Here is a 52,409-nt window from a genome sequence, read left to right as displayed (position 1 = left end):
CCCAGCATCCCGACCCGCACCCGCCGATTTTCGCACGCCCGATACGCCCGGTAACCACCAAGCCGCCCCCGCCCGCGGGACGGCTCGCACCCGGGCTCCGGCGCCGGCGCGCGGAGTAGCTTTTCCGACGCTTTTCTGATTTCGATCTCCACGAAAACGTGATGCCAACGCGGCGGCCCCCGATTTAAGATCTTGGGTTCATGCGTCGTTCGGAGAGGGTGTGCATCGTGAATCGCTTAGAAAAATGGAAGGTGTGCCTGGTCGCGGTGGCGGCCGTCATGTTCGGAGCCTCCGGTCTCGCGGCCCCCGCCGCAGCCGATGCGGCCCCCGCCCCGTGCGGACCCTGGCTCCAAGCACTGGAGCCACCGAGCGAAAAAGTCCATTCGGGCGGAGAAGCGCAAGGCGTCGTCAAGGTGATATGCCCCTCCCCCATCCCGCTCGCCGTGACGTTGACGTCTGCGGACACGTCCTGGGTGAGCGTTCCGGACAAGGTCATCGTGCCACCTGGAGCTACGGAGGCGACCTTTCCCATCCGTACGCACCAGCCGGACTACATCTACGGCGACCTCACCGTCTCGCTGACGGCGAAGCTACGGGGCCGAACGCTCACGCAGCCGGTCATACTGCAACCAGGACTGAAGTTCGTCGACTTCGGCGGCCGTTCGAGCATCGTCAGCGGTGATGACGTCTCGATTTTTGTCGGCCTCAATGGCCCGGCGCCCGAGGGTGGGATGCAGATCCCGCTGGAAAGCGACAACCCGGCACTGCAGATCCCGGCGAGCATCACGATTCCCCACGGGGCTTCTGCAATAGGTCCACGGGCAGGGAGCACGCGTATCCCGGAGAACGCGGATGTCGCCGTGACGGCGAAGCTTCCGGGACAGAGCCTCAGCGCGGTCCTGACGCTGCTCGCTTGGAACTACGATCCCGGCGAGTGGAGCTTCACGGGGGCGGCCGAGACGTACGGCGCGTATTACGACATGACCCTGAACCTGCCCAATCCCGTACCGCACGGCGGAATCGAGGTCACTTTCACCACCGACCACCCGAAGATCCCATCCCCGTCCTCCCCCCGGCAATATTCGGAAGGGTTCTCCGGGACGTCGCAGATTCAGGTCTCGATACCGTCCGACATCGACGGTGACGTGACCATCACGGCGAACATCGAAGGAGTGGGCACACGGAGCCACACCGTCCGCGTTCACCCCAATCTCCTCGGGTTCGACATCGAACCGTGGCTCGTCGCCGGCGGTCAGCCATTCGAAGGCACGGTCCGTCTCGGAACCGCCACGAGCGTGCCGGTCACGATCCAGCTCGCCAGCTCCGACCCGGTCGTCCAGGTTCCCGCCGAGCTGACCATCCCGGCAGGCCAGTCCTCGGCCACCTTCCAGGGCACGACGTCACCGGTGGACGGTTTCACGTTCGCCACCATCACCGCCCGCCACCCGAGCGGCAGGACCCAGGAAAAGGACCTCTACCTGGATTCCACGGCCTAGCCCGTCCGCCCACACCCGCCCCCCGGCCCTCGGACTCCTCGTCACCCGTGAGAGTCCGGGGGCCGGATCGTCGAAGGACGCCACAACGGCCGACCGGGCGTCCGCGGGTCAGCGGTGCTGCTCAGCAGTACTTGGAGGAGCCCTTGCTCGTCCAGGAGCAGGAGTCGGCGCGCTTGCCGTTCGGGTACAGGAGGTAGGCCGTGTCGCCGGTGTTGTTCCAGACGTACGCCTTCCGGCCCCAGTAGCGGTGGGTCGCGTTGTTGGAGCCTCGGCCCGTGTGGACGTACACGCTCTTGCGGCCCTTCAGCTGGAACCACCCGAACGTGTACGTGTAGCCCGTCTTGTCGCGGAGCTTCACGCCCTTCAGCTGGCGCGTCTTCGTCGTGCGGTTGTACAGCTGCACCCATTCGCCGTTCAGCGACTTGTTCGACCGGGTGTCCTTGCCCGGCGAGTCGAAGTACACCCGGTAGATCTGCACCGGGGACGCGGCCTCCGCCGGAGCCGCCATCAGGCCGAGCGCCGTCGCCGCGGCCGCCGCCGTCGCCAGAATCCTCTTCACCATTGCCTCCCGTGTCGGTGAAGCACCAGTTCTATCGGCGAATAGACCGTGATTTCGGGCGATGACCGGCTCGGGTCGGGCCGTCAACCGACCGGCTTGATCGAGCGTCGGCGGCCTGGGCATCTTCCGGGCCGGCCCGGGCATGGAACCGGTGGGCGCCACGGGCGGCCGGCCGCCTTCCGCCGATGAGCGGGCAGGGCCGGCCGGGGCCCCGCGCATCGGGACGTTGGGCACTACCCGTGCCGTCCCCCGGAATCCAATGCTGGACATGGCAGCCGAACCCATCAAGGAGGCGCATCATGCGAGCGATGGTGTACCACGGCCCCGGCGAGACGGCGTGGGAAGAGGTGCCCGTACCGCAGGTCGTCGAGGACGGCGACGCGGTGGTCCGGGTCGACGCGGTGACGATCTGCGGGACGGACCTGCACATTCTCAAGGGGGACGTCCCCGCCGTGACCGACGGGCGCGTGCTCGGCCACGAGGCGGTCGGGACAGTCGAGTCCGTCGGCCCGGCGGTGCGGACGGTCAAGCCCGGCGACCAGGTGCTGGTGTCCTGCATCACCGCGTGCGGGACGTGCCGGTTCTGCCGGGAGGGCCGCTACGGGCTGTGCCTGGGCGGCGGCGGCTGGATCCTCGGCCACAAGATCGACGGGACGCAGGCCGAGTACGTGCGGGTGCCGTTCGCCGACACCTCCGTGCACCCGGTTCCCGAGGGGGTGGCGGCGCAGGACGTGCTGATGCTGGCCGACATCCTCCCGACCGGCTACGAGGTGGGCGTCCTCAACGGCGCCGTCCGGCCTGGCGACGTGGTCGCGGTCGTCGGCGCGGGCCCGATCGGGCTGGCGGCGATCATGGGTGCGCGGCTGTTCAGCCCCAGCCGGATCATCGCGATCGACCTGGCCGACAGCCGGCTGGAGGCGGCGAAGCGGTTCGGCGCCGACCGGACCGTCAACAACTCCCGGCAGGACCCGCTCGCCGCCGTCCGCGAACTGACCGGCGGGCTGGGCGCGGACGTGGCGATCGAGGCGGTCGGCGTCCCGGACACCTTCGAGCTGAGCGTGGCGCTGGCCCGGCCGGGCGGCCACATCGCCAACATCGGCGTGCACGGCGGCCCGGCCTCGCTGCACCTGGAAGAGCAGTGGATCCGCGGCATCACGATCACCACAGGGTTGGTGGACACCTTCTCCACCCCGACCCTGCTCCGCCTAGTCTCCGGCGGGCAGCTGGACGCCGGGCGGTTCGTCACCCACCACTTCACGCTGGACGAGTTCCCCAAGGCGTACGACGTCTTCGCCGACGCCGCCGGCACCGGCGCCCTGAAGGTCGTCCTGACCCGCTGATTCAGCCCGCGATGTACGTCCCCGGGTAAAGGTCGGTTGGGGCTTGTTGGTAAGGGCTTCCACGTTCCCACCGGCCCGCCGCCCGGAGCACTGCCGGACGGTACGGCGCGGCCGGGACCTTCGGCCCTGCATGACGCCCGTGCCCTGCGGAAACTGAGGGGGTAACCGCGTTCGCGGAAAGGGGGACCCGATGGTCGCGCTGAGGCGCGAGCCCGTCTCCGAGACGCTCGTCCACGAGTCCGACGACGCGGAGCTGATCGTGGTCGGGTCGCACGAGCGGCACCGGCTGCCCGCCGGGTCGACCGCGGTGCAGCTGCCCGCACGCACGCACCGGCCGGTGGTCGCCGTCCGCGACGTCGCCGGGCCGCGCGGGTCCGTCCACCCCTGGACGCGGCGGTATCCGAAGGTCCGGGTTCGGACTTCGGTGCAGCTGGAGCGTCCCGGCAAGCGCTCCTGGACGCCGCTTCGGACGCCGGCCTCCTCGTCCTCGGCGACCGCGGAACCGGGGGTGTGGATCCGCTGCTGCCGGGGGCGAGCAGCTCGGCGATGCTGCACCACGCCCCGTGCACGGTCGCGGTCGTCCCGGAGCCGGGTTCGGCCGCGCGGAGGGCGGCCTGAGGATGGGCCGGTCAGCCAGGCCCCATGCGGCCCCGGTCCGGGCGGGCCGGGACGGCGCTCGGCAGCACGGGTTCGATGCGGTACAGGGACGGCATGCCCGTGCTGCGCGGCGCGACGTCGTGCTCCACACCGGCAAGCGCGGCGATGATGTCCCGGGCGGTGATCAGGCCGACGAGGACGCCGTACTCGTTCGTCACCGGGACGTAGTCCGCGTCGGCCTCCAGCATCGCGCTCGCCACGTCGGCGACGGCGGCCGCCGGCCGCACCGCCGCGGGCGGCCGGTGCGGCAGGAGCGCGGTCACGGGCCGGCGGACGTCGCGCGGGGTCGCGGAGTTCCAGGTCGCGGCGAGGGTCTGCGCGTCCACGACGCCGAGGAATCCGCCCTCGTCGTCGACGACCGGCAGGTGGTGCACCTCGGCCTTGCACATCAGCTCCCAGGCCATCAGCACCGACTCGGACGCGGCGATGGTGAGCAGGTCCCTGGTCATCACATCGGCGGCTACGCGCCGTTCAAGCGGCGGATGCGTGCTCATTGCTACTCCTATGGCTCTCCCAGGGCGGACCCGATCCCGCACTTCCAGCGAACCGCAGGCCGCGCCGCCGGCGGCAGGGGCGAAGGTCCCGCCATCTGCGGGCCCATGCCACTGCCCCCCGAACCCTTGCCGGACGAGCGTGAGAGACACGGAGGTGGTCGGTGATGGACGAACGACAGGTGCTGGTCGGCTTCGACGGCTCCCCCGCTTCGGAGCGGGCGGTCCACTGGGCGGCCACCGAGGCGTCCTTGCGGGGAGTGCCGCTGGACGTCTGCCACGCGTGGAACTGGCCCTATCCGCAGTGTCCCGGGGACCGCGACACGATGGAGATCGTCCAGGGCATGGGGGCCCTGGCCCTGGGCGACGGCGTTCGGCTGGCGCGGGAGGCCGCACCCGGCCTGGACGTGCGGCCGGTGCTGCTGAAGGGCACGCCGTCCGGGGCGCTGCTCGGCGCGGCGGTGGAGGCGGCGCTGATCGTCGTCGGCGCCCGCGGGGCGGGCGGGTTCGACCGGCTGCCGCTCGGCTCCACCGCCGTGCACGTCCCGGCGCACGCCAATCGCCCGGTCGTCGTGGTCCCCGCCCACCGCCCGAGCGACACCGACGGACGGGGCGACACCGCCGGACGGGGCGACACCGCCGGACGGGGCGACGCCGCCGGACGGATCGTCGTCGGCGTCGACGGCTCACCTGCCAGCGCGGCCGCCCTGCGGTTCGCGCTCCGTGAGGCGAGGCTGCGGGACGCTCCGGTCACGCTGGTGTGCGCGTGGTGGGACCCCGCCTCGCTGCCCGGCCCGGAGCGGCTGCCGTACACCGACCCGGAGGCCGTGAAGGAGCGGGCGCGGGGGCGGTTCGCCGGGGTCGTCGGGCCGCAGTTGGCCGACTACCCGGACATCGTCGTCGAGGAGAGGTTCGTCATCGAACCCGCGCGGCGCGCCCTGGCCGACATCGCCGCCGACGCGACGCTCCTCGTCGTCGGGGACCGCGGGCTCGGGACGTCCCCGACGACCCTGCTCGGCGCCGTCACCCGCGCCGTCCTGCACGAGGCCCCGAGCCCGGTCGCGGTCGTCCACGAGCACGACCAGTACGCGAAGGATCAGTCCATGAAGGGGTGAGTCGTCATGATGCGAGTGCCGCCGGTGTCGCCCGCGAACTGCGGAGGGTCGCCGTGTAGCCGCCCCGGCGGGTCGGGGACTTTGGTCCCGGCGAGCGTGCCCTTACGGTCCTACGGCGCCGGACGGCGCGGCGGTTGACTCAGGGGTGAAGCGACAAGGCGATGTGAGGGAAGGCGAGAGGCCATGGCACTCTCCGAGCACAAGACGGGCAAAGAGCACGGCACCGTGATCCGGGTGGTGGCCCCGAAGCCGCTGACCGAGTCGCCCGCGGCGCGGTACGTGTGGGCGGCGGCCCGGCTGGCGCTGGGCTGGATCTTCGCCTGGGCGTTCGTGGACAAGCTGTTCGGGCTGGGCTACGCGACCCCCGCGGACAAGGCGTGGATCGATGGTGCCAGCCCCACCGAGGGGTTCCTGGCCAACGCGCCGCAGGGCCCGTTCGCCGGCCTCTACAACGGACTGGCCGGGGCGGCCTGGGCGGACTGGCTGTTCATGATCGGACTGGCGGGCATCGGCGCGGCGCTGCTGCTGGGCATCGGGATGCGGATCGCCGCCGCGAGCGGCGCGCTGATGATGGTCCTGATGTGGTCGGCGGTCCTGCCCCCGGAGAACAACCCCTTCATGGACGACCACCTGATCTACGCGATCGTCCTGATCGGGCTCGCGCTGGTCAAGGCAGGCGACACCCTCGGCCTGGGCGAACGGTGGAGCAACACCCGCCTGGCCCAGCGCTTCCCCATCCTCAAGTAGCACGAGACCAGAAGGACGCCCACCGGACGGTGGGCGTCCTTTCGTTGTGCAGGCTCCAGGCGCCGGCGTCAGTTCAGGGCGGCCGGGTTGAGGAGCGCCTGGGCGGCCACGAAGGCCGCGACGGTGAACACCAGATAGGCGAACCAGCGGCGCAGGCGGTCGGCGTCCAGGTGGCGGCCCAGGCGTGCGGCGGCCAGCGACCCGGCGACGGCCGCGGCGCCGAACGCGGCGATGATCCCGTAGTCCAGCGCCGCGTCCCCGGCATGGGCGGCGAACCCGGCGGCGGAGTTGACCACCACGATGACCAGCGAGGTCCCGACCGCCGCCGCCATCGGCAGGCCCAGCCCGGCCACCAGCGCCGGGATGATGAGGAACCCGCCGCCGACACCGAACAGGCCGGTCAGGACGCCCACGACCGCGCCCGCGCCGAGGGACCGGGGCAGACAGCCGCGCCAGTCGACGCCGCCGCCGGGCAGCGCGCACGCGGCGCCCTCCGGCCGGCCCGACTCGGCCAGCATCCGCCACCCGGCCGCGACCATCAGCGCGGCGAAGCCGAGCAGCACGGCCTGACCGGGCAGAAGGCGGTTCAGCTCGGCGCCGCCGAAGGCCGCCAGGGCGCCCGCGCCGCCGAAGACGGCGGCGATCCGCCAGCGCACCTCCCCGGCGCGCACGCGCGGCAGCACGGCGGTGACCGAGGAGATCCCCACGACCAGCAGGGACGCCGGGACCGCCGCGGCCAGCGGCAGGCCCGCCCCGTAGACCAGGGCGGGGACCGCCAGGATGGAGCCGCCGCCGCCGAGCAGCCCGAGCAGGACGCCGATGACGACGCCGAGGGCGATCGCGGTCAGCATGTCCTCCCCCTTCTCTGCGGGACGTCGCCGTGTGCGCGTGGCGTGCCGGTGCGGCGGGCCGGGGTCATGGCCGGTCGTCGGCCAGGGCGCTCAGCACGGTCCGGATGTCGTGCTTCGGCCCCCGGTTGTAGGGCAGCCTGGCCAGGGCCATGCCCATGGCGCAGGTGTTGGTCAGCGCCGCGACGGCGAGCCCGGCGCCGATCGCCGCGGCGAGCCACTTGGCGGGAGGCACGACGGTGCTGGCCAGTACGGCGGCCAGCACGATCGAGCCGGCGACCAGGCGGACCTGGCGCTCCAGCTCCCACCGCGGGCGCCCGGTGGCGACCGTCCCGCCGGCCGCCTGCCACGCGGTGATCCCGCCGTGCAGGACGCGCAGGTTGGGCAGGTCCGCGTCGGCCAGCGCCTGCTCGGCCTGGGCGGCGCGCTGCCCGGAGCGGCAGATGAGCACCACCTGCTCACCGAGGTGGGCGCGGAGCTCGGCCCGGTGCTCGCGCAGCAGGTCCAGCGGCACGTTGTAGGAGCCGGGGATGTGGACGGTCTCGAACTCGCCGGGCGTCCGGACGTCGATCAGCCGAGGCTTGGCGAGGTCGTCTCCGGCGTCCAGGAGCCGCTGCAGGGCGGCGGCGTCCAGGGCGGGGGGCGTCTGCGGGGTCGTCACGAATTCTCCTTTGCTTTCAGTGGTCGGTGATCGGGAGGCCGGTGGCGGCGGCCTGGCCGAAGGCGTCGTCGATGTGCACCACCCGGCGTCCGGCCCGCTGGAGCAGGCTGCTCGCGGCGGCCGCGCGGTAGCCCGAGCCGCAGTGGACCCAGACGGTTCCGGCCGGCACCTCGTCCAGCCGGCGGGGGAGGTCGGGCAGTGGGACGTGGACCGCGCCGTCGATGTGCGCGGCCTGCCATTCGCCGCGCAGGCGCACGTCCAGCACGACGTCCGGTGCGGGCAGGTGCCCGGGGACGCGCCCGGCGCGGGCGTCGGCCAGGTCGGTGAACGACGCGACGGCCAGCCCGCCCAGCCGGGCGTCGTCTCCGCCGGCCCACTCCCGCGGGGTGCCGCTCGCCGCGGCGGCGGGACGGTCGATGCCGATGCGCGCGAGCTCCCGCTGCGCGTCCGCCACCTGCTCGGGGGTCTCCCCCAGCAGCGTGAGGGGCGCGCCCCACTCGGCCATCCAGCCCAGCCAGGTCGACATCGGCCCGTCCAGGCCGAAGCTCAGCGTCCCGGCGAGGTGGCGCTGTGCGAAGGCCTTGCGGGAGCGGAGGTCCACGACCCACTCGCCGGCCGCGATGCGCTCGCGCAGTTCGGCGGCGTCCGCCGTCCGGGCCGGGGTGAGGTCGACCAGGTCGGCCCCGGCGGTGTTCCGGACGCCCATGTGCGCGTAGTACGCGGGGTAGGCGTCGAGCCCGGCGAGGGTCTCCGCGACGAAGTCGTCGGCCTCCAGCCGCAGCGCCGGGTTGGACCGCTTCTCCTGCCCGATGGTCGAGGCGGCGGCGTCGGACTGGCTCGCCGAGCAGAAGCTCCCGAAGCCGTGCGTGGGCCAGATGCCGGCGCCGTCGGGGAGGAGATCGGCCAGGCGCCGCACCGACGCGTGCTGACGGTAGGCCAGCGGATGGGCGTGGTCCGGCCCGAGCAGGTCGGTGCGGCCGGTGGTGCCGAACAGCAGCGACCCGCCGGTGAACACGCCCTCCGGCCCGCCGTCCGGCCCGGACACGACGTAGGACAGGTGGTTGAAGGTGTGCCCCGGCGTGGCGACCACGCGGACGCGCATCGTCTCGGACAGGGCGATCTCGTCGCCGTCGGTCACGGCCGTCCGGTCGAAGTCGACGTCGTCCGCGGCGGCGACCAGGTACGCGGCGCCGGTCACCCGCGCGAGCGCCAGCCCGCCGGAGACGTAGTCGTTGTGAACGTGGGTCTCGGCCACGTGCGTGATGCGGACGCCCAGCCGTCCGGCCAGGGTCAGGAAGCGGTCGATGTCGCGCTGCGGATCGACCACCAGGGCGACCCGGCCGTCATGGGCCAGATAGCTGCGGTCGCCCAGGGACGAGGTCTCCACGACCTCGGTGCGGATCGCTGGCATGTCTTCCTTCGCTTTCAGGTCGCCTGTTCTGGATCGGGTCGCGCATACCCCGGGGGGTATCTTGAAGACACAAGTGTGCGCGGGATAGGGTCGGCCGCCCCTCACCCGAAGGCGGGGGGCCGGGAAGTGCCGGTGGTCAGGAGAGCGCCAGGAACAGCTTCTCCAGCCGCTCGGCGCTGATCGGGGGCTTCTCGCCGCGCTGGGCCGCCGCCTGGCAGTGCTGCAGCCCGGTCGAAATGATCTTGTAGCCGGCGCGGTCGATCGCCTTGGACACGGCCGCGAGCTGGGTCAGCACCCGCTCGCAGTCCTCGGCGTTCTCGATCATCGAGATCACCCCGCCCAACTGGCCGTGCGCCCGCCGGAGCCGGGTGAGCGCGTCGGCGAGGACGGTGGCGTCCATCTCCAGGTTGTTCTCCACTCGTGCACCTCCACTTCGGACTATACCCCCGGGGGTATAGCGCTGTGCGTGAAGCCCGTCACACGACGACCGGGGCGCCCGGATGCCCGTCCGATGGCCTGTAGCCCCCTCGCGACGGGACCTTCGGCTCTTAACCGCGGGTTCCGCATGACGGAGGCTGGAGACGAGGTAAGGAAGTTCGGCACGCACCGGAGGTGCCGCGATGAGCCAGATGACGGTCATCCACCGAGAGAACGACGCCTTCGCCGTGCTGGCCCGGGACCACGTGGTCCACAGGCCGGACGGAGGGAGGGAGTGAGGATGAGCGTGGTGACAGCGGACGAACTGGCCCGCGAACCGTTCCTGAGCGGGATGCGCCGTGCCGACCTGACCGGGCTGGCCAGGGCGGCCCGCCGCACCGGGTTCCCGGCGGGGCGGCGCATCGTCGACGAGTCCGACCCGGCGGAGCGGTTCTGGCTCGTCCAGGACGGGACCGTGGCGCTGGACCTGCACCCGCCCGGCCGCGGGCCGGTCGTCGTCGGCGCCTCCGGGCCGGGCTCCGCGCTGGGCTGGTCTTGGCTGTTCCGCCCGCACCGGTGGCGGTTCGGCGCCTTCGCGCAGACCCCAGTCCGGGCGATCGAGTTCGACGGGCGGCTGGTGCGGACGCTCTGCGCCGTCGACCCGTCGCTGGGCTACGAGCTGACGCGCCGCTTCGCGGAACTCGTCGTGGAACGGCTCGAAGCGACGCAAACGCGCCTGCTGGAGGTCTCCCTCGACACGCTGGACGACGCTCCCGTCCCGTAGGTGAACCTATGATCGGCGGCATGGCCCTGAGACCCGTACAGGTGAACATCAAGGCTCGCGACGACTCGGCCCTCGGCCGGTTCTGGGCGGACGCGCTGGGCTGGCGCATCTCCAGCGAGGCGCCCGGCGTGACCAACCTCGAACCCGAGGGCGCCGACTGGCCGGACCCCTCCGCCTTCTACATCGACCTCGTCGCCGTGCCCGACCTCGAGACGGTGAAGTACCGCGTCCACCTCGATTTCGCCACCACCTCGGCGGCCCACCAGGCGGAGCTGGTCGCGCGCCTGAAGGAGCTCGGCGCGACCCCCGCCGACGTGGGGCAGGGCGACGTCCCGTGGACGGTCCTGGCCGACCCGGAGGGGAACGTGTTCTGCGTCCTCGAACCCCGTGAGGCCCACCGGGACACCGGCCCGATCGCCGCGGTGGTGGTCGACTGCGCTGACCCGCGCGCCATGGCCCGGTTCTGGGACGAGGCGCTCGACTGGACCCTGCACGAGGTGACCGACGACCACGCGGTGCTGCGTTCCGCCGATGGCACCGGCCCGTATCTGGAGTTCCTCCGCACGCCCGCCGAGCGGACCTGGTGGAACCACGTGCACGTGGACCTGCTGCCGTCCCCCATCGACGCCAAGGAGGCCGAGGTGGCCCGGCTGCGGACGCTCGGCGCCACCGACGTCGACCTCGGCCAGGGCAAGGTCCCGTGGTCGGTGCTGGCCGACCCGGAGGGCAACGAGTTCTGCGTCCTCGGCCGAGCCTGACGCGTCATCCGGCCTGGGCGGCCTCCTTGAGCAGCTCGTCGATGCCGTCGCGGATCCCCGCGGAGAGGACCTCCAGGTCGGGGACGGCGTCGTGGTCGCCGGTGAGCCCGAACGCCAGGCCGCCGTCGTAGGACACGATGCCGACCGAGACGCGCACACCCGCCGCGATCGGGATGTAGGGGTCGAGTTCCAGCATCCGGCGTCCCATGGCATAGAGCGGGATCGGCGGGCCCGGGACGTTGGTCACGATCGTGTGGATCAGCGGCTGGCGGCGCCGCAGCGCCAGCTGGGCGGCCGCGGCCAGCAGGCCGGGCGCGGCACCGAGCAGCCGGACGAAGGCGTCGGGGCCGGCGGCCTGGTCGCGGCTCTTCAGGTCGTCCATCTGCGCGCGGACGAGCGCCAGCCGGCGCAGCGGATCGGGTTCCCCGCACGGCAGGTCGACGGGCACCGCCGACACCCGGTTGGAGGGGACCCCGCGCTCGCCGGACGACCGCACGGACACCGGCACCATCGCGCGGACGGTCGACTCCTCGCCGAGCACGCCGCGGGCGTCGAGCAGGTCGCGGAACCCGCGGGCGGTGGCGGCCAGCACCACGTCGTTGACCGACCCGCCGAACGCGCGCCGGATGCGGTCGACCTCGTCCAGCCCGGCATGGGTCCGGGACCAGCGCCGGCGGGGCCCGGTCGGGCCGTTGAGCGAGGACGCGCCGAACCCGGCCAGCCGCGCCGCGTACCCGGGGATCGCGCCCGCAACGGCGGCGGAGTCGCGCAGGGCGGGCAGGAACAGCCGGGCCGCCTGCCGCTCGAAGCCCTTCAGCCTGTCCGCGATGCCGCCGCGCAGCACGGCCCACGCGGGCGGCTCCGGCTCGGGAATCCACAGGTGGGGCCGGGCGGGGGCCCGGTCGGGGTCGATGTCGAACAGTGCTCCCAGCAGGTCGATGCCGGCGATGCCGTCCACCATGCAGTGGTGCACCTTGGCGATGAGCGCCCAGCGGTCGTCCGCCAGCCCTTCGACCAGCCACACCTCCCAGGGAGAGCGGGTGAGGTCCAGGGGGCGGCTCAGGACGGCCTGGGCCAGGTCTCGCAGGGCTTCCGGGGCGCCGGGCTCCGGGGCCGTCGCCCGCAGGACGTGGTCTTCGATGGCGAAGCGCTGATCGTCCACCCAGACGGGGTGGGCGAGGTGGAACGGGACGGTCCGGACGCGCTGCAGGCAGCGCGGGGCGCGCCTCAGCCTGGCGAAGACGTGCCGCACCAGCTCCGGGTACTCGGGCGCCGGCCCCTGGAAGACGGTCACCGTGCCGATCTGCAGCGGGGTCGCGTCGTTCTCGGCGAAGAACATGCCGGCGTCCAGCGCGTTCATCCGTTCCATCGTGCACCGTCCTCAAGAGAGGTTCCGTCTCCAGCCAACCTCTTCCGGGCCGTCGTCCGCACCGGCGTTGGCCCGCAACTTCCAGGACGAAGGTCCTCGCGCGGGGCGTTGGGTCGAACGTCCTGACATAAGGGACTTTGGGCGGGCTGTCGGCCCGGCGCCGTCCCGGCACGCTGGAAGCGCCGGACACTCACGGCGGGAGGTCATCGAGATGATCAACGCGGCGCGCATCGCGGCGAAGCCCCGGGACACGAGCGAGAGGCCCGATCTGGCGGCACGCTTCGTCGTGCGGGCCGCGATCCAGGCACCGTCCATCCACAACACCCAGCCGTGGGGCTTCGTCGACCGCCCCGACGGGCTGGACCTGTGGGCCGACCGGACACGGCTGCTGCCGATCACCGACCCGGCCGGACGCGAGATGGCGATCAGCTGCGGGGCGGCCCTGTTCAACGCGCGGCTGGCCGTCCGGCGCCTCGGCTTCACCGCCCGCGTCCGGCTGCTGCCCGACCCGGGGCGCCCCGACCTGCTGGCCCGGATCACCTGGGCCGCGAGAACGGCGGCGCGGCCGTACGAGGAGAGGCTGTACCGGGCGGTCACGCGCCGCCACACGCACCGCGGACCGTTCCTGACGACCCCGCTGCCGCCGCTGCTGCCGAACGTCCTGGCAGGCATCGCCCGCAACGAAGGCGCCGACCTTCGCCTGATCTCAGGCGCGGACCAGCTGCGGCGGCTGGCCGAGCACGTCCAGGCGGCCGAGGCGATCCAGCTTTCCGACGCCCGAATCGCCGGCGAGCTGCTGGATTGGGCGATCCCGCCGCACAGCAGCCGCCGCGACGGTCTCACTCCGGCCTCTTTCCCGGCGTCACCGGACGGCCTTGAGTTCCCGTCCCGGGAGTTCTTCGCCGGGACGCCATGGGCGGTGCGGCACCACGGCCCGTCCGGTGGCCACGTGGGGACGGTTGCCGTGCTGACCACCCGAGAGGACAGGCGGGTGGACTGGGTGCAGGCCGGGCAGGCCCTCCAGCACGTCCTGCTGCACGCAGCAACGCTGCAGGTGAGCGCGGCCTTCCACACGCAGCCGCTGGAACTTCCCTACCTGCGGGCGGCGGTACGCCGAGACCTGGTCTGCGGACACCCCCAGATGGTGCTGCGCCTGGGCCACGCCCCGAGAACCCCGCGTACTCGCCGACGCACGGTCACGAACGTCCTCTTGGGTGAACAGGCGCCGCCACAGAACGCGGAGGAATCATGACCTGCACCCCTGTCGCGCCGGTGGAGACGGCCGTCCTGGACGCTCGGCTACGCGAACACCACCGGCGCTGCCTGCCGGCATTGAGCAGACTCAGAATGCTCGCCAAGGACGGCTGGGAAACAAAAGTCGATGTTCGGGCCGCCACCGCCGAGGTCATGCTCGAACTGAGCGCCGCCGAGTCGGTGCTGCTAGACGCCCTGGCCGGAAACGTCCGCCGAGACGCCCTCGCGCATTTCCTGGCGCGCCGCGCCAACCGCCTGGCAATAGTCGCCGAACACGCCGCGGCAACGGCGGACGTGAGAGACCTCCCCGCTCTGCGACGCCTCCTCTACCAGTTCCACGCCCTGGCCGAAGCGATGTGGAAAGTGCAGCTGAGCCTCCAGACATCAATGCCGCCCCGGCGCTTCCCTGCTCCCACCAACGCCGGCGACTAGACAACGCGTCGCCGAGGTACCGTCACGGGAACGTCGCCCGCGCAGTCGATTCTCATGCCCCCGCCATGTGATCCTTAGTTTCGCGAACGTGCCGTCCGGCTCGAGCCCTGGGCGGTCGTCTGGACGGGGCGGGGATGAGCGGAAGAAGCGAGTTCGACCGGGCTTCGGAGAGACGCGGCCTCGGCCTCGAACGCTTCGCCTTCTTCCACGTCCTGGTCGGCGTCGGGCTGCTCATGACCTGGACGGTCATCTTCGGCTACCTGGCTGAGGAAGTGGCGGCCACCAGCCGTGCCGCGAAAGGCGAGGGGGTTTCGGGCACGTTCACCGCACATTCGTATGTGTGCGCACGTCGCGACTGTTCCTGGTACGGCACGTTCACGACCGCCGGCCTCTTCGGGGCGACCGTCGAGGGGGTCGAACTGAGGGGCGACGACGGCCATTCCTTCGACGCCGGCGAGATGGTCTCCGCCCTCGACGTCGGTTCACCGGACTTCGTCCAAATGCGGGGCGGGTCGCCGGAGTGGGGGCGATCGTTCGGCGCCGGGGCCTTCTCCGCCATCACCGGGGCCATCGCAACGGCAATGGCCGCCATGGTGTTGTGGGACGTCTACTGGACGCGGGCTTCTCCCGAGTCACGGCGGCGGCAGGCGAGAGAACGCGGACGCCCCACCCTTCGCGACGTCGCCGACCCGGACCGGTGGGGCTGGTCGGCGCGGCCCGGTTCGTCCGCGACCCGGGTGAAGTTGGCCCGATCCAAGAAGCGGACTTTTACCGCGGCGGTGGGCCTGCTCTCACTCCTCGGAGCGCTGCTGCTGTTCGGCCTGCTCTGGGCCAACTTCAACGAGGAGATCAGCCGGGCCGAGCTGATCGCGGGCTTGTGGGCACCGCTCTTCGCGATCATCTTGCTGGGCGTCACGATCCAGACCCTCAGGCTGGTCCTGCTACCGCCCCGGATGTGGGTGACCGACGATGAGATCGTCATCTGGGACGGGCTGCTGCTGTGGAAGGTGCTGCGGATCCCACGCGCAGCAATCGCAGCGATCCACTACGGCGACGAGCCGCGGCGATGCCCGGTCGAGGACGACGTGGCCGAGTTGACGCCATTCCGCGAGGAACTCAACCTCGCCCTGGAAATGCGAGACGGCATATCCCTGCCCGCTCGGCGGCTGCGGTGGGGAAACTGGTTCTGGGTCATGCTGACTTTGAGAAATCATGTTCCGCAAACGGGCATGCCTCAGCGTGGGCATCTGGTCCGGCGGTTGTGCCTCCGGGTGAAGGAACCACGCAGGGCGGCCACCGACCTCGACCGCTGGCTAGGCGACGAGACATCCTCGCCGCCGGAGTTCGCGCCGGTCGACCACGCCCACTACGGCATGGTCCGCACCCACCGCGGCGTCGGCGGTAAGCGCATCAAGTTGAAGGGGCAGCTTCCCCAGCCGATTCTGGCGGAGTTCGTGAACGAGGGCCCCGGAACGCTGCAGGCCTGGCTCCGACGCACCGAGTTCGGCCACGGACCCCCGGTCATGGTGTGCGGCCCGAAAGCCCCACCTGCCACGACTGTCCTGGACGACCGGCTTGTATCCGACAAGCCGCTCGCCAAGAGATTCCTGTGCGTAGAATCCGAAGGCCCCTGGACCGTCACGATCAGCGGACCAGAACGCGCACGTGAATTCACCGGCTCAGCCACGGGCAGCGGCCCCGAAGTGCTCGCCTACCAGGGCCCCGCTGGAATCGCCGTCATCACAAGCCCAGGCGGACAACCCCATCGGGTCCACCTACACGGCCCGAACCTGACCGCACTCAACAACGGCGACCCGATCGTGTCCACCACCGCACTCCCGAGAGCCAATCCCCCACCAAGCCAAAGCACGTTCGCCATTCCAGCACAAGCGATACTCCAGGTGACGACCGCCGGAACGGATTGGCGCATCGACGTAACACCCCTGGCCGACGCGGACACCCTCGCCCAGGACGCAATCACCGCACCGCCCACCGGGCACGTCCGCCCCTTCGAGCACTCCATTACGGGACACAACACGGCAGTAGTGCGCTACCTGGGCCCACCGGGACCCGTCCTGTTCCACAGCGGATACGCCTTCGGCCTACTACAACTCGACGCCACCCTGGCCCCTCTCCGAACCCTCGCCCTCCCGAGCGGCAACCAGAAACTCCACCTCCGCTCCAACACCCTCCTCCAGATCACCGGCGCCGAAGGCACCTGGTCCCTAGAAGAAACCCACCCGACCGACCTGGCGGCAGCCGACCACTGACACGGCCGCTATCAGAAGATGGCAGAGGCGGAGGTCAATCACTCAAGGGGGAACGATGCTGTTCAGACGGGAAGTCCTTGAGGGGATCGCAGAGGGACGGATCGACCGAGTGTTCCGGGTGTGGGCCAAGCCCCCGGTCCGCGCGGGAAGCACCCAGCGCACCTGGGCGGGAATCATCGTCATCGACTCGGTCACGTCCGTCACCCCCGAGGAGATCACCGAGGAGGACGCCCACCGTTCCGGCTTCAAGAACCGCGAGGCCCTGCTGACCGCCCTCTCCAAGAGCACCAAACAAGGCGGCTACCACCGCGTCCTGGTCGGTCAGCATTGCCCACGAAGCACCACAGAGCACGATCTTCCTCGGACGCCTACACAACTTTGAACGCGACGACAGGGTCTCCCTCTACGGCAAGGTCCCCCCGCCGGTGACCTTCTGATCCGCAGCAAGATCAGGGCCGTCCAGGGGTGTCCCCCTAGGCCCCCTGACCAGGGCCGCGCCATCCCGCACGTCCACACGCGCGTACAAGACCTGAACTCGTTATTAGCGTCAGCGTTAGCAACCGCCACTGGTCACTCGGAACTGGATGCGCCCCCGACCCTGTGCAAATCCCACTCCCTCACCGAAAGTCCGGAGTTGAGCAGGTGGCCGACTCGTCGCCCTTCGTCGCGTGACGTCACGTTCGTAAGTGGATCGAAATCCACCGGGAGTACGTCCAGCAGGCTCCTCGCTTGGTCCCCGGTATGAAGCTGTAGCAGCAGCTCACACCGCAAGTGGCGTGTGAACGCGCTGGCCCCCGGCCCGACCGAAAGTCAGGCGTTGGCCGCCGCCGGACTGGACGAGGCCACCATTGCCCAGAGCGAGGCGGACGAGGCCGCCCGCATCCCGCTGGGGTGTCGCGGCGCACCGGCGGAAGTCGCGGTGTGGATCCTGCGACTGGCCGACCCGGCCTCGACCTGGCTCACCGGTCAGGTCCTCACCATCGACGGCGGCCTGGAGCTCTCCTGACCGCGCTCCCGGCCTCGCTCGGCCCGCCCGCCGGCCGGGTGACGTGCTCGGGTGACACCGCTCCGGGCGGGTCGATAATCACCATCGGCCCGCCCGGTCCTGTTTCCGGTCCAAAGTGTCCGAGCGGCGGGGATTACGAGTTCTGCTCCAGGACGTACTCGGCGATCTGGGCGTGGGTGGCGTACCAGACGCCCTGCTGCGCGTCGATGTGCTCCAGCAGCTCGCGCAGTACGGTCATGCGGGAGCGGTGACCGATGACTTGCGGGTGCATGGTGAGCTGAAACAGCCCGCCCTCCTCGAGCGCGGCGTCGAACTCGTCGCGCCAGATTCCCGCCACCTCCCGCGGCGGCGGGCACGCCCGCAGCATGCCGTCGTGCTCCAGCAGCAGGTACGGCACGTCGTCTCTGATCCACTCGACCGGGATCTCCACGACGCCGGTCGGCTCGCCGTCGGCCAGCAGTTCGTACGGCTCGTCGTCGGCCATGAGGGAGGAGTCGTAGAGCAGGCCCAGCTCACGCGTTATGGCCAGGGTGTGGTCGGAGAAGTCCCAGGCCGGAGTGCGGATGCCGACCGGGCGGGTGCCCGACAGCTTCTCCAGGGTGTCGGCGGCGCGCAGGGCCAGCTCGCGCTCGTCGGCCGGATTCAGCAGCATGTTGCTCTCGTGGATCCAGCCGTGCATGGCGACCTCGTGGCCTGCGGCGACGTAGTCGCGCACCTCCTCTGGGTGCAGCAGTGCCGAGACCGCCGGCATGAAGAACGAGGCCGGGATGCCGAAGCGCTCCAGCAGCCGAAGCACCCGTGGGGCACCGACGCGGGAGCCGTACTCTCCCTGCGCGAGTTTGCCCGGCGCGGTCTCGCCGACGCGCAAGGCGATCGTCTCGTGGTCGCAGTCGAAGGAGAGCGCGACCGCGACGCGGGCGCCTCCCGGCCAGGAGGCGGGGTGCAGGGAGCGGCCCGCGCGGACCCGCGCCACGTGGCCGCGCCAGGTCTGCTCGTCCCACTGCCAGGGCTGTTTTTCGGTCATGTGAGTTTCTCCGTTGTGCGCAGGGACTGCGGGCAGGGGGTTGAGCGAGACGGCTCACGCACGGTCGTGGTCCAGGTCGGGCAACGCCTCCGCGAGCTGTTGGCGAGAGGTGATGGCGAGCTTGGCGAACACCTTGCTCAGGTGGTACTCGACGGTGCGCGGGCTGAGGAAGAGCTGGGCGCCGATCTCCGGGTTCGACAGGCCCGTCCGGGCCAGGCGGGCGATCTGCTCCTCCTGCGGGGTGAGGCCGCCGCCGGGTGTGCCGGCGGTGCGCTTGCGGACGGTCTCGCCGGTGGCCAGGAGTTCGCGTTGGGCGCGGTCGGCGAAAGCCGTCGCGCCGAAACGCCGCAGCATCTCGTGGGCGGTGCGCAGGTGCTCACGCGCGTCGAGGCGCCGCTTCTCGCGACGCAGCCACTCGCCGTACACCAGATGGGTGCGGGCGAGGTACACGGCGGCCCGGCTGCGCTGGAGACGCTCGATGGCCTCGCGATACAGCAGGTCGGCGGCCTGGCCGTCGGAGAGCAGCGCCTTCGACCGGGCGAGCAGGCCGAGGGCCCAGTCGGTGCCGCTGGCGGTGGCGCGTTCCTCGAGCTGTCGCAGCGCGGCCGTGGCCGCTTCGGGGGACTTGCCGTACGCGGCCGCCTCGATCAATTCGACGGAGGCGAACCCGGTGACCCCCAGGTCGTCATGCCCCCACGCCCGCTCCGCGTAGTCCAAAGCGTCCTTGTACCGGCCGAAAGCGTTGTACGCCAACGCGCTCATGTACTGGCACGCACTGATCGCCCGCCCCTCGCCCCAGCTGCTCGCCCATTCGGCGGCGGCCTCGAGCTGTGCCGGTGCCTCGGGCCCTCCGCGCCAGCCCCGGAGCAGGTTGGAGGCGAAGCCGAAGTAGGAGTTGCCGGTCACCTCCAAGATCGCGTCGGACTCCTCGACCACCGTGGCCGCCGCGTCGAACTGACCGGCGTAGACGTGCACGGCGGCGCGGTAGGTGAGGGCTTGAGGAAGGAAGTGGAGTGCGCCGATCTCGCGAGCCGCCTGGACCGCGTACTCGGCCAGCTCGTGCAAGGTCTGGTCGTCCCACATGTCCGCGGCGACCAGGTAGGTGAGCCAGAGCCAGCGCATGTTGTCGTCCGGGTTGCGTCTGGCTTCCTGCCGAAACACCCGCAGAACGCGCTTCAACCGCGGCGCCGCCTCGCCGAACCCCTCGGCGAACCGTGCCACCAGCCCGTCGAGCAGCGCGTCGGCCGGTCGGGCCGGCAGCGGTCCCGCAGGTGCGGTGCGTGCGGCTTCGGCCACTGTTCGCAGGAGGCCCGGTTGGCCCAGCCGGCCGGCGAAGACCGCTGATCCCATGGCGTCGATGTAGGCTTCACGTGCCTGTCCCGCATCGACATGGGCCAGTCGACCGGCCGCCTCCAGCAGCGGCCTCAGGGCTTCACCGCCGCGCTTGCGCGCGAAGATGATCTGGGCCCGCAGCCAGACCACCCGTCCGCTCTGGAGCTCGGTCAACGGATCCCGCTCCGCGGAGACGAGCAGCTCCAGCGCCTGGTCCGGGGCACCGGCGTCGAAGGCCGTCTGGGCGGCGGCCAGCGCTCTCCCCCCGCGTCTGACCGGATCGGGCGTCAGCTCGGTCGCGCGCCTCAGGAACGCCGCCGCCGCCGCGATGCCACCGCGTACTTGGGCCCGGCCGGCCAGCAGTTCCAGCTCACCGGCCACGGACTCGTCGGGCTCCAGCGCCGCGTGGGCGCGATGCCAGGCCCGGCGTTCGGGGTCGGACGTGGGGTCGGTCGCCGCGGCCAGCGCACCGTGCGCCGCCCGCCGCTCCGCCGACGACGCGGCCGAGTACACCGCCGACCGCACCAGCGGATGCCGGAACCGCAGCCACGCCCCGATTTCCAACAATCCATCGGCTTCCGCGGGCTCCCCTGCGGAATCGGAGACCCCGAGCCGTCCGGCCGCGCGCCGGATCAGCACCGGGTCGCCGGTCGGCTCGACCGCCGCGACCAGCATGAGCGATCGGGTCTCGGCCGGCAGCGCCGCCAGCCGCCGGCGGAAGCTCTCTTCGACCCGCGCCGGGACCGCCTGGGCCTTCACCAGCCCGAATCCGCCCGCCAGCTGCGCGGGGCTCAGCCCTCGCGGCAGTTCCAGCAGCGCCAACGGGTTCCCGTTCGTTTCGGCCAGGATCCGGTCCTTGATCCGTTCGTCCAGCGGAAAGCGGACCACCGAGCGCAACAGCGCATGGGCGTCCTGCTTGGCCAGGCCGCGCACCTCAAGGTCCACCAGCCCGTGGAAATGCCTGCCCGGCTCACGCGCCGCGAAGATCAGCCCTACCGGCTCGGCCAGCAGCCGCCGGGCGACGAACGCCAGCACCTGGGCCGACGACTGGTCCAGCCATTGCGCATCATCGACCACGCAGAGCATGGCGCGTTCCTCCGCCGCCTCCGCCAGCAGGGTCAACACCGCCAGCCCGATCATGAACCGGTCGGGCGCGTCCCCCTTGCGCAGCCCGAACGCGACCGTGAGCGCGTCGCGCTGCGGGCCGGGCAGCGTCTCGATCCGGTCCAGCAGCGGCGCGAGCAGGAGATGCAGGCCGGCGAAGGCCAGCTCCATCTCCGACTCCGCCCCCACGGTGCGGACCACCCGCATATCGGCCGCCCGTCCCACCGTATGCCGCAGCAGGGCCGACTTGCCCACGCCCGCCTCGCCACGCAGCACCAGGGCTCGCCCGCGCCCGGAGCGCACATCCCCCAGCAGGCCATCCAGCTCAGCACGCTCTCGATGCCGATTCAGCAGCGGCGTGCGCCCAGACAGCGTCCCCATGCCCTCTACGCTCCCCGTTCAGCGCCAAGCCATCGGCGCGGCCAAGTCGGCAGCCATCGGGCGCATTCGTCAGAATGTCACTTCTGTCTAACCTTGATCCAGAATCCGCCCGATAGGCTCCCAACTGTATCGATAAGAGTTTTCCCGTCCCCACCACGGCCTCCGAGCTCACCGGCACGCGTTCTGGGCGAGTCACCGGCGCGGGCGTGGGCTCCCGTCGGGCACGTGCCACTCGGGCCCGCGGCAGGCCGGGGTAGTGCGGCAGCCCGTGCCGACGCTCGGCCGGGGTGCGACGCAACGGCGGTCTCGCGAGAGGATGGCCTGCGGCGCGCAGCTTCCGCGCGAAATCGGTCGCGCCCTCCGCGTCATGGCGCAGCACAGTCTCTTGGAGCAGACAGGCCGCGAGCTCGTCGGCGGGATCGGCGGCCCTGAGGAACTCCAGTCGGGAGCATTCCCGGCTCCCAGCGGCATCGTCGCCATCGTTACGCCCGGAGCGGTTTCCACAAAGCTTGGAATCGAAGCGCGACGGACGTGCCCTCCGTGCCTTTATGCATGCCGGGGAGCCGGCACCTCGCTGCTCCAACGCTCTCGCGGCAGGGGCGCCGGGCGCATCGCACAGATAGATGATTATCGTCTACTTTCGGTGGGACGCGCGTAGCGATGCGCCCCGCTGGTGACCTTGGGCGCGGAGGATGCGGTGGATGCCTGAGACTTCCGCCCGCGGGCGGATGGGAGCGATCCCATGGCCGCTGGTGGGCAGGGAGGCGGAGCGGGAGACGCTCGACCGGTTGCTCGCGGACGTCCGCGGCGGCAGCCGGGTTCTCGTCCTGCGCGGTGAGACCGGGGTCGGGAAGTCCGCACTGCTTGATCACCTGATCGGGAAGGCTTCAGGATTCCGGGTCGCCGTCGCCGCCGGGGTCCGGGCGGAGATGGAGCTGCCCTTCGCGCATGTCCACCAGTTGTGCGCGCCGATGCTGGACGTTTTCGACTCCCTGCCCGAGGCACGGCGGGACGCGCTCGCCACGGCGTTCGGGATGCACTCCGGTCCCGCCCCCGACTCCTCTCTCATCGGCCTCGCCGTGCTCGACCTCCTCGCCAGGGCCGCCGCCGAACGGCCGGTCCTGTGCGTCATCGACGACGCTCAGTGGCTCGACCCGGCGTCGGCGGAGGTCCTCGCCCGCGTGGCCCGCGGCCTCACGGACGAACGCGTGGCCTGCGTCCTCGCGGTCCGCGACGCCGACATGCCGCCGGACCTTCCCGTGCTGGACGTCGGCGGGCTGGGGGACGGGGACGCGCGGGCCCTCGTGGCCCGGGCGGCCCCGGGACCGCTGGACGAGGAGGTGCGCGACCGGATCCTGTTCGAGTCACGCGGGAACCCGCTCGTCCTGCTCGAACTGGTCCGGGGGGCGTCCGCGGGCGGGTTCGCGGCGGTGTCCGGGCGGTCGCCGACGGTCCGCCCGGAGGACGGCGTGCGGCGTCGGCTGGACGGTCTGTCGGACGATGCCCGCACGGCGCTGCTGCTGGCCGCCGCCGAACCGCTCGGCGATCCCGGTGTGCTGCGGCGTGCCGCAGCCGTGCTCGGCCTCGGCGCCGCGCCGGTCGGCGAGGCCGGGGACCTGCTCGACATCGGCGATCGGGTGCGTTTCCGGCAGCCGCTCGTCCGTTTCGCGGTGTACGACGCTGCCGCTCCGGGGGAGCGTCGGCGGATCCACCGGGCATTGGCGGAGGCGACCGACGCGGGCACCGGTCCGGACCGCCGGGCCTGGCACCGCGCCCACGGCGCCGATCATCCGGACGAGGGGATCGCCGCGGAGCTCGTGACGTCGGCCGGGCGCGCCCGGGCGCGCGGCGGTCTGGCCGCCGTGGCGGCGTTCCTGCGGCGGGCGGTCGAGCTGACCCCCGACGTCCGCCGCCGGGCCGAACGTGCCCTGGACGCCGCCTGGGCCCAGCACATGGCGGGCGCGTCCGAGTCCGCCCTGGCACTGCTGGCGGTGGCCGAGGCCGGGCCACCGGACGAACCGCACCGTGCCAGGGTCGAGGCCCTGCGCGCTGAGATCGACCCAGCCCGGGGCGCGTCCACCCCGGACGTTCTGTGCGAGGTGGCCGGGCGGCTGGGACCGATCGACGCCTCCCTGGCACGCGACACCTATTTGCAGGCGCTGTTCACGGCCGTCGGGACGCTGCCCGATTGGGCGGCCGTCACCGGGATCGCGGCGGCCGCACGCAAGGCGCCCCGCGCGCCCGGCGAGCCCCGTACCGCGGACCTCGTCCTCGACGCACTCTCTCTGCTCTACACGGAGGAACCCGGGACGGCCGCGCCCGCCCTGCGGCGGGCCGTGGCCGCCGGTATGCGCGAGGGCAGCACCCACGCGGAACAGCTCCGGTGGCAATGGTCCCTCAACCTCTTCGCCATGGCCCTGTGGGACGACGAGGCTGGCTGCAGGCTGGCGCGCGACCACCTTCGGCTGATCCGTGACTCCGGCGCGCTCGCACTGCTGCCCCTGGCCCTCGGCATGTCCACGATGCTCCTCCTGTTCGAAGGCGACCTGGCGGCGGCCGGGAGACTGAACGAGGAGGCGATGTCGAAAGCGCTCCCCGCCGACGTCTGGACCACGTCCGAAGTCATGCGGCAGAGCGGGAACCTCGGTCTCGCGGCGTGGCGCGGGGACGTGCAGGAGACCGAGCGGCTCGCGGACGCCGTCGCGAGGGAAGGGGCGGGCCGCGGGGAGTGGCGGACTGTGGAACTCGGCCACTGGGCCCGGTCCGTGCTCTACAACGGGCTCGGCGAGTATGAGCGTGCTCTGGAAGCCGTCCTGCCGGCTAGCGTCGACCATCGGTCGCCGCACGGGTGCGGTGTGCTCTGGGCGCCGCTCGAACTGATCGAGGCGGCTGTGCGCACCGGTCGGCACGAGCCGGCGGTCCGCGCGCTGGAACGTCTTTCCCGGGCCGCCCGGGCGGGCGGCACAGACTGGGGGCTCGGTCTCGAGGCCCGCTGCCGGGCGTTGCTCGGCGAAGGCGGTGAGGCCGACCGGCTCTACCGTGAGGCGATCGACCGGCTGGGACGTACCCGGATGCGCGTCGACCTGGCGCGCGCCCACCTGCTCTACGGTGAGTGGCTCCGCCGCGAACGCCGCCGCACCCAGGCCCGCGAGCATCTCCGCACCGCCCTCGGCCTGTTCACGGAGTTCGGCATGACGGCGTTCGCCGACCGGACGGCCCGGGAACTCCAGGCCACTGGGGAGACCGCCCGGAAGCGGAGCGCCGAAACCGCCGAGGAGCTCACCCCGCAGGAGGCGAGGGTGGCCGCGCTGGCCCGTACCGGCCTGACCAACAAGGAGATCGCCGCGCGGCTCTACGTCAGCCCCCGCACCGTCGAGTACCACCTCGGCAGGGTCTTCGCGAAACTCGGCGTCACGTCGCGCCACGCGCTCGACGACCATCTCTGACCTGCGCGCGCGTTCCGTGCGGGGTGCTCCGCCCGTGTTCCTCCCCGGGTCGGCCGTCCCGCCCCCTAGGGACCCGGGCCAGGGTCTCCCGGATACGACCGCGGCCATGCCCGGCCCACAGTGTTCTGTGACGGCGAAGGGCATCGGCCTGCAGGTCGGAGGAGAGACATGGCGATCGAGCGGACGCGGGACGAAGGCGCGGGACCCGCTCAGGGACGGCCCGGTGAGAACGGTGACCGTCCGCCGCACCGGCGGGGGCTCGGGACGCGTGAGCTTGAGGCCGAGCTCGCCCATGTGACCGCGAGGATCTCGCGGTTGCCTGAGGGATGCGGAGGCGTGCTCCTCGTCGAGGGACCTCCTGGGGCCGGCAAGAGCCGCCTCGCGCGGGAGGCACGGGCCTTCGCGGAGACCCTTCCGATCCGCGTGCTCGGCGGGAAGGGCGACCGCCACCGGAACGTCCCGTTCGGCGCGTTCCTGCGGACGCCGGCGTCCCACGGGCGCCCGGTCATCGACGCGGGGCTCCTTCGCACGCTGTCCGAGTCCGCCGAACAGCGGTTCTGGTTGTTGCGGGCGGTACAGGGACAGTTGGAGCAGGCGACGCTGCACGGGCCGCTGCTCGTCGTCATCGACGACCTCCAGTGGTGCGGCACCGAGAACCTCCACGCGCTGCGCCTTCTCGCGGCCCGGCCGTCCTCCGGCGCGATCCTCTGGCTGGTCACCGTCCGCACGGGGACGCCGGACGCCGACCTGCGGGCGACCGTCACCGCACTCGTCGACGCCGGCGCACGGACGGTCCGTCTCGGACGGCCGCCGGACCCGGTCACCCCCTCCGGCTCCGCGTGGCACCCCTTCGGGCGGCTGACGCCGCTCGCCCGCGAGGTGCTCCGGCTCGCGGCGGTGCTCGGCCCCGAGCCGGAGGCCGGCCGGCTCGCCGACCTTGGCGGACACCCCCTCGGCGAGGTCGTGACGGCGCTCCAGGAGGCCGTGGACGTCGGCCTCGTCCGTCCCACGGACCCGCTCACATTCCGGCACGACGGGGAGCGCGAGGCCATTCGCGACACGGTGCCCGTGCCGTTGCGCCGGACGCTGCTGTCGCGGGCCGCCGAGCTGAGCCTGGCGCAGGGAGCACCCATCGGCCAGGTCGCCCTGGCCGTGGCCGAGGCGGCCGAGCCCGGGGACTGCGAGGCCGCCGCGCTGCTGCGCAGGGCCGTGACCGAACTCGCCGAGATCGCTCCGGACGCCGCCGTGCCGATCGCCCGGCGGGCCGTCGCGCTCGCCCCGGCGGGCTCGGCGGAACGTGCCGCCGCCGTCGCGGACGCTCTCCCCCTGCTCGCGCGCATCGGCCGGGGCGGCGAGGGCCGGATGCTCGCCGAGACGGTCCTGAGCGGTCCCTTGCCCGCCACCGTCGAGGCACGAGTGCGGCTGGGGGCGGCGATGTCGGCGTTGCAGGGCTCGTACGCCGAAGCCCTGCCGCACGGCCGCGCCGGAGCCGCTCTGGACGGCGCGCCGGACGGGGTGCGTGCTCCGCTGATGGCGTCGTGGTGCCTCGCCGCGCTGCTGACCGGCGACGTCCCGGCCGCGGAGCGGCTGCTCCCGGCCGCCGGCGAGATCGCCTCGCGGAGCGGGAGCGACGCGGCTCTGGCCCTGGTCCGCACCACCGGCTCCATGCTCCGGGCCGCCGGGTTGGACTTCGCCTCGGCCGAGCGCCTCGCCGCCGAGGCCGTCGCCACCGTGCCGGCCCCGTCGACGCTCTTCGTCCCGGCGGTCTGGCTGGCGTCGCTGCACGGCATGACCGGCAGAGTGCAGAAGGGGCTGCGCGAAGCGACCGAGGGCGTCGCGGCGGCCCGGCGGCCCGGTCACGCCGAGGGCCTGCCCCTCTGGCTGGCCGCCCGTGCCCGGCTGCTCTTGGCCGCGGGTCGGCCGGCCGAGGCCCGTGCGGACGCCGAGGCCGCGCTCTCGGTGGCGAAGGAGTCCGGTGCGGGCGAGGCCGTCTCGCGCGCCGCGCTCTCGGTCATCGGGCGAGTGGGGGCGTTGACGGGTGCCCCCGACGCGTCTGAGCGGTCGGAGGAGGTCCACGGGGACGGGACGGCGCGGGCGTCGGCCGCGTGGTCCGCGTGGCCCGCGGCACCCGCCGGCCTCGCGGCGGCCGAGGACGATCCGGCGTCCGTCCGGACGGCGCTGGCCGGCGGCCGGACGGCGCTCGCCGTCGCGACGGTCGCCGAGGCCGAGCGCAGGGCCGCCCGCAACCCCGGCGTCCCGTTCTTCGCCGCGATGGCCGCGCATGCGCGCGGGCTGCTGGCCGACGACGCCGAAGCGGTTCGGCGAGCCGCCCGGATCCTTCGCGGAGTCGGGTGTCCGCTGCCGCTCGCCTCCGCTCTGGAGGACGCCGGGAGGTTGCTTCTGGACTCCGACCGCGACGCCGCCGTCGACCACCTCATCGAAGCCGGGGACGTCTACAGGCGCGCGGGGGCGGAGAACGAGGTCGCGAGGGTGCGGCGCTCGCTGCTCGCCGTCGGCCACCGGCGGCGGGCGTCGCGGCCGTCGCGGCCTCGGGCCGCACGGGGGTGGGACGCGCTCACGCCGGCCGAACGACGGGTCGCCGCACTCGTGGCCGGAGGGGCGACCAACCGGCAGGCGGCAGAGCGGCTCTTCCTGTCCCCCGCCACGATCGGCACCCACGTCATGCACATCTTCAAAAAGCTCGGAGTGAATTCACGCGCGGCACTTGCGCGCGCTTACCACGAACGGGACGACACCGCCGCCTGACAACTGAAGAGCCAAGCCGGAACTGTTCCAACCGGGACGGCTCCGGCCTTTCGTGCTGCCTTTAAGTTGCGACGCAACTCCACCCGGATGACGGTGGTGAACCTTGCTGAGCTGCAGTTCTCTGATCTCATACGTTCGTGTCATGTCACATCTCAACGAGCGCGGCATGGTGAATACACAGGGTTGTCGAACCCCGCGGAACGGCCGACCTAAGGCGGGCGAAATGGCGCCCGCAAAGGTCGGCGAAGAGATCGAGGTGGCCAATGCCCGGCCACCGTCAAGGAAGGACGCCCATGAACGGTCATGTTCTCGAACCGGCGGCACAGGAAATCGCCGACGCCACCTCCAAGCCGCCGTTCCTCTACGAGCTCGGGCCGGACGGGGCCCGCAAAGTCCTGGACGACCTCCAGGCCGACGCGGTCGGCATGCCCGACATCGACGAGAAGTGGCTCACTGTGCCCGCGGACGTCGGCGAGGTGCGGGTCCGCGTCGTCAAGCCCGCCGGGACGGCCGAGGAGGTCCTGCCGGTCGTGTTGTACATGCACGGCGGCGGCTGGGTCATCGGCAATGCCGGAACCCATGACCGGCTGGTGCGCGAGCTGGCGGTCGGCGCCCACGCGGCGGTCGCGTTCGTGGAGTACGACCGGTCGCCGGAGGCCCGCTACCCGGTCGCGATCGAGCAGGGGTACGCCGCCGCCCGGTTCCTGACCGCCAACGGCGCGAAGGGCAACCTGGACGTCGCCCGGATGGCGGTCGCCGGCGACTCGGTCGGCGGGAACATGGCCGCGGCCCTGACCCTCATGGCCAAGCGGCGCGGCGACGTGAGGTTCGTGCACCAGTCGCTGTACTACCCGGTCACCGACGCCGCCCAGGACACCGGCAGCTACCGCGAATTCGCCACCGGCCCCTACCTGACCGCCAGGGCCATGGCCTGGTTCTGGGACGCCTACACCACCGACCCGGCCGAGCGTGCCGAGATCACCGCCTCGCCGCTGCGCGCCACCGCCGACGACCTGGCGGGTCTGCCGCCGGCGTTCGTGGTCGTCGACGAGAACGACGTGCTCCGCGACGAGGGCGAGGCGTACGCCCGCAAGCTCACCGAGGCGGGCGTCCCGACCACCAGCGTCCGCTACAACGGCACGCTCCACGACTTCATGATGCTCAACCCCCTCAGCGACAGCCAGGCCGTGCGAGCCGCCGTCGCCCAGGCGGTCTCGGTCCTCAGGACCGCCCTGCACCCCGGAAAGGACAACGCATGAGCACCGCCGAACGGCCCGTCATCGTCCTCGTCCACGGAGCCTTCGCCGAATCGGCGAGCTGGAACGGCGTCATCCGAGGCCTGGCCGACCGCGGGCTGCGCGCGCTCGCCGTGGCCAACCCGCTGCGGGGGCTGGCGGAGGACGCCGCCTACGTACGGGACGTCATCGCCGGCATCGGCCGGCCGGTCGTGCTCGTCGGCCACTCCTACGGCGGTCTGGTGATCAGCCGGGCCGCGACCGGCGTCCCCGCCGTCCGGTCCCTGGTCTACGTCTCCGCGTTCGCTCCCGAGCCCGGGGAGAGCGCGTTCCAGCTCTCCGCCAAGTTCGAGGGCAGCACCCTGGCGGACGCACTGGTCGCCTATCCGGTCTCCTCCGGCGGCAACGAGTTCCGGATCGATGCGGACAAGTACCACCACCAGTTCTGCGCCGATCTGGACGCCGAGCAGGCCGCGCTGATGGCGGCGACCCAGCGGCCGGTGACCGAGCGGGCGCTGACGGACCAGGTGAGCAAGGACGGTGCCGCGTGGCGCACCGTGCCGTCGTGGTTCGTCTTCGGTGAGCGCGACCTCAACATCCCCGCCGCGGCCCTGCGCTTCATGGCCGAGCGGGCCGCCGCACGGGAGACCCGTGAGGTCGCCGGCGCCTCCCACGCCATCGCGGCCTCCCGGCCCGACGCCGTGATCGCCTCGATCCTCGACGCCGCCGGGCAGCGGCGGAGCTGAGCGGAATCCCCCATCGGGCCCGGCCTGCGGCCGGGCCCGATGTATCGACACCATCGCTTTGAAGGTGCGAATGAGCATGCATTCTGAAGGACTGGATCGAACGAGCCTGGACCGGGCCGCCGCCGCTTTCGCCGAAGTGCGCCCGCGCCTCTTCGGCATCGCCTACCGGATGCTCGCCAGTGCGACGGAGGCCGAGGACATCGTCCAGGAGACCTGGTTGCGCTGGCAGAAGGTGGATCATCCGTCCATCGGCAATCCGGAGGCGTTCCTGGCCCTGACCACGACGCGACTGTCCATCAACGCCGCCAAGTCCGCGCGGGCACGCCGGGAGATCTGCCATATGGGCCCCTGGCTTCCGGAGCCCATCGACACCAGCGCCGACCCCGCCGTCGGGGCCGAGCGCGGCGAGGCGCTCGAACTCGCCCTGCTGCTGCTGCTCGAGAAGCTCACCCCGGCCCAGCGGGCCGCCTACATCCTCCGCGAAGCTTTCGTCTATCCCTACGAGCAGATCGCCGAGATCATCCGGCTCAGCCCGGCCAACGTACGCCAGCTGGTGAGCCGCGCCCGCAAGCGCCTGCACACACCCCGGCGCGGGTCGATCGACACCGGCGAGCACCGGCGCCTCCTGTCGACTTTCCTCACCGCCGCTCAGGAGGGGAACGTAACGGCTCTGGAGGATTTCTTCGCCGCGGACGTCGTCAACTCCTCCGGCGACCGCGGTGCCAGGGCGGCCTGACCGGCGGTGCACGGCACGGCCTCCGCCGGGCTGCACCTCCCGCCGCGTCGGGCGGCGGGCCGGCGGCCGTGGCCGTCATCCCGGGCCGCAGCCGGTCGGCGCCGAGTCGGGCACCATCGACCCGCCGAGTCGGACGCCGTGTCGCGGCGGTCGCGGAAGCGCGGTTCCCTGGGCGGCTCGGATGCGGCGGCGCTCGCCGGGAGTGGTACCGCCCCAGATGCCGTCCGGCTCGCCTGTGCGGAGGGCCCATTCCAGGCAGGGGCCTGCGACGGGGCATGCGGCGCAAATCTGGCGGATCGGCGCAATGTGCACCGAATAGACGTCTTCCTTGCCCACGGGAAAGAACAGGTCGGGATCGACCGAACGGCACGATGCCGATTCGGCCCAGCGTGAGGTCAGTTTGCTCATGTCGCTTCCACGCCGATCACCATTGTCTCTCCGATCGCCACTGCACTTCGAGTTCGTCAACGACGACTGTCATCCGGATCGGTGCCGAACGCACCCGGGTGGGCCACTGGGCGCACCCCCGGCCCTGGTCGCTGACGACGGAGCCGGACCGACCCGTTTCCCGCCGATGGCGGTTCTGCAGCCGGGCCGGCCCCAGAAGTGTCACGGCTGCGAGATCAGTTCGGTCAAAGGTAGCGAATTCCCCTGTGACAGGGCTGTTTCCAACTAAGCGAGCATCAAGGAGATCGGTCACCATGGAAATCAGAGAGCGGCGACCGGACCTGGACGACCGGGTCCCCGCCGGCATTCCTTTCACGACGGATCCGGTAAGACGTTCGGCGTTCATTGGAGGGGCACCCGTTGCCCGTGTCCCGGATGGTCGAATGGACCGGGGGAACGGCTTCCGGCCTCTGCACGGACGGCGGGAGGAGCGCGCCCGGCTCGACGCGATGCTCCAGGACGTCCGGGACGGCGCGAGCCGCGCGCTGGTACTGCGCGGCGAGCCGGGAGCGGGGAAGACGGCGCTGCTGGACCACGCGGGCGAGCGGGCGCACGGGTTCGACGTCTCGCGCGTCGCGGGCGTCCAGTCGGAGTGCGGGCTGGACTTCGCCGGCCTGCACCGGCTGTGCGTCCCGATGACCGACCTTCTCCCCCGCCTTCCCGACCCGCAGCGCGAGGCGCTGCGGATCGCGTTCGGCCTGCGGCTCGGACCCGCGCCCGACCTTTTCGTCCTCGGGCTGGCCGTCCTCGGGCTGCTGTCGGAGACCGCGCGGAACCGGCCGCTGCTGTGTCTCGTGGACGATGCCCAGTGGCTCGACCGGGCGTCCCTGGAGGTCCTGACGTTCACGGCCCGCCGGCTGCGGACCGAGTCCGTGGCGATCATCCTGGCGACCCGGGCGCCCGACCCGGTGCCGGGCCCGGCACCGGAGCCGACCGGGTCGGCAGACCCGGACGCGGCCCTGACCGGACTGCCCGAACTGGTGGTCACCGGGCTTCCCGCTCGGGACGCGAGCACGCTGCTCCGCGCGGTCGTCCCCGGGCCATGGGACGAGCGGGTGCTGGAGCGGATCGTCGATGAGACGCGCGGCAACCCGCGGGCGCTGCTGGAGCTGTCCCGCGAGGCGTCCCGGGCGGAACTGGCCGGCGGGTTCGGCCCGCCCGGAGCACGCGTCTCCGGCGACCGCGTCCAGGACATCTACCAGCGGCGGGTGGCGCGCCTCGCATCCCCGACGCGGAGACTGCTCCTGGTGGCGGCCGCGGAACCGGGCGGAGACCCGGTGCTGCTGTGGCGGGCCGCGGAGCGGCTCGGGGTCGGTCCCGAAGCGGCGGCGCCGGCGGTGTCCGCCGGGCTCGTCCACATCGGTGACCGGGTGCGCTTCGACCATCCGCTGGCACGGTCGGCCGCCTACTGGACGGCGTCCCCAGAGGAGCGGCGCCGTACGCACGGTGCGCTGGCCGAGGTCACCGACCCCGTAACCGATGCCGATCGCCGCGCCTGGCACACCGCGCAGGCGGCCTCCGCGCCCGCCGAGGACGTCGCCGCCGAACTCGAACGCTCCGCGCGGCGGGCGGGGGCGCGCGGCGGGGCGGCCGGGACGGCCGCGTTCCTGGGCCGTGCGGTCGAGCTGACCCCCGATCCCGCTCACCGGCAGGGCCGTGCCCTGACCGCGGCCCAGGCCGCCCACCAGGCCGGTGCGCCGCGGACCGCGCTGCGGCTACTGTCCATCGCCGAGGCGGCCCCGCTCGACCGGCGCCTGCGCTGCCGGGTCGAATTGTTGCGCGCGCAGATCGCCTTCAGCACGAAACGCGACGGGGCATCCGCCCTGCTCCTCCTCGAGGCGGCCCGCCGGCTCCAGCCGCACGACGCGCCGCTCGCCCGCGACACCTACCTGGAGGCGATCGGCGCGGCGCTGTTCGCCGGTCATCCGGCCGACAGCGCCGCCCTGTCGGAGGCGGCCGCCGCGGCACGGTCGGCCCCGCCTCCGCAGGCCGCCCCGCGCGTGGCCGACAGGCTCCTGGACGGGATGGCCCTCTGCCTCACCGAAGGTCTCGCGGCGGGAGCCGGGGCGCTGAAGTCCGCGGTCGGCGCCTTCCGCGCCCCGGACGTGCCGGACGAGGACGCACTCCGCTGGTCCTGGCCGGCCGGGCTGGCCGCCGCGACGCTCTGGGACTACGACACCTGGAACGAGCTCACGTCCCGGCATCTGCGGCTCACTCGGGACACGGGCCGGGCCACCGACCTTCCCCTCGCGCTGACCTCGCATACCATCGCGAAGCTCGTCGGTGGCGAGCCGGCCGCGGCGGCGGCGCTGGTCGCCGAGCTCGAGACGGTCTCCGAGGTGGTCGAGAATCCGTGGCCGCCCTACGGTGCCCTGGCGCTGGCGGCCTGGCAGGGGCGCGAGGCGGACGCCGCCGCGCTGGCGAGGTCCGTCGCCGCCGAGGCCGCCCGCCGCGGCGGTGGCGACGACACGACCGTGGGCCGGTGGGCCATGGCCGTCCTCAACAACAGCCTCGGCCGGTACGGGGACGTGCCGACCGCTGCGCCCGAGGACGCCTGCGATCGTCTCGGCGGCGTCGTCACGGAAGCGTGGACACTTCCCGAACGCGTCGAAGCCGCCGTGCGCGGTGGCGCACCGCGGGAGGCCGACGCGGCGCTACGGCGGTTCGACGACCTCGCGCGGGTGTGCGGTACCGACTGGGCACTGGGACTGGCGGCGCGCTCGCGGGCCCTCGTCGGCACCGGCGCATCCGCCGAGGAACACTACCGCGAAGCGATCGACCGGCTCGGCCGTACCCGCGTCCGCGGCGAACTGGCCCGCGCCCATCTGCTCTACGGCGAATGGCTGCGCCGCCGGCGCCGCCAGCGCGACGCACGCGAGCAGCTGCGAACAGCCCACGAGGCGTTCACGGCCATGGGCATGCGGGCCTTCTCCCAGCGAGCGGCCCGCGAACTGCTGGCCACCGGCGAGCAGGTGCGCAGGCGCGCGGCCGAGCCGCCCGGCGAACTCACCGCGCAGGAGAGCCAGATCCTGCGGCTGGTCCGGGAGGGGCTGACGAATCCGGAGATCGGAACCCGGCTCTTCATCAGCCCCCGCACGGTCGAGTGGCACCTGCGGAAGATCTTCGCCAAGCTCGGTGTCACCTCCCGCAGGCAGTTGCGGCGCTCCGCGTCCGGCGTCGCGGGCTAGGGGCGCCCGCACCCGTGGCGGGACGGGCGACCGCTCCGGGGAGGATGGCGACGGTGGTGACGAGGACGCAGACGCCCGCGATCGCCGCGATGACGGGCGCCACACCGATGCGCGGCGCGGCGAGCGGCAGGAGGAGGAGAGCGGTCGCGGCGGACGCTACCGCGGCCGGGTGCACGACGGATCCGGTGACGATGGGCGTGTGGACGAGCCAGTGCAGGACGACGAACGCCGCGGCGGGGATCGCCACGGCATAACAGATGGCGACGGGGGCGGCCTCGATGTGATGACCGGTCTGCTCCACCGCGACCTCGAGCCCGGCGCCGAGCGCCGCCAGGGCGGCGAAGACGCCGTAGTGGCCGTATCCCCACAGGTAGGACCGGTGGCGCCGCTCGTCCAGACCTTCGCCCGCCGGAACGAGGAAGTACAGCCACCAGAGCGCGAACAACAGGACGAGACCGGACCCGGCGATGACCACCAGAGGACCGCTGATCTCCGCCGCCGCGAGCGCCCCTCCGACCGCGTTGGACGCCGCCAGGACGCTCTCGCCGAAAAGGATGATCGTGAAGAGGCCGTAGCGTTCGGCGATGTGGTGGGGGTGCCAGTTGGTGGGCCTCGTCCGCTCCGCCCACCAGGGCACGGCCAGTTCCAGGACGGCGAGCCCGACGAAGGCCGGTAGCCCGGCCGCCTCCGGCAGGACGCCCGTCTCGGCGAGGACCTGCCGCAGCACCCAGCCCGCCTGGAGGACGGCGATGCCCGCGGCGTAGCGCAGCGCGGTACGGCGGCCCGCCGCGTCTCCGGCGGCGGCCCGCAGCCATTGGGCGACGAGGGCGATCCGCATGATGAAGTAGCCGAGCGTCACGGCGCGGTAGTCGGAGTCGTCGGCCGCGGCCGGCACCCCTGCGGCGAGGACGAGCACGCCGGCCATCTGCACCATGGTCAGCAACCGGTAGGCGGCATCGTCGGTGTCGTACGACGAGGCGAACCAGGTGAAGTTCATCCACGCCCACCACACCGCGAAGAAGACCTGGAAGAACGGGGCGAGCCCGGCGAGGGCGTGCCCGTCGGCGATGTCGTGCGCGAGCCTGCCGGTGACGGCCGCGACGGCCACCACGAAGGTCAGATCGAACAGGAGTTCGAGGGGTCTGGCCGTGCGATGCGGCTCGTCGACCGCACGCGCGGTCATCCGAACCCTGATCCGGTACCTGGCGTCCGCTGGTGGCACGTTTCGCTCCCGTCGCTCCATGGGGCCGTCCTGCTGGCAAAGACAGGACGGCGTCCCCGCCTGTGACACCGCGCACCGGACGGTCGCGACGTCGAAGATCTTTCGGCGCGGGCGTCACAGGTCGCGGAGGTGCCCTGTCTTAGCTGTCGACCGGCGGCGGACGGACGCCCCGGCGGGCAAGGAGGCTCTTTATGAAGATCGTGGTGATCGGTGGTACCGGACTGATCGGTTCCAAGGTCGTGAGCAAGCTCGGTGAGCACGGCCACGAGGCGGTGGCGGCCGCACCGAACACCGGCGTCGACACGCTCACCGGTGAGGGGCTCGACGAGGCGCTGAAGGGCGCGTCCGTGGTCGTGGACGTGTCGAACTCCCCGTCCTTCGAGGACGCCGCGGTGCTGGAGTTCTTCGAGACGTCCACCGGCAACCTGCTCGCCGCGGAGCGGAAGGCCGGGGTCGGCCATCACGTCGCGCTGTCGGTGGTGGGCGCCGAACGGCGGCCCGACGTGGGCTACTTCCGGGCGAAGCTCGCCCAGGAGAAGCTGATCAAGGAGTCGGGGATCCCCTACTCGATCGTGCACGCCACGCAGTTCTTCGAGTTCGTCCGCCGGATCGCCGACGAGTCCGCGGACGGCGACAACGTCCGGATCGCCCCGGTCGGGTTCCAGCCCATCGCGGGCGAGGAGGTCGCCCGGACCGTCGGCAGGACGGCGGCGGGGTCGCCGCTGAACCGGACGGTCGAGATCGCCGGGCCGACGCAGTACCGGATGGACGAGTTCTTCCGGAAGGCGCTCGCGGCCCTGGAGGACCCGCGCGAGGTCGTCACCGACCCCGAGGCGCGCTACTTCGGCGCCGTCATGGGGGAGCGGGACCTCGTACCGGGCGACGGCGCCGCCCTCGGCGAGATCACCTACGCCGAATGGCTGAAGACCAACGCGGCGTAGTGCCGCAGCACGCCTCGCACCCACGAGTCAGGGAGGTACGTCCCATGTCCGGTAGTGACCCGAGCGGCGGACCGGAGAGCAGGTCGTCCGCATGGCAGACGGCGCTCACCGTGCTGCAGGAGGCCGAGCCGCCGTTCATCCCGGCGGGAGCGCACGCGATGACCGTGGTCATCGAGTACCCGCCCGGCGACCCCGGCACGCCCCCGCACCGGCACTCCGGCCCGGCCTTCGGGTACGTGCTGGAGGGCGAGATGCTGCTGGAGGTCGAGGGGGAGCCGGAACGCGTCGTCGGCGCGGGCGAGGTGTTCTGGGAGCCCGGCGGCGACGTCGTCCACTACCAGGACGGCAACAACCGCGACGACGCCCCGCTGCGCTTCACCGTCACGATGCTCTGCGAGCCCGGGAAGCCCATGCTCACCCTGGTGGACGAGGCCGAACTGGCGGAACGCGAGCATCTGCGGGCGCCTCGCGTCTTCTGACCCGCCACGACACCGCGACTGCGGGCGGCCCGCCGGGAGACCGGCGGGCCGCCCTGACGGAGGAACCGTTGTGACCCCATCGGCGATGATCGCCGAGTTCGACGACGGCGCCGGGTGGACCGCGGACGCCGTCGAGCAACTGGGTGAGCGGCACGCGATCCCGGCCGCCTGCCGCGGCAGCGCCGACCCGGCCGCCCTGGCCTGGCTGGCGGAGGCGTGCGAACTGTCGCCCGGGAGCAGGCTGCTGGACGTCGGCGCCGGTGTCGGCGGCCCGGCGGCCTGGGCCGCCAAGCGGTTCGGCGTCCGGCCCGTCCTGGTGGAGCCGATGCCCGTCGCATGCCGGGCCGCGGCGCGGCTGTTCGGGTTGCCGGTCGTCCGGGCGTCCGGCGAACGGCTGCCGATCCGCGCCGAGTCCGTCGACGCCGCCTGGTGCCTGGGCGTCCTGTGCACCGTCGTGGACAAGGCCGCCCTGCTCCGGGAGATCCACCGGGTGCTCGGCCCGAATGCGCCGCTCGGGCTGCTGGTGGTCGTCGCCCGGAGCCCACGGTCGTTCCCGGCTCCGGACGGCAACCTCTTCCCGACCCAGCGAGAGCTGGAGGAGCTTCTCGCCACCACGGGATTCGACCTGATCGAACAGATCGATCGGCCCGGCGGCGCGCCGCTGTCGTGGTCGCGGCGCGCCGAGCAGGTCGCCGCGGTCGTCGCGCGGCGGCACCGCGACGACCGCGCCTTCGCGCTGGCGGCCCGCCAGAGCGAGAGTTTCGCCCGCCTGTTCGCGTCCGGGCAGGTGTCGATGCGGCTGATTCATGCAGTGAAACGTCCGTAGCGCCGGGCATCCGGCAAGCCATGCGTAGAGGAGAGATGAGCATGTCGACCCGTGACGACGGCTTCGAGATCGAACTCGAGATCGTAGTCGAGGCCGAGCTGAACCTGGCCGAGTCGAGCCGTCCGGAGGAGGTCGCCGGTTTGCCCGCCTCGGAGTGGCCGTTCGACCCCACTGACGTCCAGCGCGAGGAGATCGGATTCCGCAACCTCCTCGGTGCGATCCAGGAACTCGGACGCGGCACCCGCCCCGGCCGGGACGGCACCGGCGGGGGCGCCTGACCCCGGGCACCGCCGGACGGGGCGCCGTCGCGAACCCACTTTCCGACACCGAAGCGAGACACCTGTGAATCCAGTACAGAACCAGCAAGCCGCGCCCGTCACGACGGCCGGGATCGCGACGCTCGACGAGCTTCGCGAGCACCTGCAGTGGGCGATCGAGCTGGAGCACGCGACCCTGCCGCCGTACCTGTGCGCGCTCTACTCCCTCGACCCGGAGCGCAACCCGGAAGCCGTCGAGGTGGTGGCCGGCGTCTTCATCGAGGAGATGCTCCACCTGGCACTGGCGGCGAACCTGCTCAACGCCGTCGGCGGGCGCCCTCGGCTGGACACGCCGCGGATGCTGCCGCCGCATCCCCGGCGACTCCCGCACGGTGACCGCGGCCTGCGGCTGTCGCTGCTCCCGTTCGGTCCGGAAGCGCTCGACGTGTTCCTCCGGCTCGAACGGCCGGCGCCGCCCGGCGCCCCGCCGGAAGCCGACGGCTACGAGACGATCGGGCAGTTCTACGCCGCGATCGAGGAGGCGCTGCGCCGTCTCTGCGACGAGCTCGGCGAGGGGGCCGTCTTCTCCGGCGACCCGGCCCGGCAGGTGCACGTCGGCCACTTCCGGAATACCACCGGTCGGCTGACCTCGGTCACCGACTTGGCGTCGGCGCTCACCGCGCTGCGGGAGATCGTCGAGCAGGGCGAAGGCATGGGCCGCGGCGAGGTCTGGGACGGTGACCGCGACGTCCACCACCCCGAACGTGACGAGGTCGCGCACTACTACCGCTTCCAGGAACTGCGGGTCGGCCGGCGCTTCAAACGCGGCGATACCCCGGGCTCCGGCCCCACCGGTGAGGCGATCGCCGTCGACCTCGACGGCGTCCGCCCGATGAGGGCCGACCCGCGCGTCGCCGACCACGCCCCGGGCAGCGCGATCCGCGTTGCCCAGGAGGAGTTCAACCACACCTACTGCGCCGTCTTGCACCTGCTGGAGCAGGCATTCAACGGCAGCCCGAAACTGCTCGCGGTCGCCACCGGCACCATGTACGGGCTCGGGGCACAGGCCCGGGCACTCATGCGGATGCCCGACGGGGACGGCATGACCGCCGGGCCCACGTTCGAGTACGTGGCGCCCGAGTCGCGCCGCTGGAGCGGTGGTGACCAGCGGCGGATCGTCGTGCTTCCCGACGGCCCCTACCTCGTATACGGCCAGGTGCCGCTCAGACGCAAGGTCAAGGTCGTCTCCGCCGGAAACGACGCGCTGACCTGGAAGACCGGCGAGGACCTGCCGACCGAGGAGACCTACGCGCTGTGCCGATGCGGCCGCTCGTCCGCCAAACCGTTCTGCGACGGGACGCACGCCGTGGTCGGCTTCGACGGCACCGAGAACGCCGATGTCCGGACGTACCGGGAACTGCAGCACGTCCACGACGGCGTCGGCATATCCGCGCAGCGGGTCGGTGAGCTGTGCATCCACGCGGCGTTCTGCATCGGACGCACCCGGCCGATCGCGAAGATGCTCGACGACACCGAGGACGGCGACGTCCGGTCCAACATCATGGGCCGCATCGACCACTGCCCGTCGGGTTCCTACAGCTACGCGCTGGAACGCGGCGGCGAGACCATCGAGGTCGACCTGCCGCAGGCCATCTCCGTCCTCGAGGAGGAGGACGGCCTGGCCAGCGCCCTGTGGGTCACCGGCGGAGTGCCGGTACTGCGCGCGGACGGACGCCCCCTGGAGACCCGCAACCGGATGACGCTGTGCCGCTGCGGGCACTCCGCGGGCAAGCCGTTGTGCGACGGCACCCACCGGGAGATCGGCTTCCGCGAGGAAGACCCGTTGACCGGCCGTCCCGGTGAGCCTGCCGTCCCGACAGAGCGCAGCACCGGGCAGGAAGAGGCGGCGTAGGAAGAGGCCGCGTAGGAAGAGGCGACAGGACCGGAACGATCATCAGCGAACGCGTCATGGGCCGGTAGGTGGCCGGCGCGTCGGTACCCGGTCGATCGCGATGTCGCTGCACGGGTGGGCTCCGCACGAGTCCGAGCACCCACCGAAGTGCAGCCGCGTGCGATCGACCGGGTTCGCTGCGTTCTGCCCTGCCCGCGAGCCGGCCGCCGGTATCCCCAGGGGACGGGTGTCCTCCCAGGGCACCGGCCAGTGGACGACCCTGGTCCCTCCCGCCGTCGCGCCGGCGACAGTGATCGATGTCGGCGGGTACGCGTCCTCGCCCAGCGGGGGGCGAGGGCGCGTACCCGCCGCCCGCGACGCGAACACGGGAACCAGCATCGGCGATCACGGGCTCGTCGACCACGGCCTCGGCTGTTTCGGCGAACCTCCGGTCGACGCGGCCGGCCTCGCCGTCGTCCCGGGCGTGCTGTGCGACCTCGTGGTGGTGCGGCGGTCGTCCTCGCCGGGCGGGTCGCGGATCGGGTGCGCGCCGCCCCGATCCCGCGTGCCGTCGGGCCGGCCGCGCGAGATCGTCCGGATGTCCTCCGCCCAATGGCTTTTCGATCCGCCCCCGCCCCTCGGCTGAGCCGACGAACGACAAGGAGAAGTGATCATGGACGGTTCCGAGCGACGGCTGTCGACACCGGTACTGGTGATCGGCACCGGTGGATCGGGGTTGCGCACCGCCATCGAGCTCGCCGAGCGGGGCGTCGGCGTGCTGGCGGTCGGCAAACGCCCCAAGGCCGATGCCCACACCACGCTCGCCGCCGGGAGCATCAACTCTGTTCTGGCGACGATGGACCCGCAGGACAGCTGGCAGCAGCACGCCGCCGACACCCTGCTGGAGAGCTACCTCCTGGCCGACCCGCGGACGGTGCGGATCGTGACGGAGGGCGCCGCGCGCGGCATCGACGACCTCGTCCGCTACGGAATGCCGTTCGCCCGGGACGCCGACGGACGGATCTCCCTGCGGTTCTTCGGCGCCCACACCTACCGGCGCACCGCCTTCAGCGGCGACTACACGGGGCTGGAGATCCAACGCGCCCTGGTACGGCGGGCCGCCGAACTGGACGTCCCGATCCTGGACACCGCGTACATCACCCGTCTGCTCGTACGCGACAACGTGAGCGTGCCGTACGGCGCCGGCGAACGGCTGCGCGACGGCACCCGATCGGGTCCCCACCGGATCCAGCGACTTTCACGGGAGAGCGCATGACCGAGCAGGCCATTGACAACGGCTCCGCCGCGGCGGGCTCCGGAGGCGACCGGGCACAGACCCGCGACGGCTCGGGCCTCCTCCTCGAAGGTGTGCGGGTGCGCAGCGCGCTGCTCCGTCTGGACGGCGTCTTCGAGCCCCCGTACCTGGTCGTCGACGGGGAGATCGACCTCACCACCCTCGCCTCCTTCACCACCGCGCTGTCGAGCGTTCTCGAGCACGGTTCGGGCGACGTGTGGGTCGACGTGGAGAGGCTGAGCTTCATCGACGTCGGCGGGCTACGCGCCCTGGCCGCGGCCGCGCGCCGGCTTGGGCTCCAGGACCGGCGGCTGGTGCTGCGCTCGGTCGCGCCCCATCTGGCCAAGCTGATGGACATCGTGGGATGGAGCCGGGTCCCCGGCCTGCTCATGCTCGTTCGCGACGCCACCCCCGGGGCTCGGCCCGCCCTCACCCCAGGGACTCGGGCCAGGGGCTCCCGGATACGACCGCGGGGCCCGGGCGGCCACAGTGTGTCCTGACGGCAACCGCCGTCAGCCCGGGGGCGAACGGAGGAGTCATGGCGGTCGAACAGATGACGCGGACGGCGTGCGTACGCGCGGGCTCCGGCCCGGCGCGTCCCCGTGAGGGCGCCGATCTCCCGCTGCGGGGTCGCGAGCCCGAACTGGAACCGCTCCAGGGGCGCCTCGCCGCACTGGCCCGTGAAGAAGGCGGTGTGGTGGTGATCGAGGGCCCGCCGGGTTCGGGACGGACGCGGCTGCTCGCGGAGGTCCGTACCCGTGCTCTCGCCGCGGGCCTGTCCTGCCGGCTGGAGACCGGCGCGACCGGCGGGTTCCCGGGTCCCCCCGGCCCCATGCTGGAAGCACCGCGCACCGACTCGGCACCGCTGGTGGTCTGCCTCGACGACGTTCAGTGGTTCGATCCGCTGACGTCGGCGGCACTGGCGACGCTGCTGGACGACTCGGCGGACACCGCGCTCCTGTGGGTGCTCGCAGGGGAGCGCGTCCCGAGTGTCCCGTCCGGCCTCCCGCTGCTGGAGCGGACGCGGAAGGGCCGCGGGCATCGGATCGTCCTCGGTCCGATGCCCGACCGCGCCGCGATCGCGTTGGCCGCCGACCTGCTCGGAGCCGAACCCGGCGAGAACATCCGGCACCTCGTGCGGCATGCGGGAGGCATGCCGGGACCGGTCGTCGAACTGCTTCAGGGCATGCGGGAGGACGGGCTCGTGGCGATCCGGGACGGTGTCGCCTCGGCGACCGCCGAAACGATCCCGCGCCGGTTCCACGCGATGGTCCGGCGGCGGCTCGACCGGCTGCCGCCGCCCGCCCGAGTGGGCGTGCAGAGCGCCGCCGTCCTCGATCGGGCGTTCACGGTCGAAGAACTGGGCCTGCTCACCGGCTTCCCGGTCGGTGAGGTGGCAGCGGGGGCGAGTGCTGCGGTCGACGCCGGCATTCTGCTCAGTAAGGACGCCCACCTGGAGTTTCAGCACGATCTGATGCGGCAGGCGATCGCCGAGACGCTCCCCGTGGCGTTGCGCCGCAGCCTGCGGCGCCGATCGGTGGACGTCCGCGTGGCGGGAGGCGCGAGGGCGGTGGACATCGCCGCCGCCCTCGCCGCGAGCGCGGTGCCCGGCGACCACCGAGCCGTTGCGCTGCTCCGCGAGGCCGCGGCGGACCTGGCCCCCGCCGCGCCGTCGGAGGCGGTGGTGCTGAGCCGCCGGGCGCTGGAACTCTCGGGTACGACCGGGCCGTGCACGGCCGAAATCGTCGGTGAGACGGTGGACCTCCTAGGACGGATCGGGCGGTATACCGAGGCCGAGGCCCTGGCGGACACCGCGTTCAAGGGCTTCCTCACCCCGCAGAACGAGGCCGGACTGCGGTTGAGGGTGGCGCGCGTCGTGGGCCACTACTCCGCCGCTGAGGCTCTCCGCCAGTGCCGGACCGCCCTGACGCTGCCGGGCCTGCCGGTCGGGTTGCGCGCCGGTCTGTCCGCCGTCCAGGCGTTGCATCTCGCCCAGACGGGACGCGCGGCGCAGGCCGTCGCCGCCGGTGATCGCGTCCCCGCCGGGACCGGCCCCGCGGCCGAGGCCACGGTGCTCGCCGCGAGGGCCAGGATCGAGCTGTCCCGGTTGAACCTCATTCTCGCCTTCGAGCTCCAGGACAGGGCCGACGCCCTTCTCCAGGACAAGGCCAACGCCGATACCGCCCGCTCACGGACACCGGAACCGCCGTGGGCTCCCGCGGCCTGCGGGCGGGCGTACCTCCTCGCCGCGTCCGGGCGGATCCGGGCCGCGCTGCGGGAGACCGACGACGGCGTCCGCACCGCCCGGCGGACCGGGCACACGACCGCCGCGCACCTGTGGTCGATGGCCCGCGTGGGGATCCTGCTAGCCGCCGGCCGGCTCGACGCCGTCCGCACCGCGGCCGACACCGCCCTGGCCTCGTCCGGCTCCCCGCCTTCGGGGGACGGCGCCGACACCGCGGTCCGGTACGCGCTCGGCAGGGCTGCGGTTCATCTGGGCGACCGGGAGGGCATCCGCCGCTGCGCCGCCGACGGTGCGCGGATGATGGACGACGAAGCGCCGGCGGTCCGGCGCGCCGGTGCGTGGCTGGCCGCGCTGGCCGCGGACGCCCTGGGCGACACCGCTCGCGTCGCCACGCTCATCGACCGCGCCTGGGAGGCCCCGGAAGCCGCGGGCTCGCCGCCCGGGACACCGCCCGATCCCGCCGACCACGTCGTCCTCGTCCGCCTCGCACTGCGTGCCGGGCTCCCCGGGCTCGCGAGCGCCGCCGCTGCCCGCGCCGAGAGCCTCGATCACGGATTCACCCTGTTCAGGGGCGTCGCCGCCCAGGCTCGCGGAATCGTCAACGGCGACGCCGACCTCCTGCTGCACGCCGTCAAGCTGTTCGAGGAGACCGAACGGCCGCTGGTCCACGCGTCGGCGGCCGAGGACGCGGGACGGGTTCTCGGCGAGCGCGGCGACCCCGCCGCGCGGCATCTCCTGGACACCGCGCTGGACCTGTACGGCGCGGCGGGCGCCGCACGCGACGCGGCCCGTGTACGGAGGCGCCTGCGCCTGCTCGGTGTGCGCCGGGCGCATCGGCCCCGCGACGGCTCGGAGGAGGGCCGCTGGGGGCTGACGGCGGCGGAGGTCGAGGTGGTCCGGCTGGTGGCGCGGGGAGCCACCAACCGGCAGGTCGCCGAGCAACTGTTCCTGTCGCGCCACACGGTCAACACCCATCTGCGGCACGTCTTCGCCAAATGGGACATCAACTCCCGGGTGGACCTCGCCCGCCTCGTGCTGGCGTACGAGGCCGAATGACCTTGTTCCCGAAGACCGGAACCGACGACCGACGTCGGCCCGGGGAATCAGCCGGGCGGCCATGAGGGTCATCGCCGCCCCGAGAAGAGGAAGAGAAGGGAAGCCGCGTGAACGTCGAAGTCGATGTGGTCGTCGTGGGACTGGGGCCCGGCGGTGAGTTCGCCGCGGGCGCGCTCGCCGAAGCGGGACTGGAGGTGGTCGGCGTCGAGGCGGAACTCGTCGGGGGCGAGTGCCCGTACTGGGGCTGCGTCCCCAGCAAGATGATGATCCGCGCCGGTGACGTCCTGGCCGAGGCCGGCCGCGTCCCCGTCCTGGCCGGGGAAGGGAAGGCGGTCCCGGACTGGAAGCGGGTCGCCGACCGCGTCCGGAACGAGGCCACTGACGCCTGGAACGACCGGGCGGCCGCCGACCGCCTGGTGGCCAAGGGCGTGCGGCTGGTCCGCGGGACGGGGCGGCTCGCGGGGCCCCGTCGGGTGACCGTGGGCGACAGCACCTATCAGGCCCGGCGGGGCGTCGTGCTGGCCACGGGCACCCGTCCCGTCATTCCCCCCGTCCCGGGTCTGCCGGCGACGCCGTACTGGACCAACCGGGACGCCATCGCCACCGAGGAGCTCCCCACGTCGATGATCGTGCTCGGCGGCGGCGCCATCGGGGTGGAGATCGCCCAGGTGTTCGCCCGTTTCGGGTGCGCCGTCACCGTCGTGGAGGGTCATGAACGGCTGCTCGCCCGGGAGGAACCGGAAGCCGGGGAGCTGGCCGAGAGGGTACTGCGGAGTGACGGCGTCACCGTCCGGCACAGGGCTCGGGCCGCACGCGTCGACCACGTCGGCACGGCGTTCGAGGTCCGGCTCGAAGGCGAGCCGGACCCGCTCCGGGCCGAGCGTCTCCTCGTCGCGACGGGCCGCCGCACGGATCTTGCCGCTCTGGCGGTCGACACCGCGGGAGTCGATCCCGCGGCACGCGCCGTGCCCACCGACGGGCAGATGCGGGCCGGTGACGGGCTGTGGGCGGTCGGCGATGTCACCGGCCGCGGCGCCTTCACACACGTCTCCATGTACCAGGCGCGGATCGCCGTCCGCGACATCTTGGGCGAGCCCGGTCCCGACGCCGACTACCGGGCACTGCCCCGCGTCACCTTCACCGATCCCGAGATCGGGGCCGTGGGGTTGACGGAGCGGCAGGCTCGCGAACAGGAGATGCGAGTGCGCACCGCGCTGGTGCCGATCGCCTCGTCCACGCGCGGCTGGATCCACGGTCCGGGCACCGAGGGGTTCATCAAGCTCGTCGAGGACGCCGACCGCGGAGTCCTGGTCGGCGCGACCTCGGCCGGTCCCGCAGGCGGTGAGGTGCTGTACGGGCTGAACGTCGCCGTCCACGCGGAGGTGCCCACCGCCCGCATCGCACACATGATCTACACCTACCCGACCTTCCACCGGGCCGTGGAAGCCGCTCTGAACGCGCTCCGCTGAATCCGGCCGTACACGATCGAGATATCGAGGAGCCGTCCATGTCAGACGTGACAGTCACCGACAACCCGCGGAAGAACCGGTACGAGGCATGGGTGGACGGTGACCTGGCCGGGTTCGCCCAGTACACCCGCGGCCAGGCGCGGATCACCTTCACGCACACCGAGGTGCGTCCGGCGTACGGGGGGCGCGGCGTCGGCGCGGCGCTCGCCCGGGCCTCGCTGGACGAGGTCCGCTCGCAGGGGCTCAAGGTGCGCGCGGTGTGCCCGTTCTACTCCGGCTGGATCGCCCGGCACCCCGAGTACCGGGACCTGACGCACGAACTGGCTTCCGAACGCCTCGTCCTGCGGCCGTGGAAGGTGGATGACGCCGCCGCCGCGCTCGGTATCTACGGAACCGCCGAGGTCGCACGCTGGTTGAGTCCCGCCATGGGCCGGGTTCCGGATCTGGCGGCCATGCGGGCGATCCTGGAGAGGTGGCATGCCGAGGACGGGCGCCTGCTCGTCCCCGGCGGCCGCTGGGCCATCGAAAGCCTGGAGACGGGAGAGCTGGTCGGCGGCGCGACGCTGTTGCCGCTGTCACCCGACGAGGCGTACGAGATGGGATGGCAACTCCATCCTCGGGAGTGGGGCCACGGCTACGCCACCGAGGCGGGACTGGCCCTGGCCCGGTGGTCGTTCGAGCAGGGGCTCGAGGAGGTGATCTCGCTCGTCCGTCCGGCGAACAGGCGCGCCGCCGCGACGGTCGAGCGGATCGGCATGGAATGGGTCGGCGAGACGGACAAGTACCACCGGCTCCTGCTCCAGCAGTACCGCCTGCGTCCGGGCGACCTCCAGCAGTCCCGGTGACGTAGCCCGCCAGGCCGGCCCAGGTCACCGCTCGTGCACCGGCAATGTCCCGGCTAGGGTGATCTGAAAAGAATCCACCTGCTTCGGCAAGGCCAGCGAAGGTGACGCCGTGGGAGACAGCATGCGTCGGCGAGTCACCGTGCGGGTGACGGCGTGACCGGGACCATACCGTTGCGGGGACGGCGTCGCGAGCTCGCCGAGCTGGACGCGCTGGTGGAGCGGGCTCGTGCGGGCCGGAGCGATGCGCTGGTGGTCTGCGGTGAGGCCGGTGTCGGCAAGACCGCGATCCTGGAGCACGCCGCGGCGCGGATGGCGGCGGACGTCCGGGTCGAACGGATCGTGGCGTCCGAGTCGGAGATGGAGCTGGCCTACGCGGGCCTGCATCAGCTGTGCGGGCACATGATGGGGGCGGCCGAGCGCCTTCCGGCACCGCAGCGCGAGGCGCTCGAGGCGGCGTTCGGGCTGCGGCGGGCGTCCGCGCCCAGTCCCTTCCTGGTCGGGCTGGCGGTGCTCGGCCTGCTCACCGAGGCGGCGGGCGACCGGGCGATGTTCTGTGTCGTCGACGACGCGCAGTGGCTGGACGATGCGTCGGCGCGGGCGGTGGCGTTCGCCGCCCGGCGCCTGGACGTCGAGGGAATCGTCCTCGTGCTGGTCATGCGCACGGTCGGCGAGGTGTTCGGCGGGCTCCGGCAGTTGCCGGTCGAGGGCCTCGGAGACGACGACGCGCGCGAGCTGCTGCGCCTGGCGGCCCCCGGCGGCCTCGACGAACGCGTCCGCGACCAGCTGATCGTGGAGGCACGCGGCAACCCGCTCGCGTTGCGGGAACTGCCCCGGGCGCTGAGCCCGGCGGGGCTCGCCGACGGGTCCGCGCCGAGCGGCTCGATGCCACTGGAAAGCCGCATCGAGCAGAGCCTGGTCGCGCAACTCGAGCCGTTGCCGGAGTCGGCACGTCTGCTGCTGCTGCTGGCGGCGGCGGACCCGACGGGCGATCCCGAACTGCTGTGGCGCGCCAGCGCGGTACTGGGCGTCGGCCCGGACGACTTCGACGCCACCCAGGACGCCGACGCGCTGACGGTGCACACGCGCGTCGAGTTCCGGCATCCGCTCGTGCGATCGGCCGTCTACCGTGCGGCGTCGCCCGAGGACCGGCGCCGGGTCCACGCCGCGCTGGCCGACGCCACCGGCGCCGATCGCGACCCCGACCGCCGGGCGTGGCATCGGGCTCGCGCGACGCTGCGTCCGGACGAGCAGGTGGCCGCCGACCTCGAGCGGTCGGCGGTGCGCGCCCGGCGGAGCGGCGGGGCCGCGGCCGCGGGCGCGTTCTTGGAACGTGCGGCGGAGTTGACGCCCGAACCGGACCGTCGCGGGGAGCGGCTGATCGCGGCCGCGGAGGCCAAGCACGACGCGGGCGCGCCCGCGGCGGCCCTCCGCCTGCTCGACATCGCCGCCGAGCTGCCGCTTTCCGCGTTGCAGGAGGCATTGATCGCGCGGTTGCGCGCTCGTGCCGGGTACGCGCTCCGGCGCGACGGCAGCGGGGCACGGCTGCTGCTCGCCGCGGCACAGGGCCTGGAAGGGCTCGATCCGGTGCTGGCCCGCGACACCTACATCGAGGCGCTGGCGGCGGCCGTGTACGGCGGCCGTCTCGGTGACGCCGAGCAGGTGGCCGAGGTCGCGAACGCGATCCTGGAGGCGACCGACGGCGAGGAATCCGAGCGTGCGCGGGATCTGATCCTGCGCGGGCAGGCCCTCCTCGCCGCGAAGGGCCAGGAGGCCGCGATCGAGACGCTGCGGCGGGCGCAGCGCGCGTTCCTCGACGAGGCTCCGGACGCGCTGGAGCTGCACTGGATGTGGTTCGCCTCGCGCGCCGCGCAGGACCTGTGGGACGCCCGCGGGCTGCGCACGCTCGCGGATCGGCAGGTGGTGCTGGCCCGCGCCGACGGCGTGCTGACGGTGCTGCCGATCGCACTGAGCCTGCTGATGGTGGCGCAGACCGTCGACGGCGAGCTGGACGCGGCCGAAGCATCGTGCGACGAGATCGACGCCATCAAGGAGGTCACCGGCAGCCCTCTGCCGCAGTACGGGCGGATGTTCCTCGCGGCGTACCGGGGGCAGGCCGAGGAGACCGAGCGCCTGGCTGCGCAGATCCGTCTCGACGCGCAGGCCCGTGGCGAGGGCTACGGGTTGAGCGCGGTCAACTTCGCGGAGACCCTCCTCTACAACGGCCTGGGCCGCTTCGCCGAGGTGGTGGTCTCCGGTCGCCGGGAGTTGCCGTACACCCACGAGCTGAGCCACGCGATGCGGGTGCTGGGCGAGCTGGTGGAGGCGGCGGCGCACACCGGCGACACCGCGCTCGCCGAGCAGGCGTTCGAGCAGCTGGCCGGGGTCACACGGCCGGTCGGGACCAACTGGGCGCTGGCCGTGCTCGCGATGGCGAAGGCACAGGTGCGCGACGGCGACGAGGCCGAGGCGCTGTACCTGGAGGCGATCGAGCGCTTCGAGCGCGAGGGCATCCCGATCATGATCGGGCGGTGCCGTCTGCTGTACGGCGAGGAGCTGCGCCGCCGCCGTCGGCACGCCGAGGCGCGGGAGCACCTGCGGACGGCGCACGAGGTGCTGCTGCGCGTCGGCCTGAACGGCTTCGCCGACCGCGCCGCACGCGAGCTGAACGCCATCGGCGAGAACACCCGCGTACCCGCGCAGGGGGTGGTCGCATGGCTCACCGACCAGGAGCTCAACGTGGCCCGGCTCGCCCGCGAGGGACTCACGAACCGGGACATCGGCGCCCGGCTCTTCATCAGCGCGCGCACCGCCGAGTACCACCTGAGCAAGGTCTTCGGCAAGCTCGGCATCAAAGGCCGCGCCGAGTTGAAGACCGCGCTCGCCGACCTCGACCAGGCGGCGCCGGGCGCTTAGCGGACCATGCCGGCACGTGAAGCGGAGGAGTCCGTGCCCTTGGTCGTCACCGGTCTGGACCGCACATCCTGACGCGCTTTCCGGACATAATCAGCCTTGCCGGCAGCATTGACTGCGATGAGGGCGGGGAGCGGTGGACCAACGTGCACGCGGGGCCGGGCATACGGACCAGGTCGGACTGCTCGGGCGGGGAGCGGAGTGCGCTGCTCTCGACCGGATCATCGCGGCACTCCGTACCGGGGAGAGCCGTGTGCTGGTCGTGCACGGCGTCCCGGGCGTCGGCAAGTCGGCGCTGCTCGAGTATGCGGAGCGCGCGGCGACCGACATGCGGGTACTGCGGGCGGTCGGTGTCGAATCGGAGATGGAGCTGGCCTTCGCCACCTTGCATCAGCTGTGCGCTCCGCTCCAGGGACGGCTGAACGATCTTCCCGAGCCCCAGCGCGACGCGCTCGAGACGGCCTTCGGAATGCGGGCGGGCCCTTCGCCCGAACGCTTCCTGGTCGGGCTGGCGGTACTGAGCCTCCTGTCGGAGGCATCCGAGGAGGGCCCTCTGCTGTGCATGGTCGACGACGCGCACTGGATGGACCGGGCCTCGGCGCAGGTCCTCGGATTCGTCGCCCGCCGGATGCTGGCCGAGTCGGTCGCCCTCGTCTTCGGCTCCCGGGAACAGCGCCAGGAACTGCTCGGACTGCCGGAGATGGAGGTCACCGGGCTGCGCTACGCGGACGCCCACGCCCTCCTGGACTCGGCGACGCAAGCCCGGCTCGACCCGCACGTCCGAGAGCGGTTCGTGGCGGAGACCCAGGGCAACCCGCTCGCCCTGCTGGAACTGCCGCGCGAGCTGACCGTGACACAGATGGCGGGCGGTTTCGGCCTGCTGCACGCCGACTCGCTGCCCAGGCGGATCGAGCAGAGCTTCCAGACCCGAATCGAAGATCTGCCCGAGCGGACCCGCATGCTCCTGTTGGTCGCCGCAGCGGAACCCACCGGTGATCCGGCGCTGGTCCGGCGTGCCGCCGAACGGCTCGGGGTCACCCGGGCCGCAGCACTGGCGACCGGGACGGACGGGCTTCTCACGTTCGGGATGCGAGTGATGTTCCGCCACCCGCTCGTGCGATCCGCCGTTTACCGGTCGGCGAGGAAGAAGGACCGCCGGGCCGTGCATCTGGCACTGGCGGAGGAGACCGACGCGCAGGCCGATCCGGACCGCCGCGCCTGGCATCTCGCGTCCGCGACGACCGGCCCCGACGAGACCGTCGCCGCCGAACTGGAACGGTCCGCGGACCGGGCCCAGGCGCGCGGCGGACTGGCCGCCGCGGCGGCCTTCCTGCAGCGGGCCGTGGCCCTGACCGTCGACACCTCGCAGCGGGCCGAACGCGCCCTGGCGGCCGCCGACGCAGGCCTCCAGGCGGGCGACCTCGACGCCGCCCGCGAACTCCTCGACGTCGCCGCCCGGAACGCCCGGAGCGAGCTCCAGCACGCGCGCGCCCACCTCATCCGAAGCCACATCGCGTTCGCGACCGGCTTCAACGACAAGGGGCCGCCAATGCTCCTGGCGGCCGCGCAACGGCTGGAGCCCTTCGACATGGATCTGGCGCGCGAGACCTACCTCGTCGCCTGGGCCAGCGCGTCGTTCGGGGCGGGGAACCGGGACAGCCTCGTGGCGATCTCGCGGGCGATGCGGCAACTGCCGCGCCTCGCAGGGGAGCCGGGCGCGCTCGACCTCGTCCTCGAGGGCTACGCGCTGCTCATCACCGACGGGCGCAGAGCCGCGCTTCCCACGTTGCGCAGGGCGTTGGCCGCGATCGAGCACCACCCCATGAAGGACATCCTGAAGTGGGGCTGGGCGGCCTGCGGTCTGACCGCGCTCCTCTGGGAGGACCGCGTCATGCCCGAGATTCCCGCGAGGGCGGTCGAGGAGGTCCGGGCGGCCGGTGCCCTGACCGAGCTCCCCGTCTATCTCCACGCACTGGGCATACCGATCCTGTTGAGCGGCGATCTCGACGCGGCTGCCGTGATCGACGCCCAGTCCGAAGCGGCCGCCGCCGCGGCGGGCGTGCCCATGACGCGCCACACCCGGCTCCTGCTCGCGGCGATGCGGGGCCGGGAGGCCGAGGCCACGGCACTGATCGCCGCGACGATCGAGGAGGCGGGCGCCTCCGGTCAGCTGAACGGCGTCGCGTCCGCGCAGTGGGCGTCCGCAGTACTCCACAACGGCCTCGCCGACCATGAGCGAGCCTTGTCGGCCGCCCAGGCCACCATCCAGAGCGCCAATGTGATCGTCTCCCAATGGGCGCTGCCCGAACTCGTCGAGGCGGCGGTGCGCGTCGGGGACGAGAACGCCGCGCACGGTGCACTCGACGATCTGGCGGACGTGACGGAACCGTGCGACACGGACTGGGCTCAGGGGATCCTGACTCGCTGCCGAGCGCTGCTGAGCGACGACACCGCCGCGGCGGACCTCTACCTCCAGGCGATCGAGCGGTTGGACCGGACGCTGTTGCGCCCCGAACTCGCGCGCGCTCACCTGCTCTACGGGGAGTGGCTGCGCCGGAACCGGCGGCCGGCCGAGGCGCGGACCCAGCTGCGCACCGCCTACGAGATGTTCCAGTCGATCGGGATGGCGGCGTTCGCCGAACGGGCCCGCCGGGAGCTGCTCGCCACCGGTGAGACCGTCCGAAAGCGCAAGGACGAGACTTCGCCGAGTCACGCGCTGACGCCTCAGGAGGAGCAGATCGCGATGCTCGTGCGGGAAGGCTTCTCCAACCCGGAGGTCGGGGCCCGGCTTTTTCTGAGCCCCCGCACGATCGAATGGCACCTTCGCAAGATCTTCATCAAGCTCGGCATCAGCTCCCGCAGGGAGCTCTCCGATGCTCTGTCCCTGGGTGACTCCGCTCCGCACTGACGTGCGGAAAAGCCTCCGGCGAACCCCGGTGGGCCCCGTCCCCCCG

The 52,409-nt window shown here is 72.5% G+C and carries 41 protein-coding genes and 1 pseudogene; 31 read left to right on the top strand and 11 right to left on the bottom strand.

Annotated features, from left to right (window positions below; genetic code table 11):
• Positions 1–200: 200 nt before the first annotated feature.
• Entirely contained in the window at positions 201–1,496 is a 1,296-nt protein-coding gene (locus E1266_RS07915) for a hypothetical protein (RefSeq protein ID WP_132045307.1), read from the top strand.
• Between the two features lie 121 nt (positions 1,497–1,617).
• Here the strand turns inward: E1266_RS07915 and E1266_RS07910 are convergent, their stop codons facing one another.
• Positions 1,618–2,058, bottom strand: a complete 441-nt coding sequence (locus E1266_RS07910; RefSeq protein WP_243718279.1) for a lamin tail domain-containing protein — start codon at positions 2,056–2,058, stop codon at positions 1,618–1,620.
• Positions 2,059–2,354: 296 nt separating this feature from the next.
• Between E1266_RS07910 and E1266_RS07905 the strand changes: the two genes are divergently transcribed.
• A complete protein-coding gene (locus E1266_RS07905; protein WP_132045305.1) occupies positions 2,355–3,395 on the top strand; it encodes a zinc-dependent alcohol dehydrogenase family protein in 1,041 nt (346 codons plus the stop codon).
• A 384-nt stretch (positions 3,396–3,779) separates the two neighbouring features.
• Positions 3,780–4,013, top strand: coding sequence for a universal stress protein (locus E1266_RS07900; protein WP_132045303.1), 234 nt, complete (start codon positions 3,780–3,782; stop codon positions 4,011–4,013).
• 11 nt (positions 4,014–4,024) lie between these two features.
• On the opposite strand, the gene E1266_RS07895 is transcribed toward E1266_RS07900, so the two are convergent.
• Positions 4,025–4,546, bottom strand: coding sequence for a CBS domain-containing protein (locus tag E1266_RS07895; protein ID WP_132045301.1), 522 nt, complete (start codon positions 4,544–4,546; stop codon positions 4,025–4,027).
• A 164-nt stretch (positions 4,547–4,710) separates the two neighbouring features.
• Here E1266_RS07895 and E1266_RS07890 point away from each other — a divergent pair, with 164 nt between their 5' ends.
• Both E1266_RS07890 and E1266_RS07885 read left to right on the top strand, forming a co-directional pair.
• The gene (locus E1266_RS07890) at positions 4,711–5,658 is read left to right on the top strand and encodes a universal stress protein (protein WP_132045299.1); all 948 of its coding nucleotides are present in this window, start codon (positions 4,711–4,713) and stop codon (positions 5,656–5,658) included.
• Positions 5,659–5,841: 183 nt separating this feature from the next.
• On the top strand, positions 5,842–6,405 hold the full coding sequence (locus E1266_RS07885) for a DoxX family protein (RefSeq protein ID WP_132045297.1): 564 nt from the start codon (positions 5,842–5,844) through the stop codon (positions 6,403–6,405).
• Between the two features lie 68 nt (positions 6,406–6,473).
• On the opposite strand, the gene E1266_RS07880 is transcribed toward E1266_RS07885, so the two are convergent.
• The 4 genes from E1266_RS07880 to E1266_RS07865 form a co-directional block, all read right to left on the bottom strand.
• Entirely contained in the window at positions 6,474–7,256 is a 783-nt protein-coding gene (locus tag E1266_RS07880) for a sulfite exporter TauE/SafE family protein (protein ID WP_132045295.1), read from the bottom strand.
• A 64-nt stretch (positions 7,257–7,320) separates the two neighbouring features.
• The gene (locus E1266_RS07875) at positions 7,321–7,914 is read right to left on the bottom strand and encodes a rhodanese-like domain-containing protein (protein WP_132045293.1); all 594 of its coding nucleotides are present in this window, start codon (positions 7,912–7,914) and stop codon (positions 7,321–7,323) included.
• A gap of 16 nt (positions 7,915–7,930) precedes the next feature.
• Positions 7,931–9,325, bottom strand: a complete 1,395-nt coding sequence (locus E1266_RS07870; RefSeq protein ID WP_132045291.1) for an MBL fold metallo-hydrolase — start codon at positions 9,323–9,325, stop codon at positions 7,931–7,933.
• A gap of 136 nt (positions 9,326–9,461) precedes the next feature.
• Complete coding sequence (locus E1266_RS07865) at positions 9,462–9,731, bottom strand: metal-sensitive transcriptional regulator (protein ID WP_132045316.1); 270 nt, start codon at positions 9,729–9,731, stop codon at positions 9,462–9,464.
• A 312-nt stretch (positions 9,732–10,043) separates the two neighbouring features.
• Between E1266_RS07865 and E1266_RS07860 the strand changes: the two genes are divergently transcribed.
• Positions 10,044–10,526 (top strand): cyclic nucleotide-binding domain-containing protein, encoded by a 483-nt coding sequence (locus tag E1266_RS07860; protein ID WP_207945491.1) that lies wholly within the window; start codon positions 10,044–10,046, stop codon positions 10,524–10,526.
• A gap of 20 nt (positions 10,527–10,546) precedes the next feature.
• Positions 10,547–11,284: a VOC family protein gene (locus tag E1266_RS07855; protein WP_132045289.1), complete on the top strand. Its 738-nt coding sequence runs from the start codon at positions 10,547–10,549 to the stop codon at positions 11,282–11,284.
• Positions 11,285–11,288: 4 nt separating this feature from the next.
• Here E1266_RS07855 and E1266_RS07850 read toward each other — a convergent pair whose 3' ends face one another.
• Complete coding sequence (locus tag E1266_RS07850) at positions 11,289–12,653, bottom strand: wax ester/triacylglycerol synthase family O-acyltransferase (RefSeq protein ID WP_132045287.1); 1,365 nt, start codon at positions 12,651–12,653, stop codon at positions 11,289–11,291.
• Between the two features lie 211 nt (positions 12,654–12,864).
• On the opposite strand from E1266_RS07850, the gene E1266_RS07845 reads away from it, so the two are divergent.
• From E1266_RS07845 to E1266_RS07825, 5 genes and pseudogenes are all read left to right on the top strand, one after another.
• The gene (locus E1266_RS07845) at positions 12,865–13,905 is read left to right on the top strand and encodes a hypothetical protein (RefSeq protein ID WP_207945490.1); all 1,041 of its coding nucleotides are present in this window, start codon (positions 12,865–12,867) and stop codon (positions 13,903–13,905) included.
• Positions 13,902–14,339, top strand: a complete 438-nt coding sequence (locus E1266_RS07840; protein ID WP_132045285.1) for a hypothetical protein — start codon at positions 13,902–13,904, stop codon at positions 14,337–14,339. Before E1266_RS07845 ends, E1266_RS07840 begins: the two co-directional genes overlap by 4 nt.
• A 134-nt stretch (positions 14,340–14,473) precedes the next feature.
• Positions 14,474–16,609 (top strand): hypothetical protein, encoded by a 2,136-nt coding sequence (locus tag E1266_RS07835; protein WP_132045283.1) that lies wholly within the window; start codon positions 14,474–14,476, stop codon positions 16,607–16,609.
• 55 nt (positions 16,610–16,664) lie between these two features.
• Positions 16,665–16,991, top strand: a complete 327-nt coding sequence (locus E1266_RS07830; RefSeq protein WP_132045281.1) for a hypothetical protein — start codon at positions 16,665–16,667, stop codon at positions 16,989–16,991.
• A gap of 393 nt (positions 16,992–17,384) precedes the next feature.
• Positions 17,385–17,615: pseudogene (locus tag E1266_RS07825) on the top strand (SDR family oxidoreductase); the annotation flags it as partial.
• Between the two features lie 133 nt (positions 17,616–17,748).
• On the opposite strand, the gene E1266_RS07820 reads toward E1266_RS07825, so the two are convergent.
• Together E1266_RS07820 and E1266_RS07815 are read right to left on the bottom strand one after the other, a co-directional pair.
• Positions 17,749–18,639, bottom strand: a complete 891-nt coding sequence (locus tag E1266_RS07820; protein WP_132045279.1) for a polysaccharide deacetylase — start codon at positions 18,637–18,639, stop codon at positions 17,749–17,751.
• 54 nt (positions 18,640–18,693) lie between these two features.
• Positions 18,694–21,456, bottom strand: coding sequence for a LuxR family transcriptional regulator (locus tag E1266_RS07815; RefSeq protein WP_132045277.1), 2,763 nt, complete (start codon positions 21,454–21,456; stop codon positions 18,694–18,696).
• 701 nt (positions 21,457–22,157) lie between these two features.
• Here E1266_RS07815 and E1266_RS07810 point away from each other — a divergent pair.
• The 5 genes from E1266_RS07810 to E1266_RS07790 all read left to right on the top strand — a co-directional run bounded on the left by E1266_RS07810 (position 22,158) and on the right by E1266_RS07790 (position 30,385).
• The gene (locus E1266_RS07810) at positions 22,158–24,902 is read left to right on the top strand and encodes a LuxR family transcriptional regulator (protein ID WP_207945488.1); all 2,745 of its coding nucleotides are present in this window, start codon (positions 22,158–22,160) and stop codon (positions 24,900–24,902) included.
• 168 nt (positions 24,903–25,070) lie between these two features.
• Positions 25,071–27,668 (top strand): AAA family ATPase, encoded by a 2,598-nt coding sequence (locus E1266_RS07805; protein ID WP_132045275.1) that lies wholly within the window; start codon positions 25,071–25,073, stop codon positions 27,666–27,668.
• Between the two features lie 293 nt (positions 27,669–27,961).
• Entirely contained in the window at positions 27,962–28,927 is a 966-nt protein-coding gene (locus E1266_RS07800) for an alpha/beta hydrolase (protein WP_132045273.1), read from the top strand.
• Positions 28,924–29,649 (top strand): alpha/beta hydrolase, encoded by a 726-nt coding sequence (locus E1266_RS07795; protein ID WP_132045271.1) that lies wholly within the window; start codon positions 28,924–28,926, stop codon positions 29,647–29,649. Before E1266_RS07800 ends, E1266_RS07795 begins: the two co-directional genes overlap by 4 nt.
• 76 nt (positions 29,650–29,725) lie before the next feature.
• Positions 29,726–30,385, top strand: a complete 660-nt coding sequence (locus tag E1266_RS07790) for a sigma-70 family RNA polymerase sigma factor (protein WP_132045269.1) — start codon at positions 29,726–29,728, stop codon at positions 30,383–30,385.
• A 75-nt stretch (positions 30,386–30,460) separates the two neighbouring features.
• Here the strand turns inward: E1266_RS07790 and E1266_RS07785 are convergent, their stop codons facing one another.
• Positions 30,461–30,793, bottom strand: a complete 333-nt coding sequence (locus E1266_RS07785) for a WhiB family transcriptional regulator (protein ID WP_132045267.1) — start codon at positions 30,791–30,793, stop codon at positions 30,461–30,463.
• 422 nt (positions 30,794–31,215) lie between these two features.
• Here E1266_RS07785 and E1266_RS39835 point away from each other — a divergent pair, with 422 nt between their 5' ends.
• Positions 31,216–34,020: a LuxR family transcriptional regulator gene (locus E1266_RS39835; RefSeq protein ID WP_132045265.1), complete on the top strand. Its 2,805-nt coding sequence runs from the start codon at positions 31,216–31,218 to the stop codon at positions 34,018–34,020.
• On the opposite strand, the gene E1266_RS07775 is transcribed toward E1266_RS39835, so the two are convergent.
• Positions 33,971–35,203, bottom strand: coding sequence for a low temperature requirement protein A (locus E1266_RS07775; RefSeq protein ID WP_132045263.1), 1,233 nt, complete (start codon positions 35,201–35,203; stop codon positions 33,971–33,973). The two genes, E1266_RS39835 and E1266_RS07775, sit on opposite strands and share 50 nt — an antisense overlap.
• Positions 35,204–35,433: 230 nt before the next feature.
• Here E1266_RS07775 and E1266_RS07770 point away from each other — a divergent pair, with 230 nt between their 5' ends.
• From E1266_RS07770 to E1266_RS07710, 13 genes are all read left to right on the top strand, one after another.
• A complete protein-coding gene (locus E1266_RS07770; protein ID WP_132045261.1) occupies positions 35,434–36,183 on the top strand; it encodes an SDR family oxidoreductase in 750 nt (249 codons plus the stop codon).
• A 44-nt stretch (positions 36,184–36,227) separates the two neighbouring features.
• A complete protein-coding gene (locus tag E1266_RS07765) occupies positions 36,228–36,662 on the top strand; it encodes a cupin domain-containing protein (RefSeq protein ID WP_132045259.1) in 435 nt (144 codons plus the stop codon).
• Between the two features lie 70 nt (positions 36,663–36,732).
• Positions 36,733–37,488, top strand: coding sequence for a class I SAM-dependent methyltransferase (locus E1266_RS07760; protein ID WP_207945486.1), 756 nt, complete (start codon positions 36,733–36,735; stop codon positions 37,486–37,488).
• A 41-nt stretch (positions 37,489–37,529) separates the two neighbouring features.
• The gene (locus E1266_RS07755; protein WP_132045257.1) at positions 37,530–37,766 is read left to right on the top strand and encodes a hypothetical protein; all 237 of its coding nucleotides are present in this window, start codon (positions 37,530–37,532) and stop codon (positions 37,764–37,766) included.
• A gap of 64 nt (positions 37,767–37,830) precedes the next feature.
• Entirely contained in the window at positions 37,831–39,657 is a 1,827-nt protein-coding gene (locus E1266_RS07750) for a ferritin-like domain-containing protein (protein ID WP_132045255.1), read from the top strand.
• A 226-nt stretch (positions 39,658–39,883) separates the two neighbouring features.
• Entirely contained in the window at positions 39,884–40,282 is a 399-nt protein-coding gene (locus tag E1266_RS07745) for a hypothetical protein (RefSeq protein ID WP_132045253.1), read from the top strand.
• A 27-nt stretch (positions 40,283–40,309) separates the two neighbouring features.
• Positions 40,310–40,912: an FAD-binding protein gene (locus E1266_RS07740; protein ID WP_207945485.1), complete on the top strand. Its 603-nt coding sequence runs from the start codon at positions 40,310–40,312 to the stop codon at positions 40,910–40,912.
• Positions 40,909–41,430, top strand: a complete 522-nt coding sequence (locus tag E1266_RS07735; RefSeq protein ID WP_132045251.1) for an STAS domain-containing protein — start codon at positions 40,909–40,911, stop codon at positions 41,428–41,430. Before E1266_RS07740 ends, E1266_RS07735 begins: the two co-directional genes overlap by 4 nt.
• Positions 41,431–41,468: 38 nt before the next feature.
• Positions 41,469–44,231 carry a LuxR family transcriptional regulator gene (locus E1266_RS07730; RefSeq protein ID WP_132045249.1) on the top strand — a complete coding sequence of 921 codons (2,763 nt, stop codon included), beginning with the start codon at positions 41,469–41,471 and terminating at the stop codon, positions 44,229–44,231.
• Positions 44,232–44,338: 107 nt separating this feature from the next.
• Positions 44,339–45,700 carry an NAD(P)/FAD-dependent oxidoreductase gene (locus E1266_RS07725; protein WP_132045247.1) on the top strand — a complete coding sequence of 454 codons (1,362 nt, stop codon included), beginning with the start codon at positions 44,339–44,341 and terminating at the stop codon, positions 45,698–45,700.
• A gap of 38 nt (positions 45,701–45,738) precedes the next feature.
• Positions 45,739–46,545 (top strand): GNAT family N-acetyltransferase, encoded by an 807-nt coding sequence (locus E1266_RS07720; RefSeq protein ID WP_132045245.1) that lies wholly within the window; start codon positions 45,739–45,741, stop codon positions 46,543–46,545.
• Positions 46,546–46,698: 153 nt separating this feature from the next.
• Entirely contained in the window at positions 46,699–49,458 is a 2,760-nt protein-coding gene (locus E1266_RS07715) for a LuxR family transcriptional regulator (protein ID WP_132045243.1), read from the top strand.
• 133 nt (positions 49,459–49,591) lie between these two features.
• Positions 49,592–52,363 carry an AAA family ATPase gene (locus E1266_RS07710; protein ID WP_132045241.1) on the top strand — a complete coding sequence of 924 codons (2,772 nt, stop codon included), beginning with the start codon at positions 49,592–49,594 and terminating at the stop codon, positions 52,361–52,363.
• Positions 52,364–52,409 lie beyond the last annotated feature (46 nt).

The sequence above is a fragment of the Actinomadura sp. 7K534 genome, assembly GCF_004348575.1.
GTDB lineage: Bacteria > Actinomycetota > Actinomycetes > Streptosporangiales > Streptosporangiaceae > Spirillospora > Spirillospora livida.
The sequence above is the reverse complement of the archived record's forward strand: the minus strand, read 5'-3'. Positions and strand labels throughout refer to the sequence as shown.

Bases quoted from the DNA above. Each gene is read 5' to 3' on its own strand.
- E1266_RS07915 (WP_132045307.1), top strand. From the start codon at position 201: ATGCGTCGTTCGGAGAGGGTGTGCATCGTGAATCGCTTAGAAAAATGG.
- E1266_RS07910 (WP_243718279.1), bottom strand. From the start codon at position 2,058: ATGGTGAAGAGGATTCTGGCGACGGCGGCGGCCGCGGCGACGGCGCTC.
- E1266_RS07905 (WP_132045305.1), top strand. From the start codon at position 2,355: ATGCGAGCGATGGTGTACCACGGCCCCGGCGAGACGGCGTGGGAAGAG.
- E1266_RS07895 (WP_132045301.1), bottom strand. From the start codon at position 4,546: ATGAGCACGCATCCGCCGCTTGAACGGCGCGTAGCCGCCGATGTGATG.
- E1266_RS07890 (WP_132045299.1), top strand. From the start codon at position 4,711: ATGGACGAACGACAGGTGCTGGTCGGCTTCGACGGCTCCCCCGCTTCG.
- E1266_RS07885 (WP_132045297.1), top strand. From the start codon at position 5,842: ATGGCACTCTCCGAGCACAAGACGGGCAAAGAGCACGGCACCGTGATC.
- E1266_RS07880 (WP_132045295.1), bottom strand. From the start codon at position 7,256: ATGCTGACCGCGATCGCCCTCGGCGTCGTCATCGGCGTCCTGCTCGGG.
- E1266_RS07870 (WP_132045291.1), bottom strand. From the start codon at position 9,325: ATGCCAGCGATCCGCACCGAGGTCGTGGAGACCTCGTCCCTGGGCGAC.
- E1266_RS07860 (WP_207945491.1), top strand. From the start codon at position 10,044: ATGAGCGTGGTGACAGCGGACGAACTGGCCCGCGAACCGTTCCTGAGC.
- E1266_RS07855 (WP_132045289.1), top strand. From the start codon at position 10,547: ATGGCCCTGAGACCCGTACAGGTGAACATCAAGGCTCGCGACGACTCG.
- E1266_RS07850 (WP_132045287.1), bottom strand. From the start codon at position 12,653: ATGGAACGGATGAACGCGCTGGACGCCGGCATGTTCTTCGCCGAGAAC.
- E1266_RS07845 (WP_207945490.1), top strand. From the start codon at position 12,865: ATGATCAACGCGGCGCGCATCGCGGCGAAGCCCCGGGACACGAGCGAG.
- E1266_RS07840 (WP_132045285.1), top strand. From the start codon at position 13,902: ATGACCTGCACCCCTGTCGCGCCGGTGGAGACGGCCGTCCTGGACGCT.
- E1266_RS07835 (WP_132045283.1), top strand. From the start codon at position 14,474: ATGAGCGGAAGAAGCGAGTTCGACCGGGCTTCGGAGAGACGCGGCCTC.
- E1266_RS07830 (WP_132045281.1), top strand. From the start codon at position 16,665: ATGCTGTTCAGACGGGAAGTCCTTGAGGGGATCGCAGAGGGACGGATC.
- E1266_RS07820 (WP_132045279.1), bottom strand. From the start codon at position 18,639: ATGACCGAAAAACAGCCCTGGCAGTGGGACGAGCAGACCTGGCGCGGC.
- E1266_RS07815 (WP_132045277.1), bottom strand. From the start codon at position 21,456: ATGGGGACGCTGTCTGGGCGCACGCCGCTGCTGAATCGGCATCGAGAG.
- E1266_RS07810 (WP_207945488.1), top strand. From the start codon at position 22,158: ATGCCTGAGACTTCCGCCCGCGGGCGGATGGGAGCGATCCCATGGCCG.
- E1266_RS07805 (WP_132045275.1), top strand. From the start codon at position 25,071: ATGGCGATCGAGCGGACGCGGGACGAAGGCGCGGGACCCGCTCAGGGA.
- E1266_RS07800 (WP_132045273.1), top strand. From the start codon at position 27,962: ATGAACGGTCATGTTCTCGAACCGGCGGCACAGGAAATCGCCGACGCC.
- E1266_RS07795 (WP_132045271.1), top strand. From the start codon at position 28,924: ATGAGCACCGCCGAACGGCCCGTCATCGTCCTCGTCCACGGAGCCTTC.
- E1266_RS07790 (WP_132045269.1), top strand. From the start codon at position 29,726: ATGCATTCTGAAGGACTGGATCGAACGAGCCTGGACCGGGCCGCCGCC.
- E1266_RS07785 (WP_132045267.1), bottom strand. From the start codon at position 30,793: ATGAGCAAACTGACCTCACGCTGGGCCGAATCGGCATCGTGCCGTTCG.
- E1266_RS39835 (WP_132045265.1), top strand. From the start codon at position 31,216: ATGGACCGGGGGAACGGCTTCCGGCCTCTGCACGGACGGCGGGAGGAG.
- E1266_RS07775 (WP_132045263.1), bottom strand. From the start codon at position 35,203: ATGACCGCGCGTGCGGTCGACGAGCCGCATCGCACGGCCAGACCCCTC.
- E1266_RS07770 (WP_132045261.1), top strand. From the start codon at position 35,434: ATGAAGATCGTGGTGATCGGTGGTACCGGACTGATCGGTTCCAAGGTC.
- E1266_RS07765 (WP_132045259.1), top strand. From the start codon at position 36,228: ATGTCCGGTAGTGACCCGAGCGGCGGACCGGAGAGCAGGTCGTCCGCA.
- E1266_RS07755 (WP_132045257.1), top strand. From the start codon at position 37,530: ATGTCGACCCGTGACGACGGCTTCGAGATCGAACTCGAGATCGTAGTC.
- E1266_RS07740 (WP_207945485.1), top strand. From the start codon at position 40,310: ATGGACGGTTCCGAGCGACGGCTGTCGACACCGGTACTGGTGATCGGC.
- E1266_RS07735 (WP_132045251.1), top strand. From the start codon at position 40,909: ATGACCGAGCAGGCCATTGACAACGGCTCCGCCGCGGCGGGCTCCGGA.
- E1266_RS07730 (WP_132045249.1), top strand. From the start codon at position 41,469: ATGGCGGTCGAACAGATGACGCGGACGGCGTGCGTACGCGCGGGCTCC.
- E1266_RS07720 (WP_132045245.1), top strand. From the start codon at position 45,739: ATGTCAGACGTGACAGTCACCGACAACCCGCGGAAGAACCGGTACGAG.